Origin of the sequence: Streptomyces sp. NPDC049541 (genome assembly GCF_044465725.1) — a bacterium.
GTDB lineage: Bacteria > Actinomycetota > Actinomycetes > Streptomycetales > Streptomycetaceae > Streptomyces.
In genome coordinates this window covers 452,991-508,279 of the sequence record NZ_JBITLY010000004.1, presented here as the reverse complement: position 1 = coordinate 508,279, position 55,289 = coordinate 452,991, and the positions used below count along the sequence as shown (strand labels likewise).

At 70.7% G+C, this 55,289-nt stretch carries 49 protein-coding genes, 1 tRNA gene and 5 pseudogenes (2 of these 55 cut by a window edge); 20 read left to right on the top strand and 35 right to left on the bottom strand.

The annotated features are described in order from the left end of the window. The 7 genes and pseudogenes from ACIBW9_RS18155 to ACIBW9_RS18125 all read right to left on the bottom strand — a co-directional run. Nucleotides 1–1,210 carry the 5' portion of an alpha-L-fucosidase gene (locus ACIBW9_RS18155; protein ID WP_398956071.1) on the bottom strand. Its footprint begins 779 nt before the window's first position, so only the first 1,210 of its 1,989 coding nucleotides appear in the window; its start codon is at nucleotides 1,208–1,210; the stop codon falls past the left edge of the window. 95 nt (nucleotides 1,211–1,305) lie between these two features. Next, entirely contained in the window at nucleotides 1,306–2,790 is a 1,485-nt protein-coding gene (locus tag ACIBW9_RS18150) for an arabinofuranosidase catalytic domain-containing protein (RefSeq protein ID WP_398956069.1), read from the bottom strand. Between the two features lie 70 nt (nucleotides 2,791–2,860). Continuing rightward, nucleotides 2,861–4,459 carry a glycoside hydrolase family 27 protein gene (locus ACIBW9_RS18145; protein WP_398956067.1) on the bottom strand — a complete coding sequence of 533 codons (1,599 nt, stop codon included), beginning with the start codon at nucleotides 4,457–4,459 and terminating at the stop codon, nucleotides 2,861–2,863. Between the two features lie 43 nt (nucleotides 4,460–4,502). Further along, a complete protein-coding gene (locus tag ACIBW9_RS18140) occupies nucleotides 4,503–5,924 on the bottom strand; it encodes an arabinofuranosidase catalytic domain-containing protein (protein ID WP_398956065.1) in 1,422 nt (473 codons plus the stop codon). A gap of 265 nt (nucleotides 5,925–6,189) precedes the next feature. Further along, nucleotides 6,190–7,641, bottom strand: a pseudogene (locus ACIBW9_RS18135) (endo-1,4-beta-xylanase); the annotation flags it as partial. A 54-nt stretch (nucleotides 7,642–7,695) separates the two neighbouring features. Further along, nucleotides 7,696–10,143 (bottom strand): RICIN domain-containing protein, encoded by a 2,448-nt coding sequence (locus tag ACIBW9_RS18130; RefSeq protein WP_398956063.1) that lies wholly within the window; start codon nucleotides 10,141–10,143, stop codon nucleotides 7,696–7,698. 74 nt (nucleotides 10,144–10,217) lie between these two features. After that, a complete protein-coding gene (locus tag ACIBW9_RS18125; protein ID WP_398956061.1) occupies nucleotides 10,218–11,714 on the bottom strand; it encodes an arabinofuranosidase catalytic domain-containing protein in 1,497 nt (498 codons plus the stop codon). Between the two features lie 697 nt (nucleotides 11,715–12,411). Here ACIBW9_RS18125 and ACIBW9_RS18120 point away from each other — a divergent pair. Beyond that, nucleotides 12,412–12,602 (top strand): annotated as a pseudogene (locus tag ACIBW9_RS18120) (oxidoreductase); the annotation flags it as partial. Nucleotides 12,603–12,650: 48 nt separating this feature from the next. Here ACIBW9_RS18120 and ACIBW9_RS18115 read toward each other — a convergent pair. From ACIBW9_RS18115 to ACIBW9_RS18100, 4 genes are read right to left on the bottom strand one after another with little or no spacing between them, the layout of a single operon-like run. Continuing rightward, on the bottom strand, nucleotides 12,651–13,976 hold the full coding sequence (locus ACIBW9_RS18115; RefSeq protein ID WP_398956059.1) for an LLM class flavin-dependent oxidoreductase: 1,326 nt from the start codon (nucleotides 13,974–13,976) through the stop codon (nucleotides 12,651–12,653). Next, nucleotides 13,973–15,037 carry an aliphatic sulfonate ABC transporter substrate-binding protein gene (locus ACIBW9_RS18110; protein WP_398956057.1) on the bottom strand — a complete coding sequence of 355 codons (1,065 nt, stop codon included), beginning with the start codon at nucleotides 15,035–15,037 and terminating at the stop codon, nucleotides 13,973–13,975. The genes ACIBW9_RS18115 and ACIBW9_RS18110 overlap by 4 nt, the downstream gene beginning before the upstream one ends. 46 nt (nucleotides 15,038–15,083) lie before the next feature. Then, complete coding sequence (locus ACIBW9_RS18105) at nucleotides 15,084–15,815, bottom strand: ABC transporter ATP-binding protein (protein ID WP_398956055.1); 732 nt, start codon at nucleotides 15,813–15,815, stop codon at nucleotides 15,084–15,086. Next, entirely contained in the window at nucleotides 15,812–16,708 is an 897-nt protein-coding gene (locus ACIBW9_RS18100; RefSeq protein WP_398956053.1) for an ABC transporter permease, read from the bottom strand. Before ACIBW9_RS18100 ends, ACIBW9_RS18105 begins: the two co-directional genes overlap by 4 nt. A gap of 915 nt (nucleotides 16,709–17,623) precedes the next feature. On the opposite strand from ACIBW9_RS18100, the gene ACIBW9_RS18095 reads away from it, so the two are divergent. The 5 genes and pseudogenes from ACIBW9_RS18095 to ACIBW9_RS18075 all read left to right on the top strand — a co-directional run. After that, a complete protein-coding gene (locus ACIBW9_RS18095; RefSeq protein ID WP_398956051.1) occupies nucleotides 17,624–17,773 on the top strand; it encodes a hypothetical protein in 150 nt (49 codons plus the stop codon). A 29-nt stretch (nucleotides 17,774–17,802) separates the two neighbouring features. Next, nucleotides 17,803–18,006 (top strand): annotated as a pseudogene (locus tag ACIBW9_RS18090) (F420-dependent methylene-tetrahydromethanopterin reductase); the annotation flags it as partial. A gap of 76 nt (nucleotides 18,007–18,082) precedes the next feature. Then, nucleotides 18,083–19,006, top strand: a complete 924-nt coding sequence (locus ACIBW9_RS18085; protein ID WP_398956049.1) for an LLM class F420-dependent oxidoreductase — start codon at nucleotides 18,083–18,085, stop codon at nucleotides 19,004–19,006. Nucleotides 19,007–19,079: 73 nt separating this feature from the next. Continuing rightward, on the top strand, nucleotides 19,080–19,904 hold the full coding sequence (locus ACIBW9_RS18080) for a DUF1684 domain-containing protein (RefSeq protein WP_398956047.1): 825 nt from the start codon (nucleotides 19,080–19,082) through the stop codon (nucleotides 19,902–19,904). Between the two features lie 502 nt (nucleotides 19,905–20,406). Then, nucleotides 20,407–20,856, top strand: a pseudogene (locus ACIBW9_RS18075) (PP2C family protein-serine/threonine phosphatase); the annotation flags it as partial. 201 nt (nucleotides 20,857–21,057) lie between these two features. Here ACIBW9_RS18075 and ACIBW9_RS18070 read toward each other — a convergent pair. Next, a tRNA-Pro gene (locus ACIBW9_RS18070) sits at nucleotides 21,058–21,131 on the bottom strand. A gap of 110 nt (nucleotides 21,132–21,241) precedes the next feature. Beyond that, a complete protein-coding gene (locus tag ACIBW9_RS18065) occupies nucleotides 21,242–22,690 on the bottom strand; it encodes an MFS transporter (RefSeq protein ID WP_398956046.1) in 1,449 nt (482 codons plus the stop codon). 224 nt (nucleotides 22,691–22,914) lie between these two features. Between ACIBW9_RS18065 and ACIBW9_RS18060 the strand changes: the two genes are divergently transcribed. From ACIBW9_RS18060 to ACIBW9_RS18050, 3 genes are all read left to right on the top strand, one after another. Further along, on the top strand, nucleotides 22,915–23,499 hold the full coding sequence (locus tag ACIBW9_RS18060) for a TetR/AcrR family transcriptional regulator (RefSeq protein WP_398956491.1): 585 nt from the start codon (nucleotides 22,915–22,917) through the stop codon (nucleotides 23,497–23,499). A 120-nt stretch (nucleotides 23,500–23,619) separates the two neighbouring features. Beyond that, entirely contained in the window at nucleotides 23,620–24,033 is a 414-nt protein-coding gene (locus ACIBW9_RS18055) for a BlaI/MecI/CopY family transcriptional regulator (protein ID WP_398956044.1), read from the top strand. Between the two features lie 4 nt (nucleotides 24,034–24,037). Next, complete coding sequence (locus tag ACIBW9_RS18050) at nucleotides 24,038–25,048, top strand: M56 family metallopeptidase (RefSeq protein WP_398956042.1); 1,011 nt, start codon at nucleotides 24,038–24,040, stop codon at nucleotides 25,046–25,048. Between the two features lie 295 nt (nucleotides 25,049–25,343). Here ACIBW9_RS18050 and ACIBW9_RS18045 read toward each other — a convergent pair whose 3' ends face one another. Both ACIBW9_RS18045 and ACIBW9_RS18040 read right to left on the bottom strand, forming a co-directional pair. Beyond that, nucleotides 25,344–26,345, bottom strand: coding sequence for an ABC transporter permease (locus tag ACIBW9_RS18045; RefSeq protein WP_398956040.1), 1,002 nt, complete (start codon nucleotides 26,343–26,345; stop codon nucleotides 25,344–25,346). A gap of 52 nt (nucleotides 26,346–26,397) precedes the next feature. Beyond that, nucleotides 26,398–27,357: a substrate-binding domain-containing protein gene (locus tag ACIBW9_RS18040; RefSeq protein WP_398956489.1), complete on the bottom strand. Its 960-nt coding sequence runs from the start codon at nucleotides 27,355–27,357 to the stop codon at nucleotides 26,398–26,400. Between the two features lie 344 nt (nucleotides 27,358–27,701). Here ACIBW9_RS18040 and ACIBW9_RS18035 point away from each other — a divergent pair, with 344 nt between their 5' ends. Both ACIBW9_RS18035 and ACIBW9_RS18030 read left to right on the top strand, forming a co-directional pair. Further along, the gene (locus ACIBW9_RS18035) at nucleotides 27,702–28,463 is read left to right on the top strand and encodes an ATP-binding cassette domain-containing protein (RefSeq protein ID WP_398956038.1); all 762 of its coding nucleotides are present in this window, start codon (nucleotides 27,702–27,704) and stop codon (nucleotides 28,461–28,463) included. A 76-nt stretch (nucleotides 28,464–28,539) separates the two neighbouring features. Continuing rightward, nucleotides 28,540–28,974, top strand: coding sequence for a VOC family protein (locus tag ACIBW9_RS18030; protein WP_398956036.1), 435 nt, complete (start codon nucleotides 28,540–28,542; stop codon nucleotides 28,972–28,974). A gap of 29 nt (nucleotides 28,975–29,003) precedes the next feature. On the opposite strand, the gene ACIBW9_RS18025 is transcribed toward ACIBW9_RS18030, so the two are convergent. From ACIBW9_RS18025 to ACIBW9_RS17970, 12 genes and pseudogenes are all read right to left on the bottom strand, one after another. Continuing rightward, a complete protein-coding gene (locus ACIBW9_RS18025; protein WP_398956034.1) occupies nucleotides 29,004–29,219 on the bottom strand; it encodes a hypothetical protein in 216 nt (71 codons plus the stop codon). 190 nt (nucleotides 29,220–29,409) lie between these two features. Next, entirely contained in the window at nucleotides 29,410–30,156 is a 747-nt protein-coding gene (locus ACIBW9_RS18020) for a PP2C family protein-serine/threonine phosphatase (protein ID WP_398956032.1), read from the bottom strand. A 125-nt stretch (nucleotides 30,157–30,281) separates the two neighbouring features. Beyond that, nucleotides 30,282–30,811, bottom strand: a pseudogene (locus tag ACIBW9_RS18015) (response regulator transcription factor). Between the two features lie 213 nt (nucleotides 30,812–31,024). Next, nucleotides 31,025–31,969, bottom strand: a complete 945-nt coding sequence (locus tag ACIBW9_RS18010; RefSeq protein WP_398956030.1) for a catechol 2,3-dioxygenase — start codon at nucleotides 31,967–31,969, stop codon at nucleotides 31,025–31,027. After that, on the bottom strand, nucleotides 31,966–33,078 hold the full coding sequence (locus tag ACIBW9_RS18005; RefSeq protein WP_398956027.1) for a 4-oxalomesaconate tautomerase: 1,113 nt from the start codon (nucleotides 33,076–33,078) through the stop codon (nucleotides 31,966–31,968). The genes ACIBW9_RS18010 and ACIBW9_RS18005 overlap by 4 nt, the downstream gene beginning before the upstream one ends. Beyond that, complete coding sequence (locus ACIBW9_RS18000; RefSeq protein WP_398956025.1) at nucleotides 33,075–33,779, bottom strand: 4-carboxy-4-hydroxy-2-oxoadipate aldolase/oxaloacetate decarboxylase; 705 nt, start codon at nucleotides 33,777–33,779, stop codon at nucleotides 33,075–33,077. The genes ACIBW9_RS18005 and ACIBW9_RS18000 overlap by 4 nt, the downstream gene beginning before the upstream one ends. After that, nucleotides 33,776–34,525 (bottom strand): PIG-L deacetylase family protein, encoded by a 750-nt coding sequence (locus ACIBW9_RS17995; protein ID WP_398956023.1) that lies wholly within the window; start codon nucleotides 34,523–34,525, stop codon nucleotides 33,776–33,778. The genes ACIBW9_RS18000 and ACIBW9_RS17995 overlap by 4 nt, the downstream gene beginning before the upstream one ends. 63 nt (nucleotides 34,526–34,588) lie before the next feature. After that, nucleotides 34,589–35,239 (bottom strand): GntR family transcriptional regulator, encoded by a 651-nt coding sequence (locus ACIBW9_RS17990; protein WP_398956021.1) that lies wholly within the window; start codon nucleotides 35,237–35,239, stop codon nucleotides 34,589–34,591. Nucleotides 35,240–35,398: 159 nt separating this feature from the next. Continuing rightward, nucleotides 35,399–36,481: a maleylacetate reductase gene (locus tag ACIBW9_RS17985; protein ID WP_398956019.1), complete on the bottom strand. Its 1,083-nt coding sequence runs from the start codon at nucleotides 36,479–36,481 to the stop codon at nucleotides 35,399–35,401. Next, a complete protein-coding gene (locus ACIBW9_RS17980) occupies nucleotides 36,478–37,344 on the bottom strand; it encodes an intradiol ring-cleavage dioxygenase (protein ID WP_398956017.1) in 867 nt (288 codons plus the stop codon). The genes ACIBW9_RS17985 and ACIBW9_RS17980 overlap by 4 nt, the downstream gene beginning before the upstream one ends. A gap of 29 nt (nucleotides 37,345–37,373) precedes the next feature. Then, nucleotides 37,374–37,967 (bottom strand): hypothetical protein, encoded by a 594-nt coding sequence (locus ACIBW9_RS17975; protein WP_398956015.1) that lies wholly within the window; start codon nucleotides 37,965–37,967, stop codon nucleotides 37,374–37,376. Nucleotides 37,968–38,016: 49 nt separating this feature from the next. Further along, nucleotides 38,017–38,529, bottom strand: coding sequence for a hypothetical protein (locus ACIBW9_RS17970; RefSeq protein WP_398956012.1), 513 nt, complete (start codon nucleotides 38,527–38,529; stop codon nucleotides 38,017–38,019). A 127-nt stretch (nucleotides 38,530–38,656) separates the two neighbouring features. Between ACIBW9_RS17970 and ACIBW9_RS17965 the strand changes: the two genes are divergently transcribed. Then, nucleotides 38,657–39,001: a cupin domain-containing protein gene (locus ACIBW9_RS17965; RefSeq protein ID WP_398956010.1), complete on the top strand. Its 345-nt coding sequence runs from the start codon at nucleotides 38,657–38,659 to the stop codon at nucleotides 38,999–39,001. Here ACIBW9_RS17965 and ACIBW9_RS17960 read toward each other — a convergent pair. Next, nucleotides 38,991–39,995 carry a LacI family DNA-binding transcriptional regulator gene (locus tag ACIBW9_RS17960; RefSeq protein WP_398956008.1) on the bottom strand — a complete coding sequence of 335 codons (1,005 nt, stop codon included), beginning with the start codon at nucleotides 39,993–39,995 and terminating at the stop codon, nucleotides 38,991–38,993. The genes ACIBW9_RS17965 and ACIBW9_RS17960 overlap by 11 nt on opposite strands. Before the next feature lie 121 nt (nucleotides 39,996–40,116). On the opposite strand from ACIBW9_RS17960, the gene ACIBW9_RS17955 reads away from it, so the two are divergent. Continuing rightward, nucleotides 40,117–41,274, top strand: a complete 1,158-nt coding sequence (locus ACIBW9_RS17955; protein WP_398956006.1) for a Gfo/Idh/MocA family protein — start codon at nucleotides 40,117–40,119, stop codon at nucleotides 41,272–41,274. On the opposite strand, the gene ACIBW9_RS17950 is transcribed toward ACIBW9_RS17955, so the two are convergent. Further along, nucleotides 41,258–41,872 carry a poly-gamma-glutamate hydrolase family protein gene (locus ACIBW9_RS17950; protein WP_398956004.1) on the bottom strand — a complete coding sequence of 205 codons (615 nt, stop codon included), beginning with the start codon at nucleotides 41,870–41,872 and terminating at the stop codon, nucleotides 41,258–41,260. The genes ACIBW9_RS17955 and ACIBW9_RS17950 overlap by 17 nt on opposite strands. Next, on the bottom strand, nucleotides 41,869–42,912 hold the full coding sequence (locus ACIBW9_RS17945; protein ID WP_344400517.1) for a LacI family DNA-binding transcriptional regulator: 1,044 nt from the start codon (nucleotides 42,910–42,912) through the stop codon (nucleotides 41,869–41,871). The genes ACIBW9_RS17950 and ACIBW9_RS17945 overlap by 4 nt, the downstream gene beginning before the upstream one ends. 116 nt (nucleotides 42,913–43,028) lie before the next feature. Between ACIBW9_RS17945 and ACIBW9_RS17940 the strand changes: the two genes are divergently transcribed. From ACIBW9_RS17940 to ACIBW9_RS17915, 6 genes are all read left to right on the top strand, one after another. Further along, complete coding sequence (locus ACIBW9_RS17940) at nucleotides 43,029–44,195, top strand: phytanoyl-CoA dioxygenase family protein (protein ID WP_398956002.1); 1,167 nt, start codon at nucleotides 43,029–43,031, stop codon at nucleotides 44,193–44,195. A gap of 17 nt (nucleotides 44,196–44,212) precedes the next feature. Continuing rightward, entirely contained in the window at nucleotides 44,213–44,989 is a 777-nt protein-coding gene (locus ACIBW9_RS17935) for an SDR family oxidoreductase (RefSeq protein ID WP_398956000.1), read from the top strand. Nucleotides 44,990–45,104: 115 nt separating this feature from the next. Continuing rightward, complete coding sequence (locus ACIBW9_RS17930) at nucleotides 45,105–46,109, top strand: Gfo/Idh/MocA family oxidoreductase (protein WP_398955998.1); 1,005 nt, start codon at nucleotides 45,105–45,107, stop codon at nucleotides 46,107–46,109. Nucleotides 46,110–46,270: 161 nt separating this feature from the next. Then, nucleotides 46,271–47,629, top strand: coding sequence for an FAD-dependent oxidoreductase (locus tag ACIBW9_RS17925; protein WP_398955996.1), 1,359 nt, complete (start codon nucleotides 46,271–46,273; stop codon nucleotides 47,627–47,629). Next, the gene (locus ACIBW9_RS17920; protein ID WP_398955994.1) at nucleotides 47,629–48,645 is read left to right on the top strand and encodes a Gfo/Idh/MocA family protein; all 1,017 of its coding nucleotides are present in this window, start codon (nucleotides 47,629–47,631) and stop codon (nucleotides 48,643–48,645) included. Before ACIBW9_RS17925 ends, ACIBW9_RS17920 begins: the two co-directional genes overlap by 1 nt. Nucleotides 48,646–48,769: 124 nt before the next feature. Further along, nucleotides 48,770–49,213 (top strand): GNAT family N-acetyltransferase, encoded by a 444-nt coding sequence (locus ACIBW9_RS17915; RefSeq protein WP_398955991.1) that lies wholly within the window; start codon nucleotides 48,770–48,772, stop codon nucleotides 49,211–49,213. Here ACIBW9_RS17915 and ACIBW9_RS17910 read toward each other — a convergent pair. Genes ACIBW9_RS17910 through ACIBW9_RS17890 form a run of 5 tightly spaced genes read right to left on the bottom strand, consistent with a single transcriptional unit; the run spans nucleotide 49,194 to nucleotide 54,174 of the window. Continuing rightward, nucleotides 49,194–50,231, bottom strand: a complete 1,038-nt coding sequence (locus ACIBW9_RS17910) for a Gfo/Idh/MocA family protein (RefSeq protein ID WP_398955989.1) — start codon at nucleotides 50,229–50,231, stop codon at nucleotides 49,194–49,196. The two genes, ACIBW9_RS17915 and ACIBW9_RS17910, sit on opposite strands and share 20 nt — an antisense overlap. A gap of 24 nt (nucleotides 50,232–50,255) precedes the next feature. Continuing rightward, nucleotides 50,256–51,158, bottom strand: coding sequence for a sugar phosphate isomerase/epimerase family protein (locus ACIBW9_RS17905; protein WP_398955987.1), 903 nt, complete (start codon nucleotides 51,156–51,158; stop codon nucleotides 50,256–50,258). Between the two features lies 1 nt (nucleotide 51,159). Beyond that, complete coding sequence (locus ACIBW9_RS17900; protein ID WP_398955985.1) at nucleotides 51,160–52,074, bottom strand: ATP-binding cassette domain-containing protein; 915 nt, start codon at nucleotides 52,072–52,074, stop codon at nucleotides 51,160–51,162. 4 nt (nucleotides 52,075–52,078) lie between these two features. Continuing rightward, nucleotides 52,079–53,155, bottom strand: coding sequence for an ABC transporter permease (locus ACIBW9_RS17895; protein ID WP_398956487.1), 1,077 nt, complete (start codon nucleotides 53,153–53,155; stop codon nucleotides 52,079–52,081). Next, nucleotides 53,155–54,174, bottom strand: a complete 1,020-nt coding sequence (locus ACIBW9_RS17890) for a sugar ABC transporter substrate-binding protein (protein ID WP_398955983.1) — start codon at nucleotides 54,172–54,174, stop codon at nucleotides 53,155–53,157. Before ACIBW9_RS17890 ends, ACIBW9_RS17895 begins: the two co-directional genes overlap by 1 nt. A 293-nt stretch (nucleotides 54,175–54,467) precedes the next feature. Between ACIBW9_RS17890 and iolC the strand changes: the two genes are divergently transcribed. Beyond that, nucleotides 54,468–55,289, top strand: partial view of a 5-dehydro-2-deoxygluconokinase gene (gene iolC / locus ACIBW9_RS17885; RefSeq protein ID WP_398955981.1) — the 5' portion only. It continues 141 nt past the right edge of the window; 822 of the gene's 963 nt are visible here — the first part of the coding sequence; the start codon lies at nucleotides 54,468–54,470; its stop codon lies off the right edge, out of view.

Genomic DNA, 55,289 nt, shown 5'->3' with positions numbered 1-55,289 from the left:
CGTAACTGGTCCAGGAGCGGGTGCCGTAGACCGACTCTCCGAAGCGGCCGAGCCAGTCGCCCATGGCGAGCAGGATGGACTGCTGCCCGGAGGGGATGGTGCCGTCCGCCATCGGGGCGATGTTCAGCAGCATGGTGCCGCCCTTGCTGACCCGGTCGATGAGCGAGTGCAGCAGGGCCTGCGTCGAGTAGTAGCCGATGCCGACCGTGTAGCACCAACTGGAGGAGGAGATGCTGTCGTCGGTCAGCCAGTAGGGGGTGAGCAGTCCTGCCGGGCCGCCGCGCTCGAAGTCGAAGACCTCCCCCTTGTTGTCGAGGCCGTCCTTGTAGGTCGCGACCACGTCCTTGTTCCACGCGACGGCCTGGTTGTAGTAGTGCGCGAGGAACTGCAGCCGGTAGGACTCCTGTACGAGGTTCAGGTCGAAGTCCTGCCAGACCAGGTCCGGCTGGTAGCCGTCGATGACCTCGACCAGCTTGTCGTACCAGAGCTTGTTCTCCGCGGCCGAGCCCTGCTGGCCGTAGAGGATCCGCAGCGCCGGGTCGGACTGGGAGGGCACATGGTCGTAGTAGCCGTTGAAGTGGTAGGCGTGGTGCAGCGAGGCCATGAACTTGAGCCCCTGCCCGCGGATGGCCTGCGCGTGCAAGCCCACGAGGTCGAGCCGTGGGCCGTGCTGGACCGAGTTCCACGGGTTGGCGCGGCTGTTCCACATGGAGAAGCCGTCGTGGTGCTCGGCGACCGGGCCGGCGAATCTGGCGCCCGCGGCCTTGAACAGCCGTGCCCAGGCGTCCGGATCGAACTTGCCGCCCTGGGAGGCGAGTTTCGGGGCGAACTGCACGTAGTTGCCGGCCTTGTCGCGGGCGCCGTCGATGAAGTTGTGGTATGGCCAGGCCGAGGGGTCGCCGTAGGTGGCGATGTGGTGCTGGTTCTCGGCCGAGCCGCCGATGTACATGTTGCGCGGATACCACTCGTTGCCGAAGGCGGGGACGCTGAAGACGCCCCAGTGGTAGTAGATGCCGAACTTGGCGTCCTGGAACCAGGTCGCGGCCGGGGGGTGCTGGTCCACGGAGGACCAGCTCGGGGTGTAGCTCGCGGGGCCGTCGGTCGCGGCGGCCTCGGGGGCGAACCGCAGCAGCCCGAAGGCCGTGGCCGCGCCGGCCGCCGCCAGCAGTCGGCGCCGGCTCAGCGGCAGGGAGGAGGGGGACGAAGACATGGGGGTCCTCTCGGTTGACGGTGCGCGGGTGCGGGGCTCGGTGGTCGTCAGCCGGTTCCGGCACGCGTAGGAGCCGTCGGCCCCGGGTCACCGGGTCAGTTCAGTGACCATTGCTGGTTGGACTGGCCGTTGCAGGTCCACAGTTCGACGGGGGTGCCGTTGGCGGTGGCGGCGCCCGTGACGTCCAGGCACAGACCCGAAGGGACGCTGGTGACGGTGCCGTCGGCGTTCAGCGTCCACTGCTGGTTGCTCTGGCCGTTGCAGGTCCAGGTGATGACCTTGGTGCCGGGGCTGGTGCCCTGTCCGGAGGCGTCCAGGCACAGACGGCTGCCGCCGGAGCCGACGGTGAGCTCGTGGGAGGCGGTCCGGGACCAGGTCTGGTTCGCGGCGCCGGTGCAGTCCCTGATCTGGGTCTGCGTGCCCGGCGTCGTGGACCCGCCCGGCACCTCAAGGCACCGGCCCGCGCCCACCGCGTGCAGCGCACCGGTCGTCGTACCACCGCCGCTTGTCACCCCGTAGCCGGCAGCGGTGACGGCGGCCTGGACGGCGTTCTCGGTGGCGTCGGAGGGGTAGCCCGCCGTCATCGCGCCTTCGAAGAACTCACCGACGCCATTGGGACTGTTGTCTCCGCCGGTGCCGAGCAGGACCGAGCTGTCGACCTTCATCGGTGAGTAGCCGTTCGGCAGGGGGCCGGAGAAGGTGGTGGTCAGGCCGCCGCTCGCGCCGTTGCCGTACTTGAGGGTGAAGTTGGTGGTGCCGTTGTTCTTCAGCCACGCGCTGACGAACGGGTAGTGCACACCCGGGTTGTTCGGGTCCTTGTTGGAGCCGGTGTTGGTGTGGAACATGCCGTTCTCCAGATCGGCCTCGACCCAGGGGCCGCTTCCGGTGCAGCCGCCGAACCAGCAGGCGTTGCCCCAGTAGATGGCGTTCATGGTGGCGTTGCCGGTGTCGGTGTGGGAGTTCTCGCCGCTGCCGTAGTCGAAACAGCACCACTGGTTGGTGTAGTTCGACGACGTCACCATGTAGAGGCCTGCGGGCTGGGAGCCGGTGGGCACGCCGTTCGCGTGGTCGATCCGGTAGCCGACGCCGGGGGTGACCTTGACCCCGAACACCTGGTGGCCGGCCGCGGTCACCGGCAGGGCCATGGCGTCCGCTCCGACGTCGGATCCGTTCGGGCCGGGGCCCTTCCAGTAGCCGCCCCAGGAGATCGGCAGGTCGTTGTGCCTGGCGGTCTGGTCGTAGATCTTCGTGATCGTGCACGAGGTGCCCCGGCAGTACGACACCTGGGACGCGGCGTCCGCGTACCCGCCCGCGCCGAGCACCCCGATGTCGCGGTAGCCGTGGTCGGAGGACCGCTGGATCTGGTACAGCGGCCCGTTGTACGAGGCGAACAGCGCCCTGGTCGTGGAGTGCGCCGTCACGCAGGGCGTACCGCCCGCCGCGTAGATGTCGCACGGGAGCGACACGTCCGCCGCGGACACGGGCGCCGGTGCGCCGAACACGGCCAGCGCCATCGCCAGGGCGACCAGGAGCACTACGGGAAACCGCCTGCCCCGGCGGTGTGTTGCTGATCGGAGCACGGTAACCTCCTCTGTCGCGGTGCCGTCGCACTACGGCACCGAAGCTGCCGGTGGCCGTGGGGAGAAGGAGTCAGCCCAGCGTCCACCGCTGACTGCTGCTGCCGTTGCAGGTCTCCAGCTCGGCCAGGGCTCCGTCAGCCGAGGACCCTCCGGTGACGCCCAGGCACAGGGCGGACTGGACGCCCTTGATCGTGCCGTCGGAGTTCAGCGTCCACTGCTGGTTGGTCTGGCCGTTGCAGTTCCAGATCTCCACCTTCGTTCCCGGAGTGGTCTGGTTGTTGTAGGCGTCCAGGCACATCTGGGAGCTGCCGGAGTAGACGGTGAGCTGGTTGGAGGTGGTGTGCGTCCAGGTCTGGTTGGCGCCGCCGTTGCAGCTCCAGATCTCCACCTGGGTGCCGGCCGTCGTGGTGGAGTTCGGCACGTCCAGGCACTTGCCGGCGCCCACCGCGTGCACCGCACCGGTCACGCTGGTGCCGCCGCCGCTGGTGCCGCCTGCGACCCGGTACATCACGGTGCCGTGGGCCGGCACCCGGGCGCTGATCGTGCCCGAGGTGGTCGAGGACGCCCCCGACCACAGGTCGGTGAGGGTGTAGGTGGACGCCCCGGTCTTGCCGATCGCGGCCGCGGTGGTGGTGATGGTCGCGGTCGAGCCTGTCTCGTTGAACAGCGCCACCGACACGTCGCCGTTGGCCAGCGGCTTCGCCAGCACGTCCAGGCCGCCCGAGGACGACACCATGGTGCCCTGTTTACCGAGGGGGTCCTGGTCGACCGCGATCACCCGGGAGTTGGTGAGCGTGGTAAGGGTGTCCGAGCTCGCCTGGGAGATGTTGGTGCCCGCGATGAGCGGCGCGGCCATCTCCGCCCACAGGCTGAACTCACTGCGGCTCTCGGTCGTCGTCAGTGAGCCGTTGCCGACCTCCAGCATGTCCGGGTCGTTCCAGTGGCCGGGCCCGGCGTACGAGGCCAGACCGACGTTGCTGTGGAAGATCGACAGCATGCTGGAGTAGTCGGCGGTGATGTCCCCGGTGGTGCGCCAACTGTTGCCCACGTCCGCGCCCCAGGTCCACACGTTCTCCTGGCCCCAGTTGCACAGGCTGAACAGGATCGGCCGGCCGGTGGCCGCCAGGGCGTCCCGCATCGCGGTGTACCGGGTCCGTGCCGACACCCCGGTGTTGTTGCAGTTGTCGTACTTCAGGTAGTCGACGCCCCAGGCGGCGAAGGTCTGTGCGTCCGTGGTCTCGTGTCCGAGGCTGCCCGGGTATCCGGCGCAGGTCGCGGTGCCGGCGTCCTCGTAGATTCCCAGCTTCAGCCCCAGCGAGTGCACGTAGTCCGCAGTGCCCTTGATGCCGTCGGGGAACTTGGCCGGGTCCGGCACCAGGCGGCCGCTGGAGTCCCGGTTGTGGGTCATCCAGCAGTCGTCGATGTTGACGTACGAATAGCCCGCCGCCTGCATGCCGTTGGTGTGCATCGCCTGTGCCGTGGACTTGATCAGCGACTCGGAGACGTTGCAGCCGTACGCGTTCCAGTCGTTGAAGCCCATCTGCGGGGTGAGCGCCAGTCCGTTGCCGAGCGCGGCGGCGGGCTGCGCCGTGCCGAGGGAGACGAGGGGCGCGGCCACGGCGAGCAGCACGGCCGAGAAGGCGAGCGCCAGGGTTCTGCGCAGGGGCATAAGTCATCGACTCCTGAAGCGAGTGGGGAGCGGTGGGAGGAGTTCAGCGGTAGCCGGCGGCGGTGACGTTGGCCTGCACCGCGTTGTCGGTCGCGTCGGAGGGGTAGCCGGCGACGACGGCTCCTTCGTAGAAGGTGCCGGCGCTCAGGTTGGCGCCTCCGCCGGGCTTGCAGCAGTCGCCGCCGCTGCCCAGGACGATGGCCCCCTGCTTCTTCATGGGGCTGTATCCGCCGGGGAGAGCGCCGTCCCAGAGGGTGGTCAGGCTGCCGGACTGGGCGTTGCCGCCCTTGAGGGCGAACCGCGACGTGCCGTTGTTCTTCAGCATCGCGGTGACGAACTTGTTCGCGAACGCCCGCTGGTTGGTGTTCCAGGACTGACTGCCACCGGAGTACAGGCCCCATTCGAGATCGGCCTGTACCCAGGGACCGCTTCCCTGGCAGCCGCCGAACCAGCACTGGGTGCCGAAGTTGATCGCGTCCATCGCGCCGGCGGCGTCGGCCTTCCGGGTGGTCTCGCTGTTGCCGTAGTCGAAGCAGCAGCCGTTGTTGACATGGGTGCCGCTGGTCACCATGTACGCCCCCTCGGGTGCCGCGCCGGTCGGCACGCCGGTGAGGTGACCGTCCCGCCAGTAGCTGTTGCCGGGGTTGATGTACAGCGAGTACGCCTTGGTGCCGCCGGCGGTCAGCGACTCGGAGGTCGCCTTCGCGGGGCTGCTCTGGCTCGATCCCGGGACCTGGGCCGAGCCCTGGTACCACAGGTCGTTGCCGTGTCCGGACTGGTCGCGGACGACCGTGATCACGCACGAGGTGCCCGCGCAGAAGGAGTCCTGCGCCGCCGCGTCGGCGAAGCCCCCTCGCGTCAGCACGCCGATGTCCCTGGTCGCGTTGTCCGAGGCGCGCCTGACCTGGTACAGGGAGCCGCCGTACGAACCGTAGAGCGCCCGCACGGTGCTGTGCGCGGCGACGCAGGGGGTGCCGCCCGCGGCGTAGATGTCGCACGGGCCGGATCCGCCGGGCGGGGGTGCCGGGATGCTCCACTTCTGGTTGCTCTGGCCGTTGCAGGTCCACAGGATGACCGCGGTGCCGTTGGCCGTGCCGGCTCCGTCGACGTCCAGGCAGAAACCGGACCGGACACCGGTGACGGACCCGTCGGTGTTCTGTCGCCACACCTGGGTCGCCCGCCCGTCGCACGCCCGGATGACCACCGGGCCTCCCGGAGCAGTCCGGTCGTCGTAGGCGTCCACGCACCGGGTGCCGTTCATCGTTCTCAGCTCACCCGCCGAGGTGAACTCGAACGCCTGGTTGGCCTGTTCGTTGCAGTCCCAGATCTGCAGCGCGGTTCCGGGCGTGTCGGCATTGCCCTTGACGTCCAGGCACCGCCCCGACGCCGTGCTCACCAGGGGTGCCGACGACGCCGGCGCCGACCATGTCGGCGCGGTCGTCAGCGACAAGGTGAGCAGGGCCATGACACATACAGCGGCGGCCGATAACCGTGGCCGCCGAGTCATGACGTATCCACAGAGAACCCTCAGACATCCCATGTCGCATAGGTGTCCCACAGGCCCACACCCCTGTCAATAGAAGTCGCGGGCCGAATCGGTGGCCGATTCATCCCATGTTTCTACTGGTCAGAACGCCATGAGGGCATGCCGGAACCCGCGTCCGGCGACGGCCGCCGCGCCGGACGCGAGTGTTCGTTGCGGGTGCCCTGACCGGGCGCCGATCACCTCACCTGAAGTTCCAGTGCTGGTTGGCGCCGCCGTTGGAGTCCCAGATCTGGACGGGGCTCCCGTTGCCGTTCTGCCCGGCCGGAACCTCCAGCGCCCGGCCGGAGGCGACGTTGGTCAGGGTGTAGGAACCGTCGCCGTTCCGGCTCGCCCTCCAGTGCTGGTTCGCACCGCCGTTGCTGTCCCAGATCGTCAGCCGCGTGCCGTTGCCGGTCTGGCCACCGGGCTCGTCCAGCACCCGCCCACTGGCGATGTTGGTCAGCGTGTACGAGCCGTCGCTGTTCTGGTTGGCCCGCCACTGCTGGTTCGCGGCGCTCCCGTTGGCGTCCCAGACCTGCACCGGCGTGCCGTTCCCGGTCTGCCCGCTCGGCACGTCCAGCACCCGCCCCGCGGAGGCCACGCTCACCTGGTACACCTGGCCCGAGACGATGCCGCCGCCGGGGTTCCCGGTGCCGCCGCCCAGAGCGGTCAGGGTCGCGTCGTAGGCGGCCTTTTTGTTGCCGTTGTTGTCGAACAGCAGCGGGTTCTCGCCCGTCCGCCAGGAGTCGCTGTCGCGGATGCCCCACACGGTGATGCCGGTGCAGCGGGCGACATTCATGCAGGCCCTGACGGTGTTCGCGTACGCCGACGCCGGCGCCTGCGCGATGTCCAGTTCGGTGATCTGGACGTCCACGCCCAGGGCGGCGAAGTTCGACAGGGTGGTCTGGAAGCTGGCGGGCGGGCCGCCGGTGCCGAAGTGGGACTGGAAGCCGACGCAGTCGATGGGCACACCGCGGGACTTGAAGTCGCGGACCATGTTGTAGACGCCCTGGGTCTTGGCGTCCGACCAGTTCTCGATGTTGTAGTCGTTGTAGCAGAGCTTGGCCGAGGGGTCGGCGTTCCGGGCGGTACGGAAGGCCTCCTCGATGAAACCGTTGCCCAGGACGTCGTGGAACACCGAACTGCGCTGCTGGCCGCTGCCGTTGTCGGCGAACGCCTCGTTCACCACGTCCCAGGCGTAGATCTTGCCCTTGTAGTGGGTCATCTCCTGGGTGATGTGGTTGTTCATCACGCTGCGCAGGGTGTTGGCGTCCCTGATGGAGCTGACCCAGCTGGGCAGTTGGGAGTGCCAGACGAGCGTGTGTCCGCGCATCCGCTGGCCGTGCGCGGTGGCGTGGCTGACGATCTGGTCGCCGGGCCCGAAGTTGAAGTTGCCGCGGGACGGTTCGGTGGTGTCCCACTTCATCTCGTTCTCCGGGGTGATCATGTTGAACTCCCGGTCGAGAATCGTGGAGTACGTGCTGTCGCCGAGCCGCCCGGCGGCCACGGCCGTGCCGAAATAGCGGCCGCTGTCGGCCGCGGCCGCGCCCAGCGTGCCGGATGCGGCATGCGCGGCGGGGCTCGCCGGGCCGACCAGGGCCAGTGCCGTGCCGACTGCCAGTCCGAGGGCGGGCAGGGGTAACGAGTACTTCTTCATCTGTGTTCCTCACTGGTGCGGGACAGTGGGTGGGTGAACGAGGACGAGGGCCGGTCAGCGGGGGGTGAAGTCCTGGTTGCTGCCGGCCGTGTTCTTGCAGGGCCACTGGTCGAGCTGCTGGCCGAGGTTGCTGCCGCCGCCGTAGGCGTCGAGGCACAGGCCGCTGTTCTTGTTCTGGAAGGAGTACGAGCCGTCGGACTGCCGTACCGGCAGCCACAGGCTCGCGGCCGCGCCGTCCGGGGCCTGCTGCACGATGTCGGGCGTGCCGGCGGTCGTGGAGCCGCCCGACACCGCGACGACCTGTCCGGAGTGCTGCGCCCTGAGCTGCCCGTAACCGCCCGAGGCCGGTACGAACTCGAACTGCTGGTTGCCCTGCCCGTTGCAGGTCCACTGGTCGATCGCGGCGCCGGCACTGGTGGAGTTTCCGTACACGTCCAGGCACAGACCGTTGCTGCCGATCACCAGCTGGTGGTGGCCGGCGGGGAAGCCGCCGTCACCCGACGACTGCACGCCCGCCTGCCGGATGACCTGCCTGGCGCCCTGCGGCCAGTCGGTGCCGCTGACCAGGACGTTGCCGGTGAGGACGTTGTTGTGTGGCGGGCCGGTGGCCACGTAGGTGTTGCCGCCGTTGTACCAGTTGCCGGAGAAGGTGCTGTCGTCGGTGTGGTTGTTCGCGTTGGCGTTGGTGAGCGCCCAGTTGCCGGCGTCCTGCACGACGTTGTCGGACACCTTGAGATACCGGGAGCCCTCGTCCAGGTACAGCGCGGTGGTGCGGTTGTTGTCGTACATGTAGTTCTCGGAGATCACCGAGCCGGGCATGGCGGACAGGCTGTAGATGCTGCCGCCGTCGAACATCGCGTTCTTGGTGTCGAAGACCAGGTTGTGCGAGACGGTGTTGTTCTTCAGCGTCGTGGGAGTGCTGTAGACGGGCTGGTAGTTGTACGTGCCCCGGTTGGCGTAGTCCTGGCTGCCGCCCGGGTCGTTCATCCCCCAGCCCCAGCCGATGTCGATCCCGTCGTAGGGCAGGTGGTCGCACTGGTTGTGGGTGATCGTCGCGTTGGTGACGTAGGTGGACAGGATGCCCGCGGTCTCCTTGTAGTCGGTGCCCACGCCGCTGACCTTGTTGTTGCTGACGGTGATGTCCCGGTTGGTCATCTGCGGGTTGCCGGGGTGGTGCGCGTCCGGCTGGATGCCGCCGACCTGGATGCCGCTGCCGGCGATGTCGGTGAACGTGTTGCCGGTGACGGTGACGTCGCTCGCGCCGAGTCCGGTGCCGGAGGCCGTGGCGACGCCGTCGTTACCCACGCCCAGTCCGGCCTGTCCGAGTTCGGAGAACGTGTTGCCGGAGAAGGTGATGCCGACGGCTGCGGAGACCTGTACGGCGGCAGGCATCTGCACCCAGTGGTTACGGGTGGCCTCGAACTGTGTGCACCCTGACTTGCAGGTGCTCAGCCAGTTGGCGGGCATCGCGAAGGCACCGGTGATGTGCGCGCCGCTCTGCTGGTCCGCGTAGCCGTCGGGTCCGCTCGGGCCCAGCCAGGACGTTCCCGTGAACCGGATGCCGCTGAAGGCGAGACCCCTCACCGGTGAGTCGTAGCTGCCGCTGACGCCGAGCAGGCTCTGCAGCCGGGGCAGTTCGACGTCGAGGCTGTTCGGGTTCTGCCCGGGCTGGGCCCGGTAGTAGAGCTCGCCGGTGGACGAGTCGAGGTACCACTGTCCGGCCTGCTTGAGGAACGCGTAGTTGTTCTCGAGGTACATCGTCCCACCGGCGAACGGCGCGTTGATCGTGTCGTAGCCCCAGGAGTTGTTGTTCCACGCGGGCTGCTGCATGGTGATCGTTCTGCCGCTGATCGACTGGACCGGTGCGTAGCGGTCGGTGAAGGAGTTGATGCTCTCGACTTCCATGTGCTTCTGGTCCGAGAGGCCGGCCAGGTAGTCGAGGGAGGAGTCGTTGATCGTCAGGCCGGTCTGCGTGAAGGTGAAGCCGGAGCGGGGCACCTGGATCGCGGCCCGCGGTGCCTGCTTGCCGTTCACGTACAACTGACGTGTGTTCACGCCGGTGCCGACATGGACCGACCAGATGTTGCTGTTCTGGTCATGCACCTGCCAACCCGATAGCTGCTGGGCGCCGCTCACGACCGGCTGCTGGCCGGCCATGGCCTGGTAGGTGATGGTGTGGCCGTTCTGACCGCCGTCTCCGGAGCCGAAGGTCAACGGCCTGGGCAGCCGGTAGGTGCCACCGGCCAGGTACACCACGACGTCCGCGTCGGCCGAGAGCCGGTGCGCGGGCTGCTGCGCCTGCTCGATCGTGGCGAACGGCTGCTCGGCGGTGCCGTTCCCGCCGGGAGCCGCACCCGGCGCCACATACAGGGCGGCGGCCGCCATCTGGCGCTCGGCGGGTACGGCGTGCGCGGCCCCGGTCGTGGCCAGGCTCTGGGCCAGTAGGGCGAGCAGGGCCAAGGGGGCGGCCCAGAGGCCGTGGAGCGCTCTGGCTCCGGACATCGTCATCCTCCAGTGGGGGGTGCATGAGGACCCGTGGCCGGGTGTGAGCCGGCCACGGGAGGGAGCCGTTCAGGTCAGTTGAGACTCCACTGCTGGTTGGACTGACCGTTGCAGGTCCAGAGTTCGGCCAGTGCGCCGTTGGCCGTGGAGGCGCCGGTGACGTCGAGGCAGAGGCCGGACTGGGTGCCTTTGACGGTGCCGTCGGAGTTCACCTGCCACTGCTGGTTGGCACCCCCGTTGCACGGCCAGGTCACCACCTTGGTGCCGGCGGACGTCTGGTTGTTGTAGGCGTCCAGGCACATCTGGCTGCTGCCGCTGTACACGGTCAGCTGCCCCGAGGACGTACGGGTCCAGGTCTGGTTCGCGGCGCCGCTGCAGTCCCAGATCTGCACCTGCGTACCCGCCGTGGTGGAGGAGTTCGGCACGTCCAGGCACTTGCCCGCGCCCACCGCGTGCAGCGCACCGGTGCCCGTCCCGCCGGAGGAGGCATTGCTGTATCCGGCCGCGGTGATGTTGGCCTGGACCGCGTTCTCGGTGGCGTCCGACGGATAGCCGGAGGTCATCACGCCCTCGTAGAAGGTGCCTTGAGCGCCCTTGCTGTTGTCGCCGCCGATGCCCAGGATGATGGCGCCCTGTTTGCGCATCGGGTTGTAGCCCGCGACGTTGGGACGCACTCCGTCGTAGAAGGTGGACAGCGAACCGGACTGGGCGTTGCCGCCGCGGATGGCCCAGTGGTTCGGGCCGCCCTTGATGATGGCGGTCGTGTAGCGGTAGTTGATCGTCGGGTCGTTCGCGTTGTAGTGCTGGTTGACCCCGGAGAACAGGCCGTTCTCCAGGTCGGCCATGATCCAGGGGCCGTTGCCGCTGCCGTAGCCCCAGACCTTGATGTTGCCGAAGTAGATGGCCTCCATGGTGCCGTTGCCGTCGTCGTTGCTGTCCGTCTCAGCGTTGCCGTAGTCGAAGCAGCAGCCGCCGTTGTAGTGCGTGCCGTCCAGGACGGCGTACATGCCCTCGGGGCTGTCCCCGGTCGCGATGCCGTTGGTGTGGTTGTTGCGGTATCCCGTGCCGGGCGCCACGAAGATGCCGTAGGCCTTGTGACCTCCCACCGTGGTGGGCGCGGCGGTCGCGTTCGCCAGGTTGTCGGGGCCGCCCGCCGCGCCGCCGCCGGGCGCCTGGGTGAGGTTGTTGCCGCGGCCGGACTGGTCGTAGACGACCGTGATGAGACAGGTCGTGCCCGAGCAGAACGAGTCCTGGGCGGCGGCGTCGGCGTATCCGCCGGCGCTCAGGACGCCGATGTTCCTCGTGGTGTTGTCCGAGGCCCGGCGGACCTGGTAGAGCGGCCCGTTGTACGAGGCGTACAGCGCTCGTGTCGTGCTGTGCGCGGCGACGCAGGGGGTGCCGCCTGCCGCGTAGATGTCGCACGGCCCGGAGGTGGCGGCCCGGGCCGTGCCGGCTGTGGCCGCCGCCAGAGCACCGGCGACGAGCGCGGCCGCGGTCCCCGCCCGGGCGAGGGTCTTCCACCTGGCCCGGGCCGAGCGCGTTTTCCCGAGTAACCGCTGGAGACCATCCATCCCGAACGGCGTTCGATATCTCGTACGTATGGTTCCCATCTGATCTCCCTACCGTGCCGGCGCAACCCGGTCGGGTTGGTGGGGGCGCAGGCGAATGCCCACGCGCTTGAACGTGCCGTTTGTTGCAGTGGGATTGCAGAGAGGCTTCGGAGAAGGTGCGGAATCGATTCGACTGCTGATTCCCGCGGTTCGCAAGCCGTCGGCGGCGTCGAAAAGTTGCGGTGTGACGGCGGGCGGGCGACGCCGCTACCGCCCGCGGTGCGGGTGCTGTGGGCCGGGCACGGGTGCCCGAAGGGCGGTTCCTCACCACCCCGGTGCCCGCCATCCTGCCGGTGAGCAGGAGCGCAGGGCCATACCGGGGCTTCGGAGGACCGGTTGGGGACGGATGTCGGCCAAGTCGGCAACGCTTGGGCCCGCGTGTCGCGCCGCCTCCGCTTCACGGGAGGCCATTGACCACGGTCACCGCCGCTGGTGACGTCCGTCGAAGCGCTTACGCGGAACCGGTTCGCTCTCCGCACGGGCGTCTGCCGCGAGGACCCGCCGGCGTCTCACGCGGCACCTTGTGCCAGCCCGCAACGGGCTCACCCGTGCAAGGCACTTCGTTGGGAGCGTGGTCGACGGCGCCGCACGGGTCGACCTGAATGTGCCGCTGTCCCCCTCCGGCAGAGACCATGACCGTTGCGGGGAGTCCTGCACCGTATCGCCGCCGTCCGAGTCCGAACTCGCCGACGGCATCTCCGACCGCGCCGCCAGGCGGCCATGAACACCTGCCGCGCCGTGGCGCTGCCCGCCTCCGCCGTCGCAGAAGCCATCGCCTACGCCAGTTCCCGGCCTTCGCCGGTCGACGTCAACGGGATCGTCGTCCGTTCCGCCGCCGGCGCCCAATGATCCGCGGCAGCGGCGGGAGTCATGAGTGGGTCGCCGGCGGAGGGCCGGTCAGGCATGGAACTGGTTCGCCGGGACCGGGAGTCCGTAGTGCTCGCGCAGCGTCGTGCCCTCGTACTCCTCGCGGAACAGGCCCTTGCCGCGCAGGATCGGCAGGACGTGCTCGGCGAAGGCCGCGAGGCCCGACGGCAGGGCGGGGGCCATGATGTTGAACCCGTCCGCCGCGCCGCCCTCGAACCAGGCGATGATCGTGTCCGCGATCTGCTCGGGCGTGCCGACGAACTCGAAGTGGCCGCGTCCGCCGCCGAGCCGGGAGATGATCTGCCGGACCGTCAGCTGCTCGCGCACCGCGAGGTCGATGATCAGGTCGGAACGGCTCTGTGAGCCTTCCAGCTTCGGCCTCGCGAGGATGAAGTCCGGCAGCGGCTCGTCGAGTTGGAAGACCGACGGCTCGGTCTCGAACACGGCGGCCAGCTGGCGCAGCCCGTACTCCGGGACGCGCAGCTCGTCGAACTGCCGGGCCAGCGCCCGGGCCTCCGCCTCGGTCGACCCGATGTACGGGACGATCCCCGGCAGGACGATCACACGGTCCGGGTCGCGGCCCGCGGCCCGGGTGCGGGCCTTGATGTCGGCGTAGAAGGCGGCCGCCCGCTCGTACGTCGTGTGCGCGGTGAAGATGGCCTCGGCGTGGCGGGCCGCGAAGTCCTTGCCGTCCTCGGAGGAGCCGGCCTGGACGAGCAGCGGGTAACCCTGCGGCGGGCGCTCGACGTTGAGCGGGCCCGCCACCTGGAAGTACCTGCCCTCATGGCCGAGCCGGTGCAGGCGCTCGGGGTCGGCGTAGCGTCCCGTGGACCGGTCCGCGACGACGGCTTCGGACTCCCAGCTGTCCCACAGGGCTTTGGCGACCTTCAGGAACTCGTCGGCGCGGGCGTAGCGTTCGGCGTGGTCTGGCCGGTTGTCGAGGCCGAAGTTGGCGGCCTCGTCGGCCCCTGCCGAGGTGACGATGTTCCAGCCGGCGCGGCCGCCGCTGACATGGTCCACGGAGGCGAGCCGGCGGGCGAGGTTGTAGGGCTCGTTGTACGTCGACGACACGGTCGCGATGAGGCCGATTCTGCTGGTCACCTGGGACAGCGCGGTCAGCAGGGTCAGCGGTTCGAGCTGGCCCGGCGGGCGGAACTCGCCGGTTCCGATGAGCGCGGGGCCGTCCGCGAGGAACAGCGAGTCGAACTTGGCGCTCTCGGCCAGCTGCGCCAGCTCGATCCAGTGCCGCAGGTCGAAGTCCGCGCGCGGGTTGCTGTGCGGCAGCCGCCACGCCGCCTCGTGGTGGCCCGCCTCCATCAGGAAGGCGTTGAGGTGGAGCCGCCGTCTCGCGCTCATGAGGTGACCTTCAGCTGGGAGCTGTCGTAGCCGGCCGGGAGGAGGTTGTCGACGATCGACTTGACGTCGACCTTCTTGGTGATCTGCCCCGCGTCAAGAAAGGCGTCGGCCAGCTTCTGCTCCAGTGCGATGTCCGCCGGCACCACCGGGGTCACCCGGTTCGAGTAGGCGGCCAGGGACGCCTTGGCGTCCGCCGGCGGGATGCCCTGCTCCTGCGAGAGCGCCTTCGCGTACTGGTCGGGGTTCTTCACCGCCCAGGCGAACTCCCGCGACAGCCTCTTCAGGACGTCGGTGAGCGCCGCGCGCTTGGTCCTGTCCTTCAGCGACGTGTCACTGGCGACGTAGTAGCTGCTGGTCTGGTCGATCGGCGGGAGGCCCTTCACCAGGATCCGGGCGCCGTTCTTGACCGCGATGGCCGACTGCGGGTTCCAGATCGACCAGGCGTCCACCTTGCCGGTGTTGAAGGCGGTCGCGGCGGCCGCCGGGTCGAGGAAGACGAGTGTGGCGTCCTTGGGGGTGAGACCGACGCTCTTCAGCGCGTTCAGGGCCAGGCCGTGGGCCGAGCTGCCCTGCGGGACGGCGATCCTCTTGCCCCGGAGGTCGGCGGCCGTCTTCAGCGTCGAGCCCTTCGGCACGATGATGTTCTCCACCGCCTGGTCGGGCGTGAGCGACCGGTTGACGGCGACGACCTTGAAGCCGTACTCCTTCGCGGCCCCGGTGATCGGCGGGACGTCGCCGACGCTGCCCAGGTCGATGTCGCCCGACGCGGCCGCCTGCACCAGCGGCGGGCCGTAGGTGAAGCGGGCGAACTTCACCTTGTACGGGGCGTTGTCGAAGACGCCCGTCAGCTTCGCCAGGGCCTCGCTGCCGTCACCGCCGTTGTCGCCGACGGTGAAGGTGTACTTGCCCCACTCGGGGTGCTTGGCCTCGCTCGCGTCGACGGCGTTCTTCAGCGGCGCGGCGGTGTCCGACGACGAGCCGCAGGCGACGAGAGTGCCCGCCAGGGCGAGCGTGCCGACGGCGCCGATGACTCTGCTGGTTCTCTTACGTGTGGAACGCATGGGATGTGGTGTGCTTTCTGTGCTGGGTGAGGGTGTCGGGGGTGGTTCAGTGCTGGCCTGCGAGGCCGAGGTCTTCCAGGAGCCGGGCGCGCAGTTCCTCGCGGGCGACGCTCGCTTCGCGGTCCGCGGCGGACAGCCGCACCTCGAGTGAGGTGCCGATGCGGCCGCTGCTCATGACGACGATGCGGTCCGCCAGGGCGATCGCCTCGTCGACGTCGTGGGTGACGAGCAGCATGGCGGCGTGGTGCTTGGTGCGCAGGGCCCGTACGAGGTCGTGCATGCGCAGCCGGGTGATGGCGTCGAGGGCCGCGAACGGCTCGTCGAGCAGTACGAGTTCGGGCTCGGAGACCAGGGCCCGCGCGAGCGACACCCGCTGGGCCTCGCCGCCGGAGAGCTCCTTGGGCCAGGCCTTCTCCCGGCCCGCCAGGCCGACCTCGGCGAGGACGTCGCGGGCGCGCTGTTCCGCGTCGGGTCCGTGCAGTCCCAGCGTGACGTTGCGCAGGACGCGCTGCCAGGGCAGCAGGCGGTCGGCCTGGAAGACGATCGCACGCCGGGCCGGGACCTCCACCCGGCCCGCGTCGGGCCGGTCGAGTCCGGCGAGCAGCCGCAGCAGGGTGCTCTTGCCGCAGCCCGAAGGGCCCAGCAGGATCACCAACTCCTCGTCGCCGACGGTGAGATCGAGGTGGTCGAGCACCACCCGGTCACCGAACTGACGGACCACCTGCTCGACGACGACCCCGGTCTGCCGACGCGGCTCGGTCGCGGCGATGCTGCTCATGACGCCTCATAACTGGGGCGCCACCTCAGCAGCACCCGCTCCAGAGCCCGGACGAACTGATCGGCGAGCAGACCGAGGAGCGAGTAGATCACCAGCCCCACGAAGACCTGGTTGGTCTGCAGATACGTCTGCCCCTGGGTGATGAGGAAGCCAAGTCCCTTGTCCGCGTTGACGGTTTCCGCGGCGACGAGGCCCAGGACGCTGTACGCGAGGGAGAACCGCAGACCCACCAGGAACCCCGGCAGCGCTCCCGGCACCAGCACGCGGGTCACCAGCCGCCATCGGCCCGCGCCGGTCGTGCGCGCCATCTCGATCAGCCGCTGGTCGACGCCCCGGATCGCGGCGAACAGGTTGAGATACATCGGGACACCGGCCCCGAAGGAGATCAGCAGCACCTTGGTGAGCTCGTCGATGCCGAACCACACGATCATCAGCGGCAGCACGGCGAGGAGGGGGATCGTGTTGAGTACCTGCACCACGCCGTTGAACAGGAACTCACCGCTGCGCAGCAGCCCGCCGAGCACGCCGGTGACGATGCCCGTCGTCAGACCGATCGCGAGCCCGATGCCGGCCCGCTGCAGCGAGATGGCCAAGTCCGGTCCGAGGACGCCCTGTTGCCACAGATCGGCGGCGGCCTTCACGATCGAGGTCGGCGCCGGGGCATAGGTTTCGGCCAGCACTCCGGCGCGGGCGAGGACCTCCCAGGCGACGAGGATCACGACCGGTGTCGTGTAGATGCCCAGCGGCCAGCGCAGCCGCTCGCGCAGCGTGGTGAGCGGCGTCCGGCGGCGGGCGTCGCGCGGCAGGAACACCTCGCGTTGCCGCGCACTGGTGGGCTCGGCGGCCGGGACCGGCTTGGCGAGAGCCGCGGCCGGGATACGGACCTCGGTCATGACGCCACCGCCGGCGCGTCTTCGGTGACCGAACGGATGCGTTCGGTGAGCTGACGGATGGACACAGGCATGGGGAGGCCCTTCTGGCAGGAAGCGGGCGCACCGCTGGGTGCTGAGGGGTGAGGAGCGGGAGCGAACGACCGGTTCGCGACGGTCGAACGGGGACTTGGCAGTCGGTGCGGCCGCGACGCAGGGACAGCGGCGACCACCGGACGGCACACTGCGCCCGCAGACACTTCTCCCTCAGCCGGGAAGGGCAGACGTGAGGTGGGGCCGGAGAAGAGTCGCTCAGGACGCGGACACGAAGATCCCGAAGGGGGGCATCACCGGACGCCGCCGGGACCGCTTACCGGGTCAGCGACAACAAAACGCGCTGGAGACGTGCGCCAGATCGATGTGGCGCCGCCGGGTCAGGTCCACGCGCGGGTTCATGGAACGGGAGTTCAGCAGAGGTCCACCAGGTTGGTCAATAACTTCTCGGACAGGTCTTGCATTGCGGACACCGGGAACTTCCCCGTCTCTTCTGGTCGCATCTCTCCTTGCCTTTGCCCCGTACGTCAGGGCTCAGCATGCGCGCGCCCCGCGCCGACCGATCGTCACCGCTCGGCCCGCCTCCCAGGATCAGGATCCCGCCACGGCCACTCCCCTGCCGTCCACCACCCGCGAGATCCGGCTCGTCACCGCAGGCGCCCCCGAGGGTGTGCCACTGCCGCCTATCCACGCCGGTGACGTGCTCTTCGGCCTCGCGGTCGGCGAGGTCGTCGCCGTGGGCCCGGGCAGTGCGCTGCGGCCGGGCGACAGCTCACCCGGATCGCCGAGGTACGTCCCGGCGACACGGTCTTCGTCACCGGGGCGGCGGGCGCGGTGGGGACCCTGGCCGGCCCGATCGCCAGACTGCTGGGCGCCGGAAGGGTCATGGGCAGCATCCGCTCGCCGGCCAAGGCGGAGCGGCTGCGGGCGGAGTCCGGCTACGACTCGGTGGTGGCACCCGGCCGCCAATCCCCCCGGTTCGTCGAGCAGTTGCGCGGCGGCACCCGAAGGCATCGACGTCCTCGTGGCAGCTGACCGCCGCGCTCACGGTGGCGCGCCGCGGACGGCACGGCGCGATCGACGGCTTCAACGTCACGCCGTACCTCATCCCCGACGGCCTCGACGACATCGTCGACCTGCTCGTCCCGGAACTGCAGGAACGCGGGCTCTACCGCACCGACTACACCGGCAGCACGCTCCGCGACCACCTCGGGCTGCGCGAACCCCTCACCCACCGGTCCGCACCGGACCAGCGGCAGGCCGGCTGACCACCACACACGGCTGACACAAAGCTGTCACACAGGGAGCGGAATGCGGGTTCGCCAAGCGTCCGTTCTGACTGACATGACTGTGGGAGTAGCACTCAACGCATCCGACGCACCGAACCAGGTCGACGCCACCGTGCAGCTGGCCCGGGAGGCAGCGGCCGCCGGGCTGCGGTCGGCCTGGTTCGGTCAGACCTTCGGCGCGGACTCACCCCAGCTCGCGGCGATCGTCGGACGCGAGGTGCCCGGACTGCAGGTGGGGACCTCCGCGATCCCCGTCTTCGGCCGCCACCCGCTGCTGGTCTCCAGCCAGGCCCAGACCGCCCAGGCCGCGACGCACGGCCGCTACCACCTCGGTCTGGCCCTGGGCACGAAGCTGCTGACGGAGAGCGGCTTCGGCCTGCCCTTCGAACGCCCCATCGCCCGCCTGCGGGAATTCCTCACCGCGCTACGGCAGTTGACCGAAACCGGCACGGCCGACTTCCACGGCGAACTGCTCACGGCCACCACCCCGGTCCCGGCGCGCGTCCCGGGCGCCGAGAGCGGCGTCCCCCTGCTGGTCGCCGCGATGGGCCCGCAGGCGCTGCGGGTCAGCGGTGAGCTGGCGGACGGGATCCTGCCGTATCTGGCGGGACCGCGCGCCCTGGCGGACCACATCGTGCCCGCCCTGACCGCGGCGGCCGAGGCCGCCGGCCGTCCCGCGCCCCGGATCGTGGCCCTGGTGCCCGGCGTGCTCACCGACGACGTGGACGCGGTGCGGGCGAAGGCCACCGAGAACCTCGCCTTCTACGAACAGATCCCGTCCTACGCCCGCGTCATCGGACTCTCCGGCGGCCGACGGGCCGCCGACCTGGCCGTGATCGGCGACGAGAAGGCGGTCGAGGCCGAGGTACGGCGCTACCGGGACGCCGGCGCCACCGAGGTCGTGTTCTCGAGCACCGAGATCGCCGGAGAGGCGGACCGCCGGCGCACCTGGGCCCTCCTCGGCGAACTGGCCGACTGAGCAGGCCCCGACCCCAGCCACCTGCACCCGTATCCCTGCGCGAGGCCGAGCCTCGCGGCACGAAGGAGACCGTATGACCACCGAGGCCACCGCGACGGACCTCCAGGCCTTCACCGAGATCTGGCTGGACTGGTACCGCGCCCAGGAGACCCGGCTCGCCGACCCGCACGGGTTCCTGGCGATCACCGGCCAGCACTGGCTCGACGACCGGCCGCAGCGCTTCCCCGACGCACCCGGTGCCTGGCACACCGGCCCCGAGGGGGTCGTCGTCACCCTCGACGACGGCGAGGAACTGGTCGTCGACGGAACCCCGGTGCGCGGTGAACACCGCTTCGGCGTGCTTCCCGAGCGCAGCGACGTCCACGCGGTCTGGGGAGACGCCGTCATCGAGGTCGCCAAGCGCGGCGGCAACGACATCGTGCGCCCCCGGCACCCGGACGCGCCGCTGCGCACGGCCTTCACCGGGACTCCCACCTACGCGCCCGACCCGCGTTGGGCCGTGACCGGCCGGTACGTCCCCTTCGACGAGCCGCGGCCGACGACCGTGGGCGCCGCGGTCGAGGGCCTTGAGCACGTCTACGACGCTCCGGGCAGGGTCGAGTTCGAACTGGACGGGCAGCAGCTGTCCCTGACCGCGTTCCCGGGACGCGCTGCGGGCAGTCTGTTCCTGCTCTTCACCGACGCGACCTCCGGGGTCACCACCTACGCCGCCAACCGGTCCCTGGCGCTCGATCCGCCCGCCGCCGACGGCACGGTCGTCCTGGACTTCAACCGCGCCGCGAACCTGCCCTGCGCCTACACGGACATGGCCACCTGCCCGCTGCCCCCGGCCGAGAACCGGCTGCCGGTGGCCATCGAGGCGGGCCACAAGATCCCCGTCGAGCGCGGCGGTTCCTGAAGCGCCACTGCCGACCACAGCTCCTGCGCCGGGCTGCGGGAGGTGTGGGGGGGGGGGGGGGGGGGGGGGGGGGGGGGGGGGGGGGGGGGGGGGGGGGGGGGGGGGGGGGGCGGCGCCCGGCGCGCGCGCCCCCCCCCCCCCCCCCGCCGCCGGGCGCGAGGAATCGCACGCCCCCCGGGTACGACGTCCCCGCGCGGTACCGTCCTCGCGGCCCGGGGCGTGCGGGAGTCCGCTCCGGCTCGAAGCCACCGCGAGGACGAGGGCGGGGTCTGCGCCGCCGGGCGGGTAGCCGGATTTCCGGTCCGCAATCCTCAGACGTGGCAAGAGCGACACCGACAGGTCGCATTTCAGCCTGCACGTCCCGGATGATCGGCGTCGCAGATATTCACACGCGCAACCACCGCTTCTTCCGTCGCTGCCCGACCTGGCCCGGCACTCGGATGTCGCGGTGCGCTATCTGCCCGCGACCGGGTCACTGAACGTGTGCGGCGACTGGTACGACATGGTCAACCTGTCCGACGGCCGGTTCGCGGTGGCGGTCGGCGACGTCGTCGGCCACGGCCTGGAGGCGGCCGCCGTGATGGGCATGCTGCGCAGTGCGCTCAGTGCCGCGATCCGGGCACTGGAGTCGCCCGCCCGGGCGCTGGAGGTGCTGGGCCTGTATGCACGGTCCGTCGACGGGGCGCTGAACACCACCGCCGTGAAGGCACTCGTCGACCCCCGCAGCCAGTTGATCATCTACAGCAACGCGGGACACCCGCCGCCGGTCCTGATGCAGCCGGACGGCACCTGTGACCTGCTGGACAAGGCCACCGACCCGCCGCTGGGAGCCCGGCCCCAGCACGTGCCCCGCCCACAGGCCGGTCAGCCCTACGAGCCCGGGGCCACCCTGGTGCTGTACACCGACGGTCTGATCGAACGACGCGGCGACGACATCGAGAAGGGAATCGCCCGCCTGGTCGAGGTCCTGCGCCTGCACCGCACCCTCGGCCCGGACCGCCTGGCCGACACCTCCTGGCCCACCTGGGCGTCGCAGGGGGCGCCCTCGACGACATCGCCCTGGTCATCGTCCGGCTGTGACGTGCGCCGCGGCCGGACCCCGCACAGAAGAAGGGCCCTCACAGGCTGTCGCCTGCGAAGACCCTTCACACCGTCGGGACGACAGGATTTGAACCTGCGACCCCTTGACCCCCAGTCAAGTGCGCTACCAAGCTGCGCCACGTCCCGGTGCGCTTCCCGCGGTGAACCGCGTGATCGCGCAGGTCAACCTTACCGTACCTACAGCGGTGTTACGGCCTGGGCCGATGGCCGACCCGGCAGTCCGGGTCGGCCCCGGGTCAGCCGCGGGTGCCGGATGCGGCCGCTTCCGGCTCGGCGGGGGTCCGGTCGGCGATGCGGGCCGGAGCGGTGAGGCGGGCCTTGCGGGCCGTCGGGACCAGCAGGGCCGCCAGTGCCGCGGCCAGGCACAGCACCGCCAGCAGGGCGAAGCCGTGGGTGTAGCCGGAGGCGTACGGCAGGCCCGAGGGCTGGAGGCGGCCGGTGACCAGGACGCTGGTGACCGCGGCGCCGATGGAGCCGCCGATGGTGCGGATGTTGGCGTTCATGCCGGTCGCGGCGCCGGTCTGGGAGGCCGGGACGCTGCCGACGATCAGGTTCGCCATGGAGGCGAAGGCCAGTCCGATGCCGAGGCCGAACACGCCCGAGACGACGGCGACTTGCCACTGCGCGGAGTGCCAGAGGGCGAGCATGCCCAGGGCTACGGCGCCGAGTGCGGCGCCGGTGGTCAGGAGGGACTTCGCGCCGACCACGGGTTCCAGACGGCCGCTCAGGATGCCGGAGAGGAACATCGCCACCAGCATGGGCAGCATCAGCAGGCCGGAGGCCGTGACGCTCGCCCCGAAGCCGTAGCCCGCGGCGGCGGGCGTCTGGACGAAGGCCGGCAGGAAGGACCAGAGCGCGTACATGCCCGCACCGAACAGCAGGGCGGCGGTGTTGGTGGTCCACACGGCCGGCAGCCGCATGACACGCAGGTCGATCAGCGGGGTGCGGGAGCGGGCCTCGGACAGCAGCCACAGGGTGAACAGGGCCGCGGCCGCGGCGAACAGGCCGATCACCTTCGCGGAGCCCCAACCCCACTTGCCCGCCTGGCTCAGCGGCAGCAGGAGGGCCACCAGCCAGGCCGAGAGCAGGCCGGCGCCCAGCCAACTGACCTTGCCCTGGGCCCGGTTGGGCGACTCGGGTACATAGCGCAGGGCGATGAGCACGGTGGCCGCGACGACGGCGACCGGGATCCAGAACAGCCAGCGGTAGTCGAGCGCGGACACGATGGGTCCGGCCGCGACGATGCCGACGCCGCCGCCCGCGGCGATCACCGCGGACAGGTTGCTGATGCTGCCGCTGACCTGGGACGGGGCGAACTCGTCGCGGATGATGCCGAAGGAGAGCGGGAAGAGCGCGCCGCCGACGCCCTGGACGACCCGGGCGACGATCAGGACGCCGATGTCCGGGGCGAGCGCGGCGAGCAGACAGCCGAGCAGCACGACGAACAGGACGGCGACCAGGGTGCGCTTCTTGCCGATCAGGTCGCCGACGCGGCCGAGGATCGGGGTGAAGACCGAGGCGGACAGCAGATAGGCCGTCATCACCCAGGTCGCGGTGGACTGGGAGGTGTGCAGCGCATGCTGGACGGTCGGCAGGGCCGGCGCGATCAGCGACTGCAGCATGGCGAACACACCGGCGCCGGTCGCGAGGACCGCGAAGGTGAGACGGGTGGGCTTGCGGGGCATGAAGGGCCTCTCCGAACGAGCGGGGTGCGGCCGAGGTTCTCGGGCCACGGTCGTGCGGGCCCGGAGCGCCGGTGGGCGGGTTCGGGCACGCCGACGGCCGCGGTGAGCGGTCGCGGAAAGGTGTGGACGTACCGTCCACTGGTAAAGTGGAGGTGTACCTCCACTCTAGCGGAGGCACACCTCCGCTTCAAGTACCGGAGGCACTCCTCCGTATCGATCCAGCTCTGGAGGCACCCGTGACGTTCCCCGTCGGCGAGATCGTGGCGTCCCGGCGGCCGCACCGCAAGGACGCCGCACGCAACTACGACGCCCTGCTGGACGCGGCCCGCGAGGCGTTCGCGGAGCACGGCTCCGACGCCTCCCTGGAGGACATCGCGCGTCGTGCGGGCGTGGGCATCGGCACGCTCTACCGCAATTTCCCGACCCGCCGCGATCTGTTCGAAAGCGTCTACGCGAGCGACGTCAACGAGCTGTGCCGGGTCGCGCAGGAGGTCGCCGGGCTGGAGCCGTGGGAGGCGCTGACGGCCTGGCTGCGCCGGTTCGCGGGATACATGGTGACCAAGCGGGCCGTCCGCGAGGCCCTCAACGACGAATCCGAGATCTTCCAGGCCTGCCGGGAGTCGATGTACGCGGCGGGCGGCCCGTTGTTCGAGCGGGCCCAGGCGGCGGGCGAGGCGCGCAAGGACATGGACTTCGTCGACCTGCTGCGGATGGTGGCCGGCATCACGGCCACGGCCTTCGACGACGACGCCCAGCGCGATCGCATCCTGGCGATCGCACTGGACGGGGTGCGCACCACCGTCCGCTGAGACTGCCGAGCGCCGGGCGCCGGACGGTCGGTCCCGGGAGGCCGGACCCATGTCCTACATGTCGTAGTGGAATGACGGATAGGCTGAGCCACCGAGCGACGAAGGACGGTGAGGTGAACAGTGCACGACCGGGAGGGCGAGGCAGTCGGCAGGCGGGCGCGCGGTGAGCTGGAGAGCGGGGTGCTCGCCACGCTGTGGGGAGCCGAGGAGCCGCTGACCGCACGGCAGGTCCGGGACCGGCTGCCCGGCGATCTCGCCTACACGACCGTGCTGACGATCCTGTCGCGGCTGTACGACAAGGGCATGCTCGTCCGGCACCGGGCAGGCCGCGGCTACGCCTACGCACCCGTCCGCGACGAGGCCTCCCACACCGCCGATCAGATGCACGCCCTGCTCGAGCACGGCTCCGACCGCGAGGCGGTCCTCAGCCGCTTCGTCTCCGAACTGTCCCAGGAGGACGAGCAGTTGCTGCACCGGCTGCTGTCCGACCAGGACACCGGCGACGACTCCGGGCACGCCGGCAAGGAGCCGTGAGCCGGTGCGGATCAGCGTCTACGTCCCTCTCCTGGTCACCGTCGTCCTCGCGGTGCTCGTCCCCGGTCCCGCACGGCGGCTGGCTCCGCGTCCGGCCGCCTGGGCGCTGGCCTGTGGCGCTCTGGTGACGGCGCTGGGCTGGCTGGGGTCGCTGGCCCTGCTGGCCTTCGCCGGGTTCGCGCGGATCCCGGAGGTCGCCGCGGAGGGCCGGTGGTCGGTGTCGGAACTGAGCGCCGACGACCCGGTGTACCTCACCGTCGCGACGGCCGCGGCCCTCGCCCTGGCCGCCTCCTGCGCCGGGCTCGGGGTGGCCGCCGTACGCCAGGTGCGGCAGCTGAGGTGGGCGCGCCGGGAGTGCCGGCGGCTGTCGGGCGACACCGAACTGGCCGTCCTGGACGACGCGTCACCGACCGCCTTCGCGCTGCCCGGCGCACCCGGGCGGATCGTGGTCTCCCGCGGCATGCTGCGCTGCCTCGGTGACAGCGAACGTGAGGCGCTGCTGGCTCATGAGCGGGCGCATCTGCGGGGCAGGCACCATCTCTTCCAGACCTTGTGGCGGCTCACCGCGGCCGTCAGTCCGCTGCTGCGCCCGCTGGCCGCGACGGGCGGTTTCATCCTCGAGCGCTGGGCGGACGAGGAGGCCGCCGCGCAGGTCGGCGACCGGCGCATCGTCGCGCGCTCGGTCGGCCGCGCCGCGCTCGCCTCCGCGGCACACCCGCCCCGCACGGGCCTGCTGGCCGCGGCCGGAGGCGCGGTACCGCAGCGGGTACGCGCGCTGCTCGCGCCTCCCCCGCCACGGCGGGCGCTGCCGTTCGTCGGGGGTGCGTTGCTGCTGGCGGTGTGCTGCGCCAGCCTGGCGAACGCCGTGTCCGACAGCGAGGCGATGATCGAGAGCGCGAGGCGGGCGGCGTACGCGTCAGAGATGAAGACGGCGGGAGTCCCCGGCGAGCCGGTGCGGCAGCTCGGGCACGGGGACGAGTGGTGCTGCCTCCGTGACGGTCAGCGCGGGCACTGATCGCTCGGCGGTCAGGCGGACAGATCCGGTCCGGCGATGTACCGGACACGACGGTCGGTGTGGTTCCGGCAGGGCGGGATCGCCGATGGAGGCGATCAGGGCATCGGTGAAGCGGTGGGCGTCCAGGACCAGGAACGGCCTCACGCCCGCCACCCTGACAGAACCACATGGAGCCCGGCCAACGGTTATCACCCGCTACCGCTTCGACCGGGGGCGACCACCGCGCAGCCGGGCCTGCAGCGCTCGACGACCGCGCGGAGCTCGGGCCCGGTCGCTGAACGACGGCGTCTCGGCGTCAGCGGGTGGATCCCCTGCGCAGGACCCTGTCGACGGCGACCGTGACGACGACAAGGGTCCCGGTGGCGACGTCCTGGTAGAGGCTGTCGATGCCCGCCTGGGTGAGGCCGGAGCGGAGCACGGTGACGATGAGTGTCCCGATGAGCGTTCCGGCGACGCTTCCCCGGCCGCCGAAGAGGCTGGTCCCGCCGATGACGACGGCCGTGATGCTCTCCAGATTCGCCGTCTGGTAGGAGTTCGGGTCGGCGTTGGGGATACGGCCGAGGGCCTGCCAGGCGGCGATGCCGTAGAGGAGGCCGGCGGTGACGTAGACCGACAGGACCGTGCGCTGCACGTTGATGCCGGTCAGGCGGGCGGACTCGGGGGCGTTGCCGACGGCGTAGATGTGCCGGCCCCAGGCCGTCTTGGCGAGGCCGTACCAGAAGAACGCGTACAGGCCCACGAGCAGGAACGTCCCCCAGGTGACGAGGACGCTGCCGACGTGGACGCCGTTGCCCCAGAAGACGAGCAGATCGTCGGTGACCGGGAAACTGCGGGAGTTGGAGTAGAGCCTGGCGACGGCGTAGATGACGGTCAGCGCGCCCAGCGTCACGATGAACGGAGGCAGGCCCAGGCGCGCCACGAGCAGGCCGTTGACCAGCCCGAGGACGGTCGCCGTGAGCAGGCCGAGCAGCAGCGCCCCCGCGGGGCCGTGCCCTTCGAAGACGAGCTTGGCCATGACGAGAGTGCCGAGGACCGCGATGGCCCCGTTCGCCAGGTCGATGCCCGCCGTGAGGATGATCAGGGTCTGGCCCAGTGCCAGCGTGCCGGTCACGATGGACTGCTGCAGCACCAGGGCGAGGTTCTCGGGCGTCAGGAACGTGTCCGTCGCGACCGAGAAGACCAGTACGGCGACGGCAAGGGCCGCGAGGGGGCCGACGGTCGGTGTGCGCAGGGCGTACCGCAGTGCGTCCCGCAGCGCGGTGCCCGGCTCACCCTCGGTGGCGGCACTGGTGGTCACGGGTGATCTCATGATCCGTTACTGATCCCTTCGCCCGGTCGGCGCCCGGAGGTCACCCCCAGCAGTGCCGGAGTCCCCAGCCCGTGTCGCGGGACGCCAGCCCGTGCACCGGCTTCTCGGTGATGAGTTGCGTGCCCGTGTCCGTGAAACCGGACGGTTTCTTCCCGTGCCTGACGAAGTCGGTGACCGCGGCCACGCCCAGGTCGGCCATCCTGCCCGGGAACTGCATGACGGTGGCCGCGTACTTCCCGGACCTGACGTCGCGCACGCCCGCGCATCCGCCGTCGATGGAGCCGACGGTCACCCGCCCGCTCAGACCGCGGGCCGCGAGAGCCGTGTAGGCGCCGTCGGCCACCGGTTCGTTGATGGTGTACACCGAGTTCACGTCGCTCGTGCGCTGCAGCAGGTTCTCCATCGCGGTCTGTCCCCGGTTGCGGTCGCCGTTGGTGATCGCCCGTCCGCGGATCGCGGGTGAGTCGTCCTTGATCCCGAAGCCGCTGAGGAAACCGTCGTGGCGCTGTTGGCTGACCGTGGAGCCCTCCGTGCCGTCGAGCATGAACAGCTTGGGGGCCCGGCGGCCGAGCACGGCTCTGACATAGGCGCCCTGGAGGCGTCCGGCCTTGAAGTTGTCGGTCGCGTAGGTGGCCGCCGCCGCGTTCTCCGGGTCCGTCGCGGTGTCCAGCGCGATCACCAGGATGCCCTGCCGGCGGGCCTCGGCGATGGCACCCAGGATCCCCGTCGTGTTCGACGGTGTGATCATGATGCCCCGCACATGGCGGGCGATGAGGCTCTCCACCGCGTCGACCTGGCCCTCGTTGTCGCCGTCGAACTTGCCTGACAGGGCGATGAGCTCGGCACCCTTCTTCTTCGCCGCAGCCTGGGCGGCCTCGCGCAGAGCCACGAAGAACGGATTGGTCTCCGTCTTGGTCACCAGACCGATCGTGACCTTCCCCGTCTCCTGGCCGCCCGTGGAGGCCTGGTTTCCGCCGCAGGCCGCGGCGCCGACCAGCATGGTTCCCACCAGGAGCAGCGTCGGCCCCGCGCACGGACTCCGTGGCCGACCGCGCCTGCGGACGGTGCAGTGGTGTGCCATCGGTGACACCCTCCTCCGGCCGGGTCCGACGTCGTGGAACCCCAGCGATCTACACCGCGTGCCCAGTTTGTTCATACATATCGCACTGTGTCGCTTCAGTCTTCTCTGCACGCGGACGCGACCGCACACGCCGTTCGGACGGGTTCACGCGTTCTGCATTGCATACGTCCGGATAGGGACGAAAGATGGTGATCGGAACGGGGCCGGGGTTCCACCGGGGCCGTGCGGCGGCAACGCGGTCGCGCGGAGAAGGCGAGGTGCGCGTGACTGGGCCGCCGCTGCTCGCGCTGCACGGGATCTCCAAGCGGTTCGGCGCCGTACAGGCCCTCAAGGACGTTGACCTGGAGGTCCACAAGGGCCAGGTCGTCGCCCTTCTGGGTGACAACGGTGCCGGCAAGTCCACCCTGATCAGGGTCATCTCGGGGGTGGACACCCCCGACAAGGGCGTCATCGAGTGGGAGGGACGGGCCGTCCAGATCAGGACTCCCCGGATCGCCCAGCGCCTGGGCATCGCGACCGTGTACCAGAACCTGGCACTGTGCGACGACCTCGATGTCGCCGCGAACCTCTTCCTGGGGCGGGAGCGCCGGTGCTCCGGCGCCCGGGGCCGCCTGTTCCGGTCGATGGACGACAGCGGGATGCGCAGGGAGGCGCGCGGGCAGCTCGACACGCTGGGCATCCGCGTCCCCGACCTGCGTGCTCCGGTCGCTTCACTGTCCGCGGGCCAGCGGCAGACCGTCGCCATCTCCCGCGCGCTCCTCGGCCGGCCGAAGGCCGTGCTCCTGGACGAGCCCACCGCGGCGCTCGGCATCGCACAGGCCAGTCACGTCCTCGACCTCGTCGAGGAGCTCCGCGAGCAGGGCATAGGAGTGATCCTCATCAGTCACAACCTGGGAGACGTCAAGGCGGTCGCGGACGAGGCGGCGGTACTGCGGCTCGGCCGCAACAACGGCTTCTTCTATGTGCCGACCTCCCCGCAGGACCGGATCTTCTCCGCCATCGTCGGCGCCACGAGCAACTCCTGACGCTCTCTCACCCGACCTCCGCCCACCTGCGGACCCGACGGAACCGAGCAGATGATCACCCTGCTAGGGTGCGCCGATGTCATCGGTCAAGCAGTTCCAGGTCACCTTCGACTGTGCAGAACCCGAGCGCGTCGCCCGCTTCTGGTGCGAGGTTCTGGGGTACGTCGTACCGCCGCCGCCCGAGGGTTTCGCCACCTGGGACGAATTCGACCGCTCGCTGCCGCCTGAGCGTCAGGGGGCGTCCTTTGCCTGCATGGATCCCACAGGGGTCGGCCCGCGCATGTACTTCCAGCGTGTTCCCGAGGGCAAGGTCGTCAAGAACCGCGTGCACCTCTGCGTGCGAGCCGGAACCGGCCTCGTGGGCGAGGAGCGCCTCGCCACCCTCGAGGCGGAGTGCGCACGACTGGTCGCGCTCGGTGCGACGCGCGTCCGTCTGCTGCGTGCAGATGGCGTCAACGAGTCGTGCATCGTGATGCAGGACATCGAGGGCAACGAGTTCTGTCTCGACTGAGTGGCCGCTCGGCGGCTGCCGGGCGGCCGCTAGTCGGTCGCGCTCTGCAGGATGCGGCGGGCCGCCTCGGCCTCTGCTGCCGGCGGTGACAGTTCGTCGAGGGTGTCGAGTTCGTCGTCCGCTTCGAGTTCCTGTTCCCAGGCCGCCGCAAGGCGTTCTTGCTCCTGGAGCGGTTTGGCGCCGACGGCCACGCGCTGCTCGGGGCCCAGGGCTGCCAGGAAACGTCCGACCGGGTCCGTGTCCATACGGTGCTCCTTGCCGCAGGAAGAGATGCTCCCTGTCCCAGCATGACCGAACGTTGCCCCGTCGGCCGCCCGGCAGCGCTCATGGGGCGAGGTCCCGCGGACATGACGACCGTGCGCCCGTAGCGGTCCTTGCTGTCGTGCACTGTCTGCCCAGGTGGAGGGCGGCCGCGGTGCGGACGTTGTCCTCGGGTCATCGTTCGTCCGCGACCCGTACGACCGCCAGCGTGATGTTGTCGGGCCCGCCCGCCGCGATCGCGGCCTTCCACAGCTCGAAGGCAGCCCGGCCGTCGTCGTGGTCTCTCAGCAGTTCCTCGATGACGTCCGTCGTCACCGGGTCGGTCAGACCGTCCGTGCAGACGAGGTAGCGGTCGCCGGGTGAGAGGGGCTCCGTCGCCACATGGGGGCTGATGGCCCGGTAGCCGGGACTGCCGCCCAGGCACTGGGTGACCAGGGACGTGGTGCGCCGGCCGGGGGCGAGCGGTGGACTGTCGTCGACGCTCACCTGGCGCAGGCCGTCGCGGGAGGCGGCCAGGACCCGGCTGTCGCCCACGTTGAAGATCAGCAGCGAGCCGGGTCGTACGACGATGCCGGCCACGGTCGTCCCCATGGCGGTGAGCTCGCTGTCCTCCGCCGCGGCCTGGTACACGGCACGGTTGCAGGCGTTCAGGGCGGCGCGGACGGCGTCCTCGTCGTCCAGGGCAGGGCCGATGGACGCGATCCGGCGGGCGACCAGGGCGCTGGCCACGTCGCCGCCGGGATGTCCGCCGAGCCCGTCGGCGACGGCGACGACCAGGGGCCTCACCAGGGGGAAGACAAGTGTCTGCGGGCTGTCGGTCACGGTGGCGCACAGGGTCCACGGTCCGACGACGAGGCTGTCCTCGTTCCGCTCGCGCAGCAGCCCGGGATGGCTCACCGCGCTCACTGCGACGTACGGCATGGAGCGTCACCGCCTTCCCGCACCTGACGCACCAGGACGGACCACTGGAGGGCTCGCTTCCGCTGCAAGTCTAGGAGTGGTTCGGTGTCTCTGCTGGTCAGCAGTCCGCTGCCGACGTCAGCCGCTCATGCGCCCGGCCGGCGCAGCACCGCCGGCACCCGCCGGTTCGCGTCCTCCGGGGCCGTGAGGCCCAGCTTGCCGAAAACGGCGGCCACATGTTCCTCCACCGTGCCGGCCGGCATGACCAGGGTCTGCGCGATCGCGCCGTTCGACCTGCCCCGCGCCATCAGCGCCGGCACCTCACGCTCGCGTGCCGTCAGTGTTTCGAGGTCCTCGCCCCGGCGGCCGGCACCGGCGAGCTGGGGGACGACCTCGGCGTCGAAGGCCGTCCCGCCGGCCGCCACCCGGGTCAGGGCGTCGGCGAACTCGGCCACGTTCGCGGCCCGGTGTCGGTGGCCGCGCGCAGGCCCTCGTCCGTGTCGGTGGGCGGCATACGGATGTCGACGACGCCGACGTCCGGCCGCTGCTCGGCGACGGCCGCCCGCAACCCCTCGGCGTCGCCCACGGCGGCGCACACCTCATGGCCGCGCCCGGTGGGCATCTGGGCCAGCAACTCCCGCGGTACGGCGGCGTCCTCGGCGGTCACGACACGGATACCGGAATGCTCCCTCACCTCCTCGGCGCCCCCTCACGCGTGCAGCGGCCGTGCGACCCTCGCCACCGTCGGCCCGCCCTCCGGGCTGCTGACGCGCAAGGTGCCGTCGACCGCACGTACCCGCTGCAGCAGCCCCGTCAGACCGCCGAGGCCGAAGGCCCCGGGACACAGCCGGAGATGGCGCGGATCCCGGACGCCGGCGAGAACAGCGGGTCAGGGCGGTGTCCCGTGCGTGTGGAACGACTCGATGGTCTTCAGGCCCCAGGCCTGCCCCTTCTTCCGCTCCTCCTCGGTCCAGGTGATCAGCGGCCAGTCGGGCGCGAGCACGAGGCGGGTGAGCGGGTTGCACAGCTCGATGCGGTTGCCGCCCGGCTCGTAGACGTACAGGAAGAAGGTCTGCTGGATGGCGTGCTTGTGCGGGCCCGTCTCGATGAACACGCCGGTGTCGATGGCGAGATCGGCGGCGCGCAGGATGTCCTCGCGGGTGTCGGTGGCGAAGGCGATGTGGTGCAGCCGCCCGGTGGAGCCGGTCCAGTCCTCGGTGTAGACGATGTCGTACGACTTGTTCGTGTACGTCAGCCAACGCGCCGCGACCCTGCCGGAGTCGAGCCGGATCTGTTCCGTCGGCCTGGCTCCCAGCACATCCTGCTGGAACTCGGCGTTGGCGAGCACGTCGGCCGCGAGGAAGTTGATGTGGTCCAGTCGCCGCACCCCGACGCCCCGGTTGGGTTTGGCCTGCGGCTGGTTCTTCAGTGCGGGCCTGAGCTCCGCGGGGGCCCGGTAGTGCTCGCTCTCCCAGTACAGGGCGTGCTCGTGGCCGTCCGGGTCGGTCGTCAAGTAGAGCCTGCCGAGGCCGGGTTCGTCCTCGACCCACTTGCCGCTGCCGCCCGCCTCCTCGATCGCCTTGACACGGCGATGGAGTGCCTCCTCGCTTGAGGTGCGCAGGGCGAGCCGGCCGAGGCCGGGCTGTTCGCGGGCGGTGAGGACCAGGCTGTGGTGCTCGTAGTCGTCGAAGGTCCGCAGATAGACCGTGTCGCCGTCCTGGCCGTTGACCGTGAGGCCGAGGTAGTCGGTGAAGAAGGCGATGCTGGCGTCCAGGTCCGGGGTGAACAGCTGGGCATGGCCGATGTGGGCGATGTCGCCGAGCGGCGGGGTCATCGGTGACCTCCTTCGGGGTGCGGGGGGACGGGTGCCGTCTCGGCGGAACGTGGGAAGACGGTGCCGTCGAAGATCTTGCGGGCCGTGCGGACCACGGCGGTGCGGCGGGCGGCGGGGAGTCCGTCGCGACCGGTGGCGAGGCTGCTTTCGATGTCCAGGAATCCGGTGGGGTGTTCGATACGGATACGGTCGCTGCCGGCATCGAGCCGCGCGAGTTCCGCGCCCACCCCGCCCTCGATCCGCAGCCCGGCGGCGACGCCGGCCGCGCCGAGCACACCGATCGACGTATGGCAGCGCACCGGGATGAAGGTGCGGGTGGAGATCGCGCCGCCGTACCGGGGCGGGGCGAGGAGGGTGACCTTGGGCACGGTGGTGTCCGAGACATCACCGAGGCCCATCAACCACCCTGCTTCCAGGCGGATTTCACGCAGTCGGTCGGCCAGCGCGACATCTTCTTCCAGGTCCTTGGGCGACTCGTAGCCGGTGACCTTGAGGGACGAGGCAGCGACGAGCACCGTCGGCATGCCGTTGTCCACGCAGGTCACGGGTGTGCCGTCGATCTCGTCCCGGACCTTGCCGGTGGGCAGCAGCCTCCGTGCTCCGGCGGGGAATTCGATGACGACGGGCGCGGCCGTCCCCGGCACGCCCGAGATCTCGGCGTCTCCCGTGTAGTCGACGCGACCGCCGGGGGTCGAGAAGGTCGCCGTGGCGAAGTCGCCGGTGTTGACCATGCGGATGCGGACGGAGGTCTCCTCCTCCCCCGCCGCCACAAGCCCGCGCTCGACGGCGAACGGGCCGACGCCGGCGAGGATGTTCCCGCAATTCTGATGGCCGGTCACCTCTGGCCGGTCGACGGCGACTTGGAGGAAGAGGTAGTCGACGTCGGCGCGCGGATCGGTCGAGGCGGACACCACGGCCACCTTGCTGGTGAGCGGGTGCGCGCCGCCGAGTCCGTCGATCTGCCGCTCGTCGGGGCTGCCCATGACGCGCAGCAACAGCGCATCGCGCAGGGCCTGTTCGGCGGGGAGGTCGTCGGCGAGGAAGTAGGCGCCCTTGGAGGTACCGCCCCGCATCAGCAGACAGCGGACCTCCTCCGGTCCGCCGGTCACGGCCGCTCCCCCGCGTACTCCTCGTACGTCCGGTACTCGACGCCGAGCCGCTCGAGGGTCCCCCTCAACCCGTAGCGGTCCAGGCCGAGTTGGCCACCCAGAAAGGCTGCGCGGGTGGCCGCCTCCTTGGCCTCGCGGGCCTCCGCCTGCTCCGCCGTCTCGCGGGCGCGTTCACGGGGTATGACGACAACCCCGTCGTCGTCGGCGAGGATCACGTCGCCGGGGCGGATCACCTGGCCGTCGATGGCGATCGGCACATTGACCGAACCACCGGTGGCCTTGACCGTGCCCTGCGAGGAGACGGCCCGGGACCAGGCGGCGAAGCCCATCTCCCGCAGCTCCTGGGTGTCGCGGATTCCCGTGCTGAGGACGACACCGCGCACGCCGCGCTGCTTCAGGGCGGTCGCGAACAGCTCGCCGAACAGGCCGTCCGTGCAGGGCGAGGTGGTGGTGACGACCAGGATGTCGCCCTCGCCGCACTGCTCGACGGCGGCGTGGATCATGAGGTTGTCGCCGGGCCAGCCGATCACGGTGACGGCCGTACCCGCGACTCGTACGCCCTGCTGGATCGGGCGGATCTCCGGTCCAAGGAGGCCGGTGCGGCCCATCGCCTCGCTGACCGTGGCCACGCCGAAGCCGGCCAGCGCCTCGACGTCCTTCGCAGCGGCCTTCGGCGGATTGGTGACGATCACGCCGCTCATGCCAGCTCCTTCGCGATCTGCGGGAACGGCCGCATGTACGCCTCGGCCATGGTGTCGTGCGCAAGGCCCAGGTTCGGGCCGGCGTTCCGTTTGAGCTGGACGCCACGGCGGACGGCGAGGTCCGTGTAGTACGCCCACAGGTGCTGCTGGGCGGCCAGGCACTCCATGGCCTTGCGCTTGGTGTCCCACACCTCGGTGATGTCCAGCAGGACCTCCGGCCGGAAGCCGCTCATCTCGGGCTGGTGCGGCTCGAAGTAGAAGACGGGCGGGGCGCCGATGATGTCGCCCTCACCCGGGTAGCCGATGGCCTGGGCGAGGATGCGGGCCTGGAGCGCCATGCGGTTGGCGGCCGGGTGGTCGCCGTTGTACGGGTCCTCGACCGGGTGGGTGAGGACCACGTCCGGCTGGGTCTCGCGGTAGACGGCGACGAGTCGGTCGGTCAGCTCGCCGGTGGGGATGAGCGGGTAGTCACCGGCGTCGAAGAAGCGGACCTCGGCGCCGAGGGTGGCGGCGGCACGCTCGGCCTCGTCCCGGCGTATCGCCTTGATCTCGTCGAGCTTCCTGCCCTCGCGCCACGCCTTGGCGGACTCGCCGCGCTCGCCGAAGGTCAGACAGGCGATGGTGACCTTCTCCCCGCGGGCGGCGGCCAGGGCGATGGCGCCGCCCGCCCGCCACACGAAGTCCCCGGCATGGGCCGTGACGACGAGGGTGGAGCGTGGGGAGGCGGGCGCGTTGGCCTGGGTCATACCGACATCTCCTTCGTGACAGGTGGGCGCCCGCCCTGTCAGCGGCTCTCGGCCGCGCGGCCGTCAGTCGCGCAGCGCCTCGATCACGCTGCTGAGGTGGGCGCGGACGGCCGTCTCGGCCGCCTGCGGATCCCTGGCCCTGATCGCTTCGATCATCACCAGGTGCTCGCTCAGGGAGTGCTGCGGACGCCCCGGCCGCAGCGCCAACTGGAAGCGGTGGCGCACCAGTTGGGCATTGAGCCGCTCCAGCAGCTCCACGGCCGTCCGCTGGCCGGAGAACTCGCGCACCTTGGCGTGCAGTTCCTGGTTGAGTTCCGAGTAGGTCACCGGCTCACCGTCGGCCACGGCCTTGGTCATCGCCGTGCCCAGCTCCGTCAGCTCGGCGAGCTGCTCGTCGCTGGCGGCGACGGCGGCCTTCGCCGCGCACAGCCCTTCGAGGACCATCCGGCACTCGGTGATCGCGACCGCTTCCTCCACGGTCACCACCCGCACCCGCGAGCCGCGGTTGCGGATCCGCTCGACGAGGCCCTGGGCCTCCAGATCGATGAGTGCCGCGCGGATGCTGGCCCGTGTCACACCGAACTGCTCGGCGAGCTCGTTCTCCACCAGCCGCTGCGCCGGTGCCATCTCGCCCTGCAGGATCGCCTGCCGCAGTTGCGCGAGCGCATGCTGTTTGGCCTGCTCTCCGCTGCTCGGACGGGCTTGTGTCGGCATCGGTGCCCTCCCTGAGTGAGTGCCTGTCGAACCTAAATCCAGCCCGACAATATTGTCAACAATTTCGTCGGCCACATTGCGGGCAGGATTCGACACCCCTTGCGCGAGGGGCAGACCGAGGTCGGTGATCTGGACAGGGCCGCTCCGGCGCCGATGGCGTCAGGCGGCGGGGAACCGCGGTGCCGCGCCCTGGTACGCCGCCCGCAGCACGGCGAGCGCCCCGTCGGCCGTGACCTCGCGGGGGTTGGCGTAGGCCTGGCCCGCGGTCTGCGCCGCCGCCACTTCCAAGTCGCCCTCTTTCAGGCCGAGTTCGGCAAGCGAGCGGGGTGCGCCGAGGCGTCCGGCCAGCTCCCGCAGGGCGTGCGGGGCGTCGTCCGCGTCGAGGGCGCGGGCGACGGCGGCTGCCGCGTCCGGTGCCGCGGGCGCGTTGTACGCGAAGGCGTACGGCAGGACCACCGTGTGGGTCTCGGCGTGGGGCAGGCCGAAGCTGCCGCCGAGAACGTGACACAGCTTGTGGTGCAGGCCCATGGTGGTGGCGCCGAGGCAGGAGCCGCACAGCCACGCGCCGTACAGGGCGCGGCTGCGGGCCTGCAGCGATCCCGGGTCGGCGGCCACCTCGGGCAGGGCGCCCGCCACGGCCCGCACGCCTTCCTGGGCCATCAGTGCGATCAGGGGCGAGGTGTCGGGGGCGTACAGCGCCTCGACGGCGTGGGCGATCGCGTTGATGCCGCTGGTGACGGAGAGCGGCACCGGCAGGGAGAGGGTGAGCCCGGGGTCGTAGACGACGCTGCGGGGCAGCACGACGGGGTCCCGGCCGGTGCGTTTGGTGCCGTGTTCGGTCAGGCCCCAGACCGGGGTCATCTCCGAGCCGGAGTAGGTGGACGGCACGGCGATCAGCGGCAGGCCGGTGCGCAGGGCGATCGCCTTGCCGAGGCCGATCGAGGAGCCGCCGCCGACGGCTACGCAGCCGTCGGCGCCGGCCGCACGGGCCGCCTCGACGCCCCGGTCGGCGACCTCGACGGGCACATGCATCCGGGCTCCGTCGTGCAGGCCCGCGCAGGCGGAGCCCAGCGAGTCGGCGACCGCGCGTGCCGTCCGGGCGCCGTGACTGCCGCACACCACCAGCAGCCGCCGCAGGCCGAGCGCCGCGGCCTCGCCGGCGGTCGCGGTCGTGGCGGCCCCGGGCCGGAAGACGACCCGCATGGGCCACGACTCGTAGGAGAAGTCGAGGAGGTGCTTCACGACTGCTCCAGTACGAGGTCGAAGCGCGCGTGGCGGAAGGGGTTCGGGACGCCGAACTCCCGCGCCAGCACAGCGTCATCCGTTCGGGTGAACTCCTGGATCAGGCTCGGCTTGACGGCGAACACCGCGTCCGAGTCGAGGTAGTCGCTGCCCGCGACGAAGATGTGCGTGGTCACCGGTACATGGTCCGCGGCCGAGGCGATGAAGTGGATGTGTGCGGGCCGGTAGGGGTGGCGGGCGGTCGCGCGCAGCAGGTCGCCGACCGGGCCGTCGGTGGGGATCGGGTACGGGCTCGGCACGCAGGTGCGGAACCAGAAGCGGCCCTCCGCGTCCGCGGTGAACAGGCCGCGGCCGTTGCCCGGTGGCTGCACGTCGGGGCGCTGGACGTCGTAGAAGCCGTTCCCGTCGGCCTGCCACACGTCGACGACGGCGCCCGGCAGCGGAGTTCCGTCCCCGGACAGGACGCGGCCGCTGACCACGCAGGGTTCGCCGCCGCCCACCAGGTCGATGTTCGCGCCGAGTTCGCGTGCCGGGGACTCGGTCATGTGGAAGGGTCCGAGGACCGTCGACTCGGTGGCGCCGGCGGCGCGGTCGCCGTTGATCGTCTCGACGAGCATCGACAGGCCGAGCACGTCGGACAGGAGGATGAACTCCTGCCGGGTGTCCGTGCACATCTGCCCGGTCGCCGTGAGGAAGCCGATCGCCCGCTCCCACTCCTGCTGCGTCAGCCGACTCTCGCGGGCGAAGGCGTGGAGGTGCCGGATCAGGCCGGTCAGCAGTTCGCGCAGGCGCGGGTCGGTGGTGGCGTGCAGACTTCGTACCGTCTCGTCCGTGACCGTGGTGTCGGTGGCGTCGGTGGTCATGTCGGCTCCCTTCACCGGTGCGCGGGCCGTCAGCCGAACCAGACGACGAGCCGTACGTGCTCGTCTCCGTACCTGGCCGCCAGGCCCCGCATGGCGCTCCACACCTGTGCCCAGCATCCCTCGTCCGGCGGGGCCAGCATCCGCGCGGTGAGGATCACGGGGCGGTGCGCCACGTCGGCCAGGCGCACCTCGGCGCCGGGGGGCCACTCCGGGGGCGCCAGCAGCAGGCGTCCACCGAAGGTCTCGGCGGCCGCCGCGCGCAGGCCCGGGGTCACCCGCACGAGTTCGTCACCGTCCGGCAGCGACCGCACCGCCCAGTTCCAGGCCGGGCCGTGTGCGAGCGGGGCGTCCCAGTCGACCGCCGCGACCTCGGCCCAGGTGGCGTAGGTGTGGTCGTGCTGGAACTCCCCGATGCCCGACTCGCGCACAGCATCGGAGATGCCGTCCGGCAGCCCGCGGGCGGCGAAGAGCGGACGCTCCACGTCCCCCGCCCCGCGCACTCCGAAGAGACACTCCCAGGCGACGTAGTCCCGGGGAGGGTCGAAGTCCAGCAGATCGGCCGTGAACCGCCAGTGCCCGTCGGGCGAGCGGCTTTCGATGACACCGTCGATGTCCGTACCCACGAGGGATGACCATACGACAGTCCGGGCGCCGATCGGTCCCTGATCGCCGTCACTTGATGACGGCGTTCGCGACGACCACGACGACACCGAGCAGTGCGTCGACCAGGCCGGTGCGCAGGGCGACGGCCCAGGAGCGGCCCGACCATCGCGCGGTGGCCAGTCCCAGGCCGAACAGCAGTGCGATGTTCAGGGTGAACGCCGGATCCTCCACCCCGTCCGCCGGCCACCAGCCCCAGCCCGCCCCCGCGAGGATCGCCACGGTCGGCAGCACCGCCGTGACCAGGGGCCATTCGTCGACGAGGGCGCGCAGGGCGTCCCAGCGGCGGTGCGGTGCACGTTCGGCTATGTAGTGGGCGTAGCCGTGGGCGAGGGCGGAGGCGAGCGCGGTCACCAGCAGCCAGATGGCGTCGTAGCGGCGGCTGACGCGGGAGCTGTGGCCGTACTGGCTGAGCGCCGCGACCATGGAGCAGGCCAGTACGGCGCCGTAGACACCGCCGAAGAGGACGGCCTCGCGGGTGTCGTGCTGCCGATGCCCGGGGGCGGCCGTGGTTGTCTGCACCATGCCCTCCACGATCACCCGGCACCTGCCCGGCCGCCAGTCGCGACCCGACGAAGTGTCCTCCGACCTGGGGCGATGCCGCACACAGTGTCCAGGCACGGGCCAGGGGCGGTCTGGCTAGGGTCGGCCCATGACGCACAGCTTCGTTCTTCACATTCCCGACGCCGAGCTCGAGCCCGAGCCCCTCGGCCCGGAGCAGATCCTCTCCGGGACGCCGGAGGTGACCGGGAAGGTGGTGTGGGAGTCGGCGGACGGTCGTCAGGTCCGCGGGATCTGGCAGATCACGCCGGGCGTCGTCACCGACACCGAGGCGGACGAACTGTTCGTGGTGATCAGCGGGTCGGCGACCATCGAGGTCGAGGGTGGGCCGACGCTGACGGTGGGGCCCGGGGACATGGCCGTCCTGCGTGCGGGCGACCGCACGACCTGGACGGTGCACGAGACGCTGCGGAAGGCGTACGCCATCAGTCTGTGACCGGTGCCGCCGTGGTGCCGCGGATCTCCAACGTCGGCGCGGTCAGGTGCAGTTGGCCCGCTCCCCCGGGGTGTTCGAAACGGTCCAGGAGGCAGCGGGCGGCGCGTCGGCCGACCTCGTGGCTGCCGTTGTCGACCGTGGTCAGCCAGACGTGGCGCAGCCGGGCGATGCTCGTGTTGTCGTAGCCGACGACGGAGACGTCCTGCGGGACGCGCAGGCCGAGCTCCTCGGCCGCCGACAGGGCTCCGACGGAGGCGATGTCGTTGACGGCGAAGAGGGCGGTGGGCCGGTCGGCGCGGCTGAGCAGCCGGACGGTGCTGCGGTAGCCGCCCTCCTCGGTCATGTCACCGGCCTCCACCTGCGCCTGGTCCGCGAGGCCGTGCGCCCGCATCGTCGCCTCGAAGCTGCGGCGGCGCAGTTCGCCGACGGCGCCGTAGCCCGCGATGTGCGCGATGCGGCGGTGCCCGAGGCCGATGAGGTGCTCGGTGACCAGGCGGGCGCCCCGCTCGTCGTCGCCCGCCACCACGTCCACGCCCGCCGGGGCCCGCTCGCGGGCGCCCGCGACGACGACCGGGATCCGCTCGGCGGCCGTGCCGAGCGCGGCCGGGTCGGGCAGGGTGCCGACGACGACCAGGCCGTCGACCCGTAGGTCGAGGAGCGGGTCGGCGGGGTCCTGGCCGGTGCGGCGGTTGAGGCGGGCGTCCGCGAGCAGCATCCGCAGGCCGTTGTCGTGCAGCAGTGAGTTGAGGCCGTCGAGCAGGTCGACGAACCAGGGGTTGCGCAGGTCGTTGAGGAGCACGCCGACCGTGCGGGTGCGCTGCTCGCTGAGGCTGCGCGCGGCGGCGTTGGGCCGGTAGCCGAGTTCCCGTACCGCCTGCAGCACGGCCTCCCGCTTCTCGGGCCGCACCTGCTCGGAGCCGCGCAGCACCAGCGAGACCAGCGACTTGGACACTCCGGCCCGTTCGGCCACGTCGCGGATCGTCGGCGGTTTCATGGTGTGGACCGTTCCATGGGCTGGTACGCCTTGTCAAAGGAACCGGGAGGGTTGACAGGCGCTGAGCGGGGGCTTCAGGGTGGCCTGGACAGATTATGGACCGGTCCAAAGAGGGGCTGTCATGGTGGATTCGCTCGGTGTCGCCGTCGTCGGGTTCGGCTGGATGGGCCGGGTGCACACCCAGGCGTACGCCCGTGTGCTGCACCACTACCCGCGGCTGGGCCTGCGCCCGCAGTTGATCACGGTCGCCGAGGAAGTGCCGGGGCGAGCCGAGGAGGCGGCCGCGCAGTTCGGCTTCGCCTCGACGACCCGTGACTGGCGTGATGTCGTCGAGGACCCGCGGATCCAGGCCGTCAGCATCACCGCGCCGAACTTCCTGCACCGGGAGATCGGCGCCGCGATGGCGGAGGCCGGCAAGCACATCTGGATCGAGAAGCCGGTCGGCCTGAGCGCGGCGGACGCGCGGGCGGTCGCCGACGCGGTCGCCACGGCAGGAGTCCAGGGTGCCGTCGGCTTCAACTACCGCAACGCGCCCGCCGTCGAGGCCGCCCGCGAGCTGATCACCTCCGGCGCCATCGGTACGGTCACCCATGTCCGCGTCCGTCTGTTCAGCGACTACGCCGCGCACCCCGAGGGGGCGCTGACCTGGCGCTACGAGAAGGAGCGCGGCGGCAGTGGCGTCCTGGGCGACCTCGCCTCGCACGGCGCCGACCTGGCCCGCCACCTCCTCGGCGACATCGAGGCGCTGACCGCCGACACGGCCGTGTTCATCCCCCAGCGGGCCCGTCCCACCGGCGCCACCGCCGGCCACACCCGCGCCACCGGCGGCGAACTCGGCCCGGTCGAGAACGAGGACTACGTCAACTGTCTGCTGCGCTTCGCCTCCGGCGCCCGCGGGGTGCTGGAGGCCTGCCGGGTCTCGGTCGGCGAGCAGAACAACTACGGCTTCGAGGTGCACGGCACCAAGGGGGCGGTCTTCTGGGACTTCCGCCGCATGAACGAGTTGGGCGTCAGCCGCGGCACCAGCTACCAGGACCAGCCGGTCAGCACGGTGTACGTCGGCCCCGGTGACGGCGAGTTCGCGGCGTTCCAGCCGGGCGCGGCGAACGCCATGGGCATGGACGACCTGAAGGTGATCGAGGCCCACCGCTTCCTGCGCTCCATCGTGGAGGGCAAGCCGCAGGGGGCCACGCTCCCGGACGCCGTGCACAGTGCCGCCGTACTGGAGGCGATGGTGCGGTCGGTCGAGAGCGGGTCGTGGGTCAGTCTCCGGGCATAGCGGAGGCCAGCGCCTCCACACCCTTGGCCAGGGCGTCGACGACCGACCGAGGGGGTGTGTCCGGCACTCCCGGCGCCCATCGCCTGCGCTCGGTCCTGGCCGCGAGCGGGAGCTCCACCTGGACCCCGCCCCAGCGGGTCAGGTTCACCGGGTTCCTGGAGTGCAGGCCGCGCAGCTTCACAGGGATCTCGTCGATGTCGGTGACCGGGTCGAACTCCGGCCGCAGGACGTCGAGTTCACCGGCGAAGAGGCGGGCTGCCCGCCGGTTGCCGCCGCCGAGGAAGATGGCCCGCGGCGTCGCGGTCCGGTTGTGGCCGTGCAGGGAGACCGTGAGCGCCACCCGCGACAGGAAGTCCCGCAGCAGCGCGCAGTGCCCTACCGCCATGCGCGGGGAGGGGATGTGCACCGGATCGGGCACGCCCGGCTGGGTGAAGACCAGGCTGGTGGCCCCACACCGCTCCGCCACCGCCTGCGCCAACTCGGCCGTACCGCCCTCGTTGCTGCCGTGCAGCGCCAGCAGTCCCAGCTCGCCGCCCGTGGTGAGCGTGGCGAGCAGGCGGACGCCCTCGATCTCCACGTATTCGCTGCTCGTCGTCACCCGGCTCCTCGGTTCGTCGCCTGCGGGGGCATGTTGTACGGCGTCACCACCTGGATCGCCGACGGCAGCGTAGGCCCCGCGGGCGGCAGGGCGCCGTGGGCGCGCATCACGATGTGGCAGGCCTCGCGCATGTCCTGGCGCAGGTCGTGGTGGAGGACGGCGGACAGGCGGTGCTCGCGCAGCAGGCGGGTGTTGTCGTGGTCGAGGTCGTGCGCGACGAACACCGCGCACTCGCGGCCCAGGTCCTCGAAGGCGCGCAGGGTGGCGTTGTTGCCGCCGCCGATGGAGTAGACGGCGCGGATGTCCGGGTCGCGTTCGAGGGCGGCGCGCACCAGGTCGTACTGGGTGGCGTCCAGGCCGTGTCCCTCGGCGATCTCGACCAGGGTGCGGTCCGGGTGGCGGCTGCGCATGGCGCTGCGGAAGCCCATCTCGCGCTCCTCCTCGTTGCGGAAGAAGCCGCTGCTGAGGCTGGTCAGCACATTGCCGGGGCGCTCGCCCAGCCACTGGCCCATGAGGTAAGCGGCGGTCGCGCCGGCGGCCCGGTTGTCGATGCCGACGTAGGCGAGGCGGGCGGTGGCGGGCAGGTCGGTGACCAGGGTGACGACGGGGATGCCGGCCTCGGCGAGGCGGCCGACCGCGGCCGTCACCTCGGGCACGTCCGGGGCCTTGAGGATCACCCCCTGGGAGCCGCGCCGGGCGATCCGGTCCAGCGTCCTCGTCAGCTCCGCCACCGGGCCGGTCTCGCGGAAGTGGAAGCGCGAGCGCACCACGGCCGGATGCAGGGCGGGCAGCTCCGCCTCCAGGGCGGCGCGCACGGCGGTGGAGAACCGCTCCGGCGTCTGCATCACTATGTCGATCATGAAGGTTCGGCCGACCAGCCGGACCTGGGTGCGCTGCCGGTCGAGGTCGGCGATGGCCTGCTGGACCTCCCGTGCGGTGCTCTCGCGGACGCCGCCCCTGCCGTTGAGGACCCGGTCGACGGTGGCCTCGCTCAGGCCCGCCTGACGTGCGATCTCCCGGATGGGGAAGGGATGGCCCACCGCGGGCTCCTCTCGCCGGCTTGAGGGGTTTTTGATGGCCGCCTGCTGGTTGTTCGACGGGTTTGTACTGACAAGAATGACAGGGCTGAGTCGCCCCTGTCACCGAGAGGACACCGATGTCCTTCACCGCCGTACACCACCGTGCCTGGCTCTCCGAGCAGGACTGCGACCTCGACTCGTTCCGCGCGCTCGTCGAGCCGACGGCCGACCCCGCCGACTACCCGCACGCCTCCGCCGTGGAGCGCAACGTCCTGCTGTACGACGCCGAGGGCATCCGTGCCGCGAAGGACCGCCGGGGGATCCAGGAGGAGCTCGTCAGGGCCCTCACCGACGGGCCCGGCGTGGTGGTCTTCCGGGGCGCCTTCCCCGACCACGCGGTGGTCGACCGGGTCACCGAGGTGTTCGACGCGCTGATCCGCGAGCAGTACGCGGCGGGCACGACGGCCGGCGACCACTTCGCCAAGCCCGGCGCCAACGAGCGGGTGTGGAACGCGCTGGAGAAGGCGGCCCTCTACGACCCGGCGGCGTTCGCCGACTACTACGCCAACCCGGTCCTCGCCCTGGTCTGCGAGGCCTGGCTGGGCCCCGGCTACCAGGTGACCTCCCAGGTCAACGTGGTCAACCCGGGCGGCCTCGCCCAGACCGCGCACCGCGACTACCACCTCGGCTTCCTCTCCGACGAGACAGCCGCGGCCTATCCGGCGCACGTCCACCGCCTCTCCCCCGTGCTCACCCTGCAGGGCGCGGTCGCGCACTGCGACATGCCGGTGGAGTCGGGGCCGACGCTGTACCTGCCGTTCTCGCAAGGCTTCGAGCCGGGCTATCTGGCCTGGCGGCGGCCGGAGTTCCAGGCGTACTTCAAGGAGCACCACGTCCAGCTGCCGCTCGCCAAGGGCGACGCCGCCTTCTTCAACCCGGCCCTGTTCCATGCCGCGGGGACCAACCGCACCACGGACGTGCGGCGCATGGCCAATCTGCTGCAGGTGTCCTCCGCCTTCGGCCGGGCGATGGAGACCGTGGACCGGGAGGCGGTGGCGAACGCGGTCTACCCCGTGCTGCTGCGCCGCAAGGCGGACGGCGCGGACGAGGCCTGGCTGGAGAACGTGATCGCCGCGAGCGCCGAGGGCTACCCCTTCCCCACCAACCTCGACAGCGACCCGCCGGCCTGTGGCCTGGCCCCGCCCTCGCAGGCGGACCTCGTACGCGAGGCACTGCGCGAGGACCGGCCCGCGCGGATCCTGCGGGACCAACTGCGGGTGGCCGGCGAACGCCGCGCGAGCTGAAAGGACGGCAGAGATCCATGGGACTTCTCGACGACAAGGTCGTCCTCGTCAACGGCGGCAGCCAAGGAGTCGGGGCCGCCATCGCCCGCGCCGCCGTGCGTGAGGGGGCGGTCGTGGCCGTCACCGGCCGGCGCCCGGAGCCCGGCGAGGCACTGGTGGGCGAACTGACGGCGGCCGGCGGCAAGGCGATGTTCGTGCGCGCCGACCTGTCCGACGCCGAGCAGGCGAAGGCCGCCGTGGGCGTGGTGGTCGCCGCGTACGGGCGGATCGACTGCCTGGTCAACTCCGCGGGCCTGACCTCGCGGGGCACGCTCCTCGACACCACGCCCGAGCTGTTCGACCAGCACATCGCGATCAACCTCAAGGCGCCGTTCTTCGCGATGCAGGCCACCGTCGCCGACATGGTCTCCCGCAAGGCGCCCGGCACGATCGTCAACATCATCACGTCCTCGGCGCACGGCGGGCAGCCGTTCCTGGCCCCGTACGTCGCCGCGAAGGCCGGCCTGATCGGCCTGACCCGCAACGCCGCGCACGCGCACCGCTGGGACCGGGTGCGGATCAACGGCCTCAACATCGGCTGGACGGCCACCGAGGGCGAGGACGCCACCCAGAAGGCCTTCCACGGCGCCGCCGACAACTGGCGCGCGGAGGCCGCCGCCAGGCTGCCGATGGGCAAGCTGGGCCAGCCGGACGAGATCGCGGACTTCGTGGTCTTCCTGCTGTCCGAGCGGTCGGGCGTGGTGACCGGATCGGTGATCGACTGGGACCAGAACGTCCTGGGCGGCCTGGACTGATATCTCAAGCCCGTCCGGCGATCGAGGACGAGCCCGAAGGGCGATCGGGGCCAGGGGCGGAGCCCCGGCAACGGACAGCAACCACCCACCAAGAAACAGGAAAGCAGCGGAGCTCATGCGTATCGGAATCCTCGGCCTCGGCCGCATCGGCGCCTTCCACGCCGAAACCCTCTCCGGGCTCGACGTGGTCGAGTCGCTCGTGCTGACCGACCCGTTCGCGGACGCCGCCAAGTCCGCGGCGGAGCGGTTCGGCGGCGAGGTCGTGGACTCGCCCCAGGCCCTGCTGGCGGCCGGCGTGGACGGCATCGTGGTCGCGGCCGCGACGGACGCCCACCCCGGTCTGATCCTGGCCGGTGTCGAGGCCGGCATCCCGGTCTTCTGCGAGAAGCCCGTCGCCAGGACCATGGCCGAGGGCGTCGAGGTCCTCAAGGCCGTCGAGGGCAAGGACGTGCCGATCCAGATCGGCTACAACCGCCGCTTCGACACCGGTTTCGTGAACGCCCGCGCCGCCGTGCAGAGCGGCGAGCTGGGCAAGCTGCACACCGTACGGTCGACCACCCTGGACCCGGCGCCCCCGCCGGCCGCGTACATCGCCGCCTCAGGTGGCATCTTCCGCGACTGTTCGGTCCACGACTTCGACATCATCCGCTGGGTGACCGGTCGCGAGGTCGTCGAGGTGTACGCCGTCGGCGGCAACCGGGGTGCCGAGTACATCAAGGACGCGGGCGACGCCGACACCACCGGCGCGATCCTCACCCTGGACGACGGCACCATCGCGGTGGTCTCCAACTCCCGCCACAACGCCCGGGGCTACGACGTCCGCATGGAGATCCACGGCTTCACGGACTCCATCGCGGTGGGCCTGGAGGACAAGCTGCCGTTGCGCTCCGTCGAGCCCGGCGTGACCTTCCCGGCGGGCACCCCGCACGACTTCTTCATGGACCGCTTCACCGCGGCCTACCGCGCCGAACTCACCGCGTTCACCGAGGTCGTGGCCGGCAGTCGCCCCTCGCCCTGCACGATCGCGGACGCCCTGGAGGCGGGCTGGATCGCCGACGCGTGCACGCTGTCGCTGCACGAGCACCGCCCGGTGACCATCGCCGAGGTCCGCGCCGCCTGAGCGGCGGCCCCAGTCCCTCGTGCTCCGGGCGCCGGCCCGGCCTCCGGCGCCCGGAGCACGAGTGTGCGAATCGCCACGTTGCCCCTGACGGTCACGACCGCGTGATCTCCCCGTACGACGATGAGATCCACGGACGTCGAACCGAACGAGGAGCAACGCCCATGAGCACCGGCGAGATACCCCGGCCCCACACCGAAACCCCTCAACCCGCCCTGCCCGGCCGGCAGTTAGGCAGCGAGCGGCGAGTGGTGGTCATCGGCGCCGGGCCCAGCGGCCTCGCGGCCGCCCGTGAACTGGAGCGCGCCGGACACCGGGTGACCGTCCTGGAGGAACAGGAGACGGTCGCCGGGAAGTGCCAGAGCGTGCAGGTCGACGGCCGGGCCCACGATCTGGGCGGCCACATCTGCACCAACCAGTACGAGCGGACGGCACAGTTGCTGACGGAACTGGACATGGAGACGGAGCGCACCACCCGCTACCGCGTCCTCGACGTCGAGCGGCGCACCGCGGTCCGCCAGACCATGTCGTTCCTGCGCGACGGCGCCTTCGGGCGCTACCGGGCGCTGCGCGAGCGGGAGTTCCCGCGCATCGCCGAACCCGGGCTCGCCCACTCGGCGCGGGCCCTGGCCGCCCCGGTCACCCACTGGCTCGCCGAGCACGGCCTCGAGTCCATGGCCGAGTCGTTCGGCACCGGATACACCGCGGCCGGGTACGGCTATCTCGACGAGCAGGTGCCCGCGCTGTACTTCGTCAAGTACGCCGAGATGACCGGCCTGCTGTCCCCTGGGCCCGAACTGCTGGGCCACGGGGGTGCGTTCACCGTCACGGGAGGCTTCGGCACGCTGTGGCAGCGGGTCGCCGAGGAGCTGAAGGACGTGCGGTGCGCGGTGCGCGTGGTGGCGGTCGAGCGGCACGAGGGCGGGGTGCGGGTGCACACGGGCTCCGGCCCGGTGGAGGCCGACGACCTGGTGCTCGCCGTCCCCCTGGACCGCGTCCTGCCGGTCCTGGACGCCACCGCGGAGGAGCGCGACCTCGCAGCGAGGATCGTCTCGAACGCCTACCACACCACCCTCGCCACCGCGTCCGGGCTGCCCGAGAACGCCTTCTACTTCCTCGACCGCCACACCGCGACCCGCGAGGCGGCCGGCCACTGCGTCTCGTACCACCACCGCTACCCGGGCAGCGACGTGCGGACCTTCTACTCCTACGGCCGCCCCGAGGACGTCGGCGCGCTGCTGGAGGCCGACGTGGCGGAACTCGGCGGACGGCTGGAGAAGACGCATCTGCACCGCCAGTGGGCGTTCATGCCGCACTTCGGCAGCGACGACCTCGCCGACGGTGCCCTGGACCGGTTGGACGCCCTGCAGGGCCGCGAGCACACCTACTACGTCGGCGGCCTGCCTGCCTTCGAACTCATCGAATGCACCATCGCCCACGCCCAGGACCTGGTCCGCCGCCATTTCCCGTCAGCCGACGGCACACTGGCCCTGCACCAACGGACAGAGAAGGAAACGACCTGATGAGCGAACCGGTCCGCGAACCCCTGCGCATCGGCGTCCTGGGCGCCGCCCGGATCACCGAACGCGCCCTGATCGACCCGGCCCGCACCGCCGGGCACCGCCTGGTCGCGGTCGCCGCCCGCGACCGCTCCCGCGCCGAGACCTTCGCCGTCGAGCACGGTGTGGAGCGGGTCGCGGACTCCTACGCGGCCCTGCTCGCCGACCCCGAGGTCGAGGTCGTCTACAACCCGCTGGCCAACGGCCTGCACGGCCCGTGGAACCTGGCCGCACTCGCGGCCGGCAAGCACGTCCTGTCGGAGAAGCCGTCGGCGAGCAACGCCGAGGAGGCCGCCGAGGTCCGGGAGGCGGCCGCCAAGGCGGGCACGGTCTTCATGGAGGCCTTCCACTACCTCTTCCACCCGGTCACCCGCCGCCTGCACGAGCTCCTGGCCGGTGGTGAACTGGGCGAGCTGCAGCGGGTGGAGACCATGGTCGCCATCCCGGCCCCGGCGGACTCCGACCCGCGCTGGTCCCTGCCGCTGGCCGGCGGGGCCGTGATGGACCTCGGCTGCTACAGCCTGCACGCCGTACGGATGCTGGCCCCCTGGTCGGGCGGCACACCGAGCCTGGTCTCCGCCCGCGGCGGTGAACGCGCGGGCGCCCCCGGCGTCGACGAATGGCTGGACGCCGACCTCACCTTCCCGAACGGCGCCACCGCCTCCGCCCGCTGCCACATGGCGTACGACAAGCTGGAGATGAGCTGCCGGATCATCGGCACCCGCGGCGAGGCCCTGGCCCCGAACTTCGTCCTCCCCCAGCTGGACGACCGGATCGTGATCCGCACCGCGGACGGCGAGCGGACGGAGCGACTCGGCACCCGGTCCTCGTACACGTACCAACTGGAGGCGTTCACGGCCCGGGTACGCGAGGGCACTCCGCTGCCCCTGGACGCGGACGACGCGCTGGCGACGATGACCCTGATCGACGAGAGCTACCGGGCGGCGGGGTTCGAACCGCGGCCGCGGACGCGGGTGTAGCCGAGGGCTGGACACCGCTCCGGCCCGGTGGGCAGGGCCGGGCGCCGGCGGGGCCCGCGATCCGAGCGACAGCGACGGGATGCGCACGAGCCCCCTCCGCGGCCTCCTCTGCGATGATCGGCCCATGGCCGTACGCATCGCTCCCGCCCAAGTCACCGACATCCAGCAGGTCCTCGCCGACCACCCCCGCTATTGGGGCGAGCGCGATCTGCGCGATCTGCATCTCCTGGCCCTGGTGCAGGAGTTCGGCGAGACCTGTCTGGTCGCCCGGTTGGACGACGGCATTCTCGGGTATCTGATCGGGTTCGTCACGCCCGGCGGCACCGGATATGTGCACCTGATCGCGACGCGGGACGACGCCCGGGGCAGCGGTCTGGGGCGGGAGCTGTACGGTGCGTTCACCGAGGCAGCGCGACGGCAGGGGGCGGTCCGGCTGAAGGCCATCACGAGCCTCGGCAACAAGGGGTCGGTGGCCTTCCACCGCAGTCTCGGGTTCGAGGTGAATGTGGAGGCGGACTACAACGGGCCCGGCGAGGACCGGGTGGTGTTCAGCCGGGCTGTCGGCTGACCTCGTACAGTGCCGGTCGGTCCACCAGTTCCACCGGCACCCGGGTGCCTTCCTCCAGCGCCTTCACGCCCGCCTCGCAGACCGCGGCGACGGCGTAGCCGTCCCACACGCTCGGGCCGACGACCTCGCCGCGGCGGGTGGCGTCGACCCAGGCCTGGACCTCGCGGTCGTAGGCGTCGGCGAAGCGTTCGAGGTAGTCCTGGATGATGGTGCCGCCCCAGCGGCCCGCCATGTTGGTGACCAGGGCGTGGCCGTCGCCGATGCGGGCGGTGCCGCGTTCGCAGACCACCTCGGCCTGGACCTGGTAGCCGAAGCCGCAGTTGACGAAGATCTCGACGTCGACGATCGCTCCGCCCTCGGTCTCGAAGACGACGAACTGCGGATCCTGCATCTCGTCCGGGGCGTTCGCGGACGGCGTCGGGCGCATGACGGTGACGGCGGTGATCTCCTGGCCGAGCAGCCAGCGTGTCACGTCCATCTCGTGCACGACGGAGTCGTTGATAAGCATCTCGCTGCGCCATCCTGGCGGTGACGCGAGGTTGCGATGCCGGTTGTGCAGCATCAGCGGGCGCCCCAACTGGCCCGTGTTCAGGAGGGCCTTGAGCTTCATGTACTCGGCGTCGTAGCGCCGCATGAAGCCCACCTGGACCCGGCGGCGGCCCAGCTTCTGCTCCGCTTCCAGCACCCGCAGCGCGGAGGCCGCGTCCGGGGTGAGCGGCTTCTCGCACAGTACGGGCAGATCGTGCTCGAACGCCGTCAGCAGGGCCGCCTCGTGGGCGGGCCCCGGGGAGGCGATCAGCACGGCGTCGACATCGGCCGCCGACAGGGCGGCGGCCGGGTCGGAGTAGGCGGTGCAGCCGTCGATGCGGGCGGCGACGTCCTTGGCGCGTTCCGCATCGACGTCCACGACCGCGGTCACCCTGGCCCCGCTGACCACCTCCTGGATACGGCGGACGTGGTCGGCACCCATCTTGCCCGTGCCGACGACCGCGACCTGCAGTGTTCCTTGCCCAGCCATGGTCGTTCGTCCCCCTTCGAAGGGTCAGGCGCCGCAGGACCTCAGGAAATTGCGGGTGCGCACCGCGATCGGCAGCGGCTTGTCCGGCTCGCACGGGTACATGTCCTGCTCGACGATGGCGAACAGCTCCACGCCGAGCTTCTGCGCGGCCTCCATCACCGGCCCCAACTCGGGCACCCCGGAGGGAGGTTCGCACATCACGCCCTGCGCCACGGCAGGCCCGAACGGTGTGCCCTTGGCGTGTACGTCGGCGAGGATCTGCGGATCCACCTGCTTGAGGTGCAGATAGCCGATGCGCTCGCCGTAGGTCTCGATCAGCTTGACGCTGTCGCCGCCGCAGTAGGCGTAGTGCCCGGTGTCCAGGCACAGGTTGACCAGTTCGGAGTCGGTCGAGTCGAGGAAGCGCTCGACATGGTCCTCGGTGTCGATATGGGTGTCGGCGTGCGGGTGTACGACGATGTCGAGGCCGTACGCCTCCTTCACCTCGTGCCCGAGCCGCTCCATGCCCTTGGTGAGGTACGCCCACTGTTCGCCGGTCAGCTCCGGCGGCTCCAGGATCTCGGCCGTCTTGTCGTCGCGCCAGAAGGACGGGATGACGACGAGATGCTTCGCGCCCATCGCCTGGGTGAGCGCCGCGACCTGGCTGACATGCTCCCAGGTGGACTCCCAGACGGCGGGGCCTCGGTGCAGGCCGGTGAAGACCGTGCCCGCCGAGACCTTCAGGTCCCGTTTGGCGATCTCGTCGGTGAGGCGGGCCGGGTCGGTCGGCAGATAGCCGTACGGGCCCAGCTCGATCCACGAGTACCCGGCCTCGGCGACCTCGTCGAGGAAGCGTTCCCAGGGCACCTGCTGGGGGTCGTCCGGGAACCAGACGCCCCAGGAGTCGGGGGCCGATCCGACCCGGATGCGGTCCAGAGCACCTGCCATGTCAGGAGGTTCCTTCCGGGGTCTTCGCCACGGGTGCGGTGAGGTCGGCCTCTTCGGGGAGTTCCTCGACGTCGACGCCGCGTACTTGGGACAGCTCGTGCTTGAGCGCGGCGAGTTCGGCGCCGCCGGCCATGTGGTTGGTCAGCTCCTCCAGGGTGATCCGGCTGCGCTCGGCGGACAGTTCCATGGTGCCCAGGCGCAGCACGCTGAAGTGGTCGCCGACCATGTAGGCGTGGTGCGGGTTGTGGGTGATGAAGATGACGCCCAGGCCCCGGTCGCGGGCGGCGGCGATGTACTTCAGCACCACACCGGACTGCTTGACGCCCAGGGCGGCGGTGGGCTCGTCCAGGATCAGGACGCGGGCGCCGAAGTAGACGGCGCGGGCGATGGCCACGCACTGGCGCTGGCCGCCGGAGAGAGTGCCGATGGGCTGTTCCAGGTCGTCCAGGATGATGCCCATCTCGCGCAGCTCTTCGTCCGCGGTCTTCTTCATCTTCTCGATGTCGAGGCGGCGCAGGGGCCAGGGACCCTTGGTCATCTCGGAGCCGAGGAAGAAGTTGCGCCACACCGGCATCAGCGGGACGGTCGCCAGGTCCTGGTAGACGGTGGCGATGCCGCGGTCCAGGGCGTCGCGGGGGGTGGTGAAGCGGACCGGGGCGCCGTCGACGAGGAACTCACCCTCGGTGTGCTGGTGCAGGCCCGAGATGATCTTGATGAGGGTGGACTTGCCGGCGCCGTTGTCGCCGAGCACGCAGGTGACCTGGCTGGGGCGGACCTGCAGGCTGACGCCGTGCAGGGCGCGGATGTTGCCGTAGGACTTGCCCGCGTTGCGCAGTTCGACGATCACCCCGTCGGCCTGCTCGGGGGCGGTGTCGGCGAGGATCGCGCCGTGCGTGCCGGATTCGTTGTTGGTCATGGTGTCACCTCCGGGTCGCGGTGCGCTGGACCCACAGATTGATCAGGACGGCGCCGAGCAGCATCACGCCGAGGAAGGCCTTGAACCAGTCGGGGTTCCAGCCCGCGTAGACGATGCCCTGCTGCACCATGCCGAACATGAACGCGCCGAAGACCGGGCCGATCGCGCTGCCGGCACCGCCGGTCAGCAGGCAGCCGCCGATCACCGCCGCCGAGATGTAGATCAGCTCCTGGCCGACGCCCTCGCCGGACTGCACGGTGTTGAAGGAGAACAGCTGGTGCATGCCGACGAACCAGGCGCCGAAGCCGACCAGCATGAACAGGGAGATCTTGGTGAACGCCACGGGCACACCCACGGCTCGCGCGCTCTCCTTGTTGCCGCCGACCGCGAAGGTCCAGTTGCCGTACTTGGTGCGCAGCAGCACCCAGGTGGCGATGGCGGCGAAGACCAGCCACCACACGATGGTGATCTTCACCTGGACGCCGCCCAGGCTGAACGACGAGGCGAAAATCTTCTTGGCCTGGTCGAAGCCGTCCATGTTGCTGATGTCGTCGGTGGCCACGTTCGTGGTCACCAACTTGGTCACGGCGAGGTTGGCGCCCTGCAGGATCAGGAAGGTGCCCAGGGTGACCAGGAAGCTGGGCAGTCCGGTCCTGACGACCATCCAGCCGTTGAACGCCCCGACCGCCAGCGACACGATCAGCGCGACCAGCACACCCACCCACACGTTCAGGGTGAGCTGGTAGCTGAGCATGGACGCGGTCAGCGCGGAGGTGATCACCGCGACGCCCGCGGACAGATCGAACTCGCCGCCGATCATCAGCAGGGCGACCGGCAGGGCCATGATGCCGATGGTGGAGGACTGGTAGAGGATATTGGCCATCGAGTCGCTGTCGCGCACCGGCGGGGCGGCGATCAGGAAGAACACGTAGACCGCGACCGCGCCGAGGAAGACGCCGACGTCGGGACGGGCCAACAGACGGGTCACCAGGGGGCGTTGAGCGGTCCGGCCGTCGGTTTCCTTCGGGCCGGAGGCCGGCGGTGTGGTCACCGCCGGCTCGGCGTGCTGGGTCATACTGATCACCGGGTTCCGTTCGCGGCGAACTTGGCGACGCTCGCGACGTTGGACTTGTCGACGAAGGCCGGACCGGTCAGCACCGGCTGCTGACCACCACCGCTGTAGTTGCCGTTGTTCTTGTAGAGCCACAGGGCATCGACCGCCAAGTAGCCCTGGAGGTAGGGCTGCTGGTCGACGGCGAACTCGATGGAGCCCTTGCTGATCGCGCCGGTCAGGTCCTTGTTGAGGTCGAAGGTGGCGACCTTGGCCTTGCTGCCGCCCTCGGACACGGCCTGAACGGCGGTCAGAGCGGTCTGGGCGCCGAGCGTGATGACGTGGTCGATCGCGCTGTCCTGCTTGAGCTTGGCAATGATCGTCGACTTCACGGACGGCTGGTCGGTGCCGTTGACGAACACGGTCTCCAGCTTGCCGGAGAAGGTCTTCTTCACACCGTCGCAGCGCTGTGTCAGGCCGATGTTGCCCTGCTCGTGGATCACGCAGACGGCCGTCTTGGAGCCGACCTGGTTCAGCCGGTTGCCGAGCGCCTCGCCCGCGACCGTCTCGTCCTGGCCGAAGAACTCCAGCAGGCCCAGCTTCTTCCAGTCGCTCACACCGGAGTTGAGGCCGACCACGGGTATCTTCGACCCTTCCGCCTTGGCCAGAACGCTCTTGAGGGCGTCCGGCTTGGCCAGGGTGACCGCGATGCCGTCGACCTTCTTGTCGATCGCGTTCTGCACCAGGGTGGCCTGGTTGCCCGCGTTCGGGTCGGACGTGTAGTCGAGCTTGATGTTGTCCTTGGCCGCGGCGGCCTCGGCGCCCTTGCGGACGATGTCCCAGAACGTGTCGCCGGAGGGCGCGTGCGTCACGAACGCGACCGTCATCCGAGGCGTGGTGGCCTTGCCGGCCGATGCGTTGGCGCCACCCTCCTCGGACTTCTTGCCCCCGGAGCTGCTGGAGCAGCCGGCGAGGGTGAGGGCAGCCGCCGCGGCCACCGCGATGACGGGGGCGATTCTGCGGGAGCGGGGGTGAGAAGAGCGGTCCATCTTTCCTGGCACCTCACTGTGCGTTGCGGGGGAAAGGGAGAAGGGATCACGAAGATCCAGGGGCCCGGGATCTTGGCATGCCCGGGTCGTCTGCCGCAAACGCGGCGGTCGGCCTGGGACGGGATCAAACCCCTGGCCGGGCCCGCTGTCAATACTTTGTTAAGACATCATTTCACGAGCTAGTCCGAATGTAAGTACAAACTATTGACAGCGTCACCCTCCGAGGCCTACACCTGTGGGGCGGCAGGCCCTCTGGGACCCGCATCCCCAGACCAGCTCGAGGAGCGTCGCGCATGGCCGAGTCAGACCAGTCCTTCGACTTGATCACTATGGGCCGTATCGGAGTCGATCTCTACCCGCTGCAGTCAGGGGTGCCCCTGGCCCGGGTCGAGACCTTCGGCAAGTTCCTCGGCGGTTCGGCCGCCAACGTGGCGGTCGCCGCCGCCCGGCTCGGCCGGAACACCGCGGTGATCACCCGCACCGGGGACGACCCCTTCGGCGCCTATCTGCACGAGGCACTGAAGGAGTTCGGCGTCGACGATCGCTGGGTCGCGCCCGTCGCCGCGTACCCGACACCGGTGACCTTCTGCGAGATCTTCCCTCCGGATGACTTCCCTCTGTATTTCTACCGGCAGCCTAAGGCTCCTGACCTGGAGATACATTCCGAGGAGCTGGACTACTTCGCCATCCGGGCGAGCCGGGTCTTCTGGATCACCGGGACCGGTCTGAGCGAGGAGCCCAGCCGCTCCGCCACGCTCGCCGCCCTCAAGGCGCGCGACAAGGCCGGTACGACGGTCTTCGACCTCGACTGGCGCCCCATGTTCTGGCGCGACCCGGAGGAGGCCCGCCCGTACTACGCGGAGGCCCTGCGACACGTCACCGTCGCGGTCGGCAACCTCGACGAGTGCGAGGTCGCCACCGGCGTCCGCGAGCCCCGGGCCTGCGCCGAGGCGCTGCTGGAGGCGGGCGTGGAACTGGCGGTCGTCAAGCAGGGCCCCAAGGGCGTCCTCGCGGTGCACCGCGACGGCACCAGCGCCGAGGTACCGCCGGTACCGGTGGAGGTGGCCAACGGTCTCGGCGCGGGCGACGCCTTCGGCGGCTCCCTGGTGCACGGC

What these genes read in the sequence shown, in the direction of transcription:
- ACIBW9_RS18095 (WP_398956051.1), top strand. Translation starts at nt 17,624, where the DNA reads ATGGGCAGCATCCGCTCGCCGGCCAAGGCGGAGCGGCTGCGGGCGGAG.
- ACIBW9_RS18000 (WP_398956025.1), bottom strand. Translation starts at nt 33,779, where the DNA reads ATGAGCGGCGTGATCGTCACCAATCCGCCGAAGGCCGCTGCGAAGGAC.
- ACIBW9_RS18105 (WP_398956055.1), bottom strand. Translation starts at nt 15,815, where the DNA reads ATGAGCAGCATCGCCGCGACCGAGCCGCGTCGGCAGACCGGGGTCGTC.
- ACIBW9_RS17995 (WP_398956023.1), bottom strand. Translation starts at nt 34,525, where the DNA reads ATGACCCAGGCCAACGCGCCCGCCTCCCCACGCTCCACCCTCGTCGTC.
- ACIBW9_RS18020 (WP_398956032.1), bottom strand. Translation starts at nt 30,156, where the DNA reads ATGCCGTACGTCGCAGTGAGCGCGGTGAGCCATCCCGGGCTGCTGCGC.
- ACIBW9_RS18010 (WP_398956030.1), bottom strand. Translation starts at nt 31,969, where the DNA reads ATGACCCCGCCGCTCGGCGACATCGCCCACATCGGCCATGCCCAGCTG.
- ACIBW9_RS17965 (WP_398956010.1), top strand. Translation starts at nt 38,657, where the DNA reads ATGACGCACAGCTTCGTTCTTCACATTCCCGACGCCGAGCTCGAGCCC.
- ACIBW9_RS17915 (WP_398955991.1), top strand. Translation starts at nt 48,770, where the DNA reads ATGGCCGTACGCATCGCTCCCGCCCAAGTCACCGACATCCAGCAGGTC.
- ACIBW9_RS17935 (WP_398956000.1), top strand. Translation starts at nt 44,213, where the DNA reads ATGGGACTTCTCGACGACAAGGTCGTCCTCGTCAACGGCGGCAGCCAA.
- ACIBW9_RS18100 (WP_398956053.1), bottom strand. Translation starts at nt 16,708, where the DNA reads ATGACCGAGGTCCGTATCCCGGCCGCGGCTCTCGCCAAGCCGGTCCCG.
- ACIBW9_RS17960 (WP_398956008.1), bottom strand. Translation starts at nt 39,995, where the DNA reads ATGAAACCGCCGACGATCCGCGACGTGGCCGAACGGGCCGGAGTGTCC.
- ACIBW9_RS17970 (WP_398956012.1), bottom strand. Translation starts at nt 38,529, where the DNA reads ATGGTGCAGACAACCACGGCCGCCCCCGGGCATCGGCAGCACGACACC.
- ACIBW9_RS18040 (WP_398956489.1), bottom strand. Translation starts at nt 27,357, where the DNA reads ATGCTGGTCGGCGCCGCGGCCTGCGGCGGAAACCAGGCCTCCACGGGC.
- ACIBW9_RS17910 (WP_398955989.1), bottom strand. Translation starts at nt 50,231, where the DNA reads ATGGCTGGGCAAGGAACACTGCAGGTCGCGGTCGTCGGCACGGGCAAG.
- ACIBW9_RS17890 (WP_398955983.1), bottom strand. Translation starts at nt 54,174, where the DNA reads ATGGACCGCTCTTCTCACCCCCGCTCCCGCAGAATCGCCCCCGTCATC.
- ACIBW9_RS18065 (WP_398956046.1), bottom strand. Translation starts at nt 22,690, where the DNA reads ATGCCCCGCAAGCCCACCCGTCTCACCTTCGCGGTCCTCGCGACCGGC.
- ACIBW9_RS18140 (WP_398956065.1), bottom strand. Translation starts at nt 5,924, where the DNA reads ATGGCCCTGCTCACCTTGTCGCTGACGACCGCGCCGACATGGTCGGCG.
- ACIBW9_RS18115 (WP_398956059.1), bottom strand. Translation starts at nt 13,976, where the DNA reads ATGAGCGCGAGACGGCGGCTCCACCTCAACGCCTTCCTGATGGAGGCG.
- ACIBW9_RS17905 (WP_398955987.1), bottom strand. Translation starts at nt 51,158, where the DNA reads ATGGCAGGTGCTCTGGACCGCATCCGGGTCGGATCGGCCCCCGACTCC.
- ACIBW9_RS17920 (WP_398955994.1), top strand. Translation starts at nt 47,629, where the DNA reads ATGAGCGAACCGGTCCGCGAACCCCTGCGCATCGGCGTCCTGGGCGCC.
- ACIBW9_RS17990 (WP_398956021.1), bottom strand. Translation starts at nt 35,239, where the DNA reads ATGCCGACACAAGCCCGTCCGAGCAGCGGAGAGCAGGCCAAACAGCAT.
- ACIBW9_RS18125 (WP_398956061.1), bottom strand. Translation starts at nt 11,714, where the DNA reads ATGGATGGTCTCCAGCGGTTACTCGGGAAAACGCGCTCGGCCCGGGCC.
- ACIBW9_RS17955 (WP_398956006.1), top strand. Translation starts at nt 40,117, where the DNA reads ATGGTGGATTCGCTCGGTGTCGCCGTCGTCGGGTTCGGCTGGATGGGC.
- ACIBW9_RS17940 (WP_398956002.1), top strand. Translation starts at nt 43,029, where the DNA reads ATGTCCTTCACCGCCGTACACCACCGTGCCTGGCTCTCCGAGCAGGAC.
- ACIBW9_RS17980 (WP_398956017.1), bottom strand. Translation starts at nt 37,344, where the DNA reads ATGACCACCGACGCCACCGACACCACGGTCACGGACGAGACGGTACGA.
- ACIBW9_RS18030 (WP_398956036.1), top strand. Translation starts at nt 28,540, where the DNA reads ATGTCATCGGTCAAGCAGTTCCAGGTCACCTTCGACTGTGCAGAACCC.
- ACIBW9_RS18085 (WP_398956049.1), top strand. Translation starts at nt 18,083, where the DNA reads ATGACTGTGGGAGTAGCACTCAACGCATCCGACGCACCGAACCAGGTC.
- ACIBW9_RS18130 (WP_398956063.1), bottom strand. Translation starts at nt 10,143, where the DNA reads ATGTCCGGAGCCAGAGCGCTCCACGGCCTCTGGGCCGCCCCCTTGGCC.
- ACIBW9_RS18145 (WP_398956067.1), bottom strand. Translation starts at nt 4,459, where the DNA reads ATGCCCCTGCGCAGAACCCTGGCGCTCGCCTTCTCGGCCGTGCTGCTC.
- ACIBW9_RS18080 (WP_398956047.1), top strand. Translation starts at nt 19,080, where the DNA reads ATGACCACCGAGGCCACCGCGACGGACCTCCAGGCCTTCACCGAGATC.
- ACIBW9_RS18025 (WP_398956034.1), bottom strand. Translation starts at nt 29,219, where the DNA reads ATGGACACGGACCCGGTCGGACGTTTCCTGGCAGCCCTGGGCCCCGAG.
- ACIBW9_RS17925 (WP_398955996.1), top strand. Translation starts at nt 46,271, where the DNA reads ATGAGCACCGGCGAGATACCCCGGCCCCACACCGAAACCCCTCAACCC.
- ACIBW9_RS17930 (WP_398955998.1), top strand. Translation starts at nt 45,105, where the DNA reads ATGCGTATCGGAATCCTCGGCCTCGGCCGCATCGGCGCCTTCCACGCC.
- ACIBW9_RS17900 (WP_398955985.1), bottom strand. Translation starts at nt 52,074, where the DNA reads ATGACCAACAACGAATCCGGCACGCACGGCGCGATCCTCGCCGACACC.
- ACIBW9_RS18110 (WP_398956057.1), bottom strand. Translation starts at nt 15,037, where the DNA reads ATGCGTTCCACACGTAAGAGAACCAGCAGAGTCATCGGCGCCGTCGGC.